Here is a 57,158-nt window from a genome sequence, read left to right on the forward strand (position 1 = left end):
GGGTCGGCGGGTTGGTCGCCGCGTCCGCCTCCTGGTGGAAGGAGGTGAGGACCATCCACGCCACCGGAGCGAAGAACGCCAGCGTGGCCAGCCACGCGACGAACGTCCACAGGGGGGAGAGCCGGGGCGCACCACCTTGGTCGTCGCGTCGGCGGAGGAGTTTCCTGAGCTTCGCCCCGGGGGCGGCTGCGGTGTGCGCGGTCATCGGGACACCTCCTCGCGGAACAGCGACGCGATGGTGCGCAGGGCGAAGGTCGCGATCACGATCGAGCCGAGGACGACGACCACTCCGGCGGCCGCGGCCTCGCCGTACTCGAATTTGCGGAACATGGTCAGGTAGATCTCGTAGGGCAGGTTGGTCGTCCGGGAGCCCGGTCCGCCCTGGGTGATGGTGTAGACCGCGTCGAAGGTCTGCACGACGTAGATCGTGCCGAGCAGGATGCCCAGTTCGAGGTACTGGCGCAGGTGCGGCAGCGTGATGTGGCGGAAGGTCGCCATGGCCGAGGCCCCGTCGACGCGGGCCGCCTCCAGGACGTCGCCGGGCTGCGCCTGCAGACCGGCCAGGAGGATCAGCATCATGAACGGGGTCCACTGCCACACCAGCGAGATCACGACGGCCGGCATCGGGTACGACGAGATCCAGTCGATGGTGGGGCCGTGGTCGGCGCCGAAGAACCGGTAGACGGTGTTCAGGGTGCCGTTGAGCAGGCCGTAGTCGGGGTTGTAGATGGCGTGCTTCCACAGCAGCGCCGCCGCGACCGGCATGACCAGAAACGGTGCGATGAGCAGGGTGCGCGCCAGCCCGCGGCCGACGAATTTGCGGTCGAGGAGCATCGCCAGCCCGAGGCCGAGGAGCACGCTGATGAGCACCACGGAGGCGGTGAGCACGATGGTGTTGAGCACCGCCGCGCGCAGCCGCTCGTCGGTGAAGACGAACGTGAAGTTGGACAGGCCGACGAAGCGCCTCTCACCCGGCTTGAGGATGTTCCACCGGAAGGTGGAGATGACGAGCGTGGCCACGAAGGGCAGCTGCGTGACGACGATGGTGAAGACCAGCGCCGGCAGCAGCGGGAAGCGGCGCTTCCACTTGCTGACTTCGGTGGAGGTGCGTTTGCGGCTGGGCGGTGGGGCTGTCTTGGGTGCAGCGCTGAGCGCGGTCATGAGGGTTCCTCTGCCGATGACGGCCGGGGTGGGGGAATCGGCGCCCGGCCGGGGGGAGGGCCGGCCGGGCGGTTCGGGCGGGTTACCGGTAGTTCTCGGCGACGTCCTCGGCGAGCTTCTGGCCGTCGTCGAGGGCCTTGTCCACGCTGGTCTTGCCGGCGATGGCGGCGGAGATCTCCTGGGTGACCTTGGTGCCGAGGTCCTGGAACTCGGGGATGGCCACGTACTGGATGCCCACGGTCGGCCGGGGCTGGACGCCCGGGTTCGCCGGGTCGGCCGCCTCGATGGACTTCAGGGTGATGTCACCGAACGACCCGGAGGCCTTCTGGTACGCGGGGTTCTCGTAGGTGCTGGCCCGCTTGCCGGCCGGAACGCGTGACCAGCCGAGCTTCTCGCCGACGAGGTTCTCGTACTTCTTGCTGGAGGCCCACAGCATGAACTGCGAGGCGGCGTCGGCGTTCTTCGTGGTCTTGGGCATGGCCCACGCCCAGCTCCACAGCCAGCCGCTGCTCTTGGTCTCGACGGTCGGGGCGTAGGCGTAGCCGACCTTGCCGGCGATCTTGCTGGACTTGGCGTCCTCCAACGACCCGGCCGCGCTGGTCGCGTCGTACCACATCGCGACCTTCTTCTGGCTCATGGCGTTGAGGCACTCCGTGAAGCCGGCCTGTGCCGCTCCCGCCTGCCCGTGCTTCCTCACCAGGTCGACGTAGAAGTTGGTGGCCTTCTTGAACTCGGGGCTGTTGACCTGGGCCTTCCAGTCCTTGGTGAACCAGGTGCCGCCGAAGGTGTTGACCATGGACGTCAGCGGCGCGCCGAGCTCGCCCCAGCCGGCCAGACCGCGCAGGCAGATGCCCTTCATGCCGGGCTCCGCGCCGTCGACCTCGGCCGCGATGTCGGCGATCTGCTGCCAGGTCGGGTGCTCGGGCACCGTGATGCCCTTCGCCTTCATGACGTCCTTGTTGTACATGAGCATCGAGGACTCGCCGTAGAACGGCAGGGCGTAGAGCTTGCCGTCCGAGCCGGTGAGCGACTGCACCATCGGCTTGAGCAGGTCGGCCTTGTCGAAGCTCGTGTCCTTGTCGGCGTAGGAGCCGAGATCGTGCAGCCAGCCGTTCTTCTCCCAGATGGGCACCTCGTAGGCGCCGATGGTGGCGACGTCGTACTGGCCGGCCTGGGTGGCGATGTCCTGGGTGACTTTGTCGCGCAGCTCGTTCTCGGGAAGGATCGTGAAGTTGACCTTGATCCCGGTGTCCTTGGTGAAGGTGCTCTTCGTCAGCTTCGCGATGTCCTCCATCTGCGGGTTGCCGACCATCAGCACATTGATGCTCTCGCCGTCACCGCCGGAGCTCGAGGAGCCGCCCGCGCCGCTGCAGGCGACCAGCAGCGAGCTTGTGGCCGTGGCCGTGGCGAGGACGTGGATCATTCTCCGTGTACGCATGACTGACTCCAGGGTGTTCGAGGGCGTGGGGAAGCAGGCCCCCAGGCTTGCGAGGGTGGCGGGGAGGGTGGGACAGGGAGCTGAACCGCGGCTCAGGCGCGTATGACCTCGGGGCCCAGCAGCGAGTAGCGGTGTGCCTCGGAGGCGGGGAGCCCGGCGTCGGTGACGATCGCCTCGAACTCCGTGACCTCCGCGAAGCGGCAGAAGCTCGCGGCACCGAACTTCGTATGGACGCCGGAGAACACCCGGCGCCGGGCGGCCCTCATGACCTGGGCCTTGATCTCACTGACCGCGGGGTCGGGGGTGGTGAGCCCGTACTCGCGGGAGATGCCGTTGGCACCGACGTACGCCAGGTCGATGACGAAGCCGGAGAGCATGCGGGTCGCCCAGTGGTCGACCGTGGCCAGCGTGCCGCCGCGCACCCGGCCGCCGAGCAGCAGCACGGTCATGTTCTCGGCGGAGGCCAGGTCACCGGCCGTGGCCAGTGAGGAGGTGACGACGGTCAGTGGCCGGTCGCGGGGGAGGGCGGCGGCGATGAGCTGTGGGGTGTAGCCCTCGTCGATGAAGACGGTCTCGGCGTCTCCGAGCAGGTCGGCCGCGGCGGTCGCGATCCGGGACTTCTCGGGGACGTGCATGGTGGTGCGGAAGGCGAGCGTGGTCTCGAAGCCCGCGCTCTCCACGGGATGGGCGCCCCCATGGGTACGCCGGACCAGCCCGTGTTCCTCCAGGACGTTCAGATCACGCCTCACGGTCTCCTTGGAGACCCCGAGATCGGCGGCGAGCTTTCCGACGTCCACGGAGCCGGCACGGCGTGCCGTCTCCAGAATCCCGCGCCTTCGTTCCTCGGTGTCCACGGCGACACCTCCGTTCCACGGCTCCGCGCGGTGTGCCCACGCCGGCTGATTTCCCGGAGGCCCTGCCCGTTGGGGCATCCGGTGGCTAATTTCTACAGGCGGACCACCCCGCTGGCCAGGCTCTCAGTGGAGCGCTTCATGACCGAATGTGCCCGTTTGCCGAAGGCCGGAGGCCCTGGACGAGGCGGTGGAGGGCCCTGGGGAGTGCGAGCCCGCTGCCCGCTTTCCCGCTGGGTGTGCCCGTTCGCTGCCCGTGTTCCCGGGGGAGGGCGATGAGGCGTCGAGGTCCCGGTCCTGGGCATGCACCCGGCGGGCGCGGGTGCGCCTGACGGGGCCGTCTCGGTGTTCCTGGTGTTCCTGGTGTTCCTGGTGTTCCTGATGGGGGGTGGCCGGGTTCGTCGGCGTACCCCGCATGATCGACCGCGTCACCGACCGCGCCCACGGTGCGGCACTGGCCGCCGACGCGAACGTCTGCGCCTCCACCCTCGGCAGCGCCCTGACCTCCGTGGTCGTCATGGCCGTCGCCGCGCACCGGGCCAGGGCGCCCGGGGCTGAGGGCGAGGCGGAGTCAGGACACCGGTTCGCCCTGCCGCAGTGCCGACCGCATGAAGCGGAAGCGGTCGAGGGCGCGGCGACGCATCCACAGGATCCAGGAGCAGAACGCGAACACGCCCACGGCGAAGGCGAGCGGCGGGGCCCAGGAGCCGGAGGCCACTCCGAGGACGAGCAGGCCGACCGCGATCAGGCCCATGACGCCCAACCAGTACGGCAGCCACCGGGCTCCCCGCTCCATCTGCCCCAGTTGCTCGGCGACGAGTCGGCGCATGGCCGCCCGCTCCTCGGGCTCCCTCGGCACCTCGCGGCGCCGGAGCTTGCGCTGGAGCTCGGCGATGCCGCGGGCGTCGGTGCCGACGGCACGGCCGGTCTTCCGGCGCTGGACGGCCAGGACGGTGAGGGTGACGGCGGACAGGAGCCCACCCTGAACCACCCAGTACACCGGATGCTCGTTCGGGCGGAACAGGGCGGCCAGACCCACAAGTACGGGAAAGATCAGAAACGCCTGTGCGGTGAGACTGTGGTCGAGCCAGCGCTTGACGGAGCGCACGGCACGTACCTCCTCGGACTCGACGGGATCCGTTGAACTCCCCGAGTACCCGGCCGAGTCCGGCGCACCGGCGCCTCTTCCGGCCATCGACGGGACCCATCGACGGGACCCATCGCCGGAACCCATCGACGGAACGTCCCTCGTGTCACGAGCGCCGCACCCGTGTCTCGCGACTCGGTTCGTGGCCGCTCCGACCGGTCCGGCGTGATGCTCAGCGGTAGCAGGTGGTGACCCCCGGGCGCCACGGGCAGGCGAGGGCGGCGAAGCCGCCGTTGGTGGTGACGTCGACGGTGAACGTGTCGCCGCCGCGCAGGACCTGCCTGTCCTGGACGAGGCCGTCGGCGCCGTCCCGGATCGTCTCGACCAGCCAGCGTCCGGAGCCGAGGGACAGCGGGACCTCTGCCGTGCGCGCCGCGCCCGCGTACACCCCGCCCAGGAACCAGCGGTCGCCGCTGCGGCGGGCGAGCACCGCCTCCTGACCGGGCTGTCCGGCGAGCAGCCGGGTGTCGTCCCAGGCGGCGGGGACCTGGTCGAAGTAGGCGCGGGCGAGCGGCCGGGCGTCGTACGACTCGGGGGTGCCCGCGAACATCTGCAGGCCCGACTCGTAGGCGACGGAGAGCCCGACCTCGGCCGCGTCGGAGTTGGGGCGCAGTCCGACGCGCTGGAAGGCACCGGGGGTGAAGTCCATGGATCCGATGACGTTGCGGGTGAAGGGCAGGGTGGTGAGGTGGGCGGCGGTGTTGGTCCGCTTCTCCTCGCCCGCGACGCCCTCCAAAGTCATGACGTGCGGCCAGGTGCGCTGGATGCCCTTGGGGATCGTGGAGCCGTGGAAGTTGACCAGGAGATGGTGGGCGGCGGTCTCCGGGAGGATCGCGTCGTACCACCGAAGCGTGGCCTGCGCCTCGGAGTCCATGAAGTCGATCTTGACGCCCTTGACGCCCCAGCGTTCCAGGGTGGGCAGCCACCGCGCGCGTTCCTCGGCCGTGTCGAGGTCGCGCTGATGGATCCAGACGATGATCCCGACGCCCTTGGCCCGCGCGTACTCCACCAGTTCGGGCATCCAGCTGTTGGTCTGCCAATCCGGGTCGGTGGTGTCCCACGCGTCGGACCTGAAGTACCAGCCCGCGTCGACGGCCTCGTACGGCCAGCCGCGTTCGGCGGCGTAGTCGACGTAGGCCTTCTGCGCGGCGAGGCTCTGGCCCGCCGGGCGGCCGCCGGCGAGCCAGGTCCACAGGGCGGTGCCGGGCCGGATCCAGGAGCGGTCGCCGACCTCGGCGGCGGGGGCGAGGTCGTCGGTGAAGGTGGAGCGGGTGACGGTGGCGAGGTCGCCGGTGACCATGGCCCGCCAGGGGGTGGCGAGGGGGCCGTCGGCCCGGACCCGGTCGTCGGCGAGCTTGACGCGGTAGGTGCCGGTGCCCTGCTCGTGGGTGAGCCGGGCGCCGGAGTAGGCGCCGGTGAGGTCGGACTCGGCGAGCAGGGTGTAGCCGCCGTCGGTCGCGAACAGGGCCTGGTCCGCGTACGCGCCGGTGGGCGCGCTCGCGGCGGTGTACTGAACGAACTGCCCCTCGTTGTCGGCCCGGTAGGTGCCGAGCCACGCGTTCGCGTCCGCCGGCAGGTTGAACGCGGAGGTCTCGCCGAGCACGTCGCCGTACCCGGCGGGCAGGACGTACCGGTAGGCGACGCCGTCGGCGGCGGCACGGACGACGAGGTCGAGCCGGGCACCGTCGGGGGTCGCGAACGACAGACGGCTCTCGTTCATCCGCACCCGGCGGTCCAGCCGCTTGCCGGCCTTCGTCCGGTACCGCTCGTCGATCACCCTGTCCTCGCGGCGCAGGAAACGCAGCCCCTGGGACAGATCGGCCTGTTCGGTGACGATGCCGACGGGCGACGGCTCGACGACCGTCCGGCCGGCGCGGGACACCGACAGGCTCAGGGCGCCGGTGGTGGAGTCCAGGGACACCCGGGCGCGCGGCGCGTGTGCCGCCGCGGACACCGCCCAGGCGCGGTCGTGCTGTTCGGCCCGCGCGGGCACGGTCGTGAGAAGTGTGGCCACCAGTGCGGCGCAGAGTCCGGCGCTGAGCCCGGTGACCGCGGTCCTGATCGGAACCGCCATGAGAATCCTCCCTGTCGATGCGTACGTGTCCCTGGGACGGTGGCTGTTACGGCAGTCCCCAGGCCGCGCCCGGTTCGCCGACGGTGACGGGCGCGATGACGAGGTCGGGCCGGGCGCCCGCGTGGACGAGCACCTCGCGGCCCTTGGGCAGATCGATGGCGAGGGTGCCGTCGCCCAGGTCGTGGGTGCGGGCCGGGGTGCCGTCGTCGAGGAGCACGGTGAGACGGCCGGTGAGGCCGTGCCGGAGCTTGAGCGGCTCGCCGGCCAGGCTCCTGATCCGGACGAACCGGGTCGCCCCCGCCTGCCGGACCGCGCTGACCAGGAAGGCGCCCTGGGTGCGGAAGTCGTGCAGCGTGACGTCCGCCCAGGTGGACGGGACGGCGGGGAAGACGCGGATCACGCCGCCCCAGCTCTGGCAGAACATGTCGTGCAGCGACTGCGAGGCGGACAACGGCGTCTCGATGACCGGACCGGCCTCGGTGTAGTGGGTGTTGGCCTGGCAGGGGTAGCGGGTGGTGGGGTCGAAGAACTTCCGCAGATAGGTGATCGCGGTGTCGCCGTCGCCGGTCATCGCGTACATCGAGGCGGCCCCCGTGTAGCTGTAGCCCCGGTGAGCGCTGGGCAGCGCCTGCCAGCGGACCACCGACCTGGTGATCAGGTCGCGGTTCTCGGGCTGTTCCCAGTTGACGAGGTACAGCGGATAGACCATCAGCAGATGCGAGTAGTGCCGGTGGGACTGCGCGTACGGGGTGTCGGCGCCGATCATGAAGCCGTTGTCGTCGACCGGGTACGGGGTGAGCCGGGTCAGCACCTCCTGCCAGCGCGGGATCAACTCGTCGTCGGCGCCGAGCAGTTCGGCGGACTCGAGGAGCGTCCGACATCCCCAGCGGATGAGCGCCAGGTCGTAGTTGGTGTCCTGCGGCGGTACGACCGGGTACTCGGGGGAGAGCGTGCTCGGCAGATGCAGCTTGCCGTCGCTGCCCGGGGTGAGGAAGTGCAGGTAGTAGGAGATCGCCCGGCGCAGCACGGGGAAGACCGTGTCGCGCAGCAGCGCCTCGTCCATGGAGTGCCGGTAGGTCAGCCACACGTTGTGCAGCGCCCAGGTGAGGTTGCCGACCTCGGTGCCGCTGCCCGGCCGGCCCACGCCCCGGTTGGCGAACATGTCGGAGCTGCGGCCGACGCCGGAACTGTCCGCGCGGTAGGCGGCGGGCACGTTGGCGATCAGCTGTTCCTGGTTCTGCCGCACGGTGGTGGCGAGCGCGTCGAGTTCCAGGTGGTTGGAGCCGTGGACGAGCCAGTACTCCAGCTGGATGTTGAGGTTCCACCACACCGCGGGCCACGGTGTCGGCTCCAACCAGGGCCCCGAGGTGGCCATGACGGGGCCGCCCGCGCGGCTGGCGGAGGCGACCTTGTAGAGCTGGATCCAGTGAAAGCTCTGCAGTCGCCTGTCGGGGAACGAGACGAAGCTCTTCGGGTAGAAGGCGTGCCACCAGCGGCGGTGGCGCTTCCGGAGCGAGGCGTACGACCGCGCGCGCCGCAGATGCCGTAGCGAGTCGGCCTCGGCCGCGGTCTCGGAGGGCGCGCTGTGGCCCACGCCGAGCAGCAGTTCGTCGCCGTCGCGACGGTACGCGGTGGCGGTCTGGCCGCCGATGAGCGGCTGGAGCACCTGCTCGGTGCCGTCGGCGGTCGTCCGGGTCGTCCAGGGCGGGTGGGCGGTGTAGCCGGTGGGCGGGGCCTCGCTGATCTTCCGGGGGCTGATGGCCTCCTCGGGGTGGAAGGTCCAGACGACCCGTTCGCCGCCGTCGGCCGTCACCCGGGCGGCCAGGACCTCGTCGTGGATGAGGGCGGAGAGGGTGAGGGTGCCGGCGGTGGTGGTGACCGTGCCGGTGAGTTCGGCGTTCCACAGGCTCAGCCGCCAGTCGACGGCGGTGATGGTGCCGACCGGGTCGAGGGTGAGGTGGCCGACCGGCAGCCGGCAGGTGCCCCAGCCGCTGCCGAACTCGGGCCGGTGGTCCTGGACGCGGCCGTGCTGGACGGTGAAGCGGATCCGGTTGGCGCCCGGATCCTGGTAGACCATGCTGCCGAGCAGCCCGTCGCCGAGGAACGGACCCTCGTACCAGCGGGTGGGCAGCCTGCTCCAGCGCAGGTCCTGGTCGCGCAGGAAGCGGTCCCAGGAGCGGTCGGTGGTCATGGTGTCGCGGAGACTCCACGGGCGTCTGCCCTTCGAGGCCGGCGCATCGGTTCCGGCGGACGGTGCCGCCGTGGGTGCCGTGGGTGCCGTGGGTGCCGTGGGTAAGGACTGTCCGGCATGGGCCGTCCCGGGCAGGGCCGCCACCGCCGCTCCGCCCAGCGCGGTACCGAGCACGGCACGGCGGGGCAGGGGTGAGTGCCTCCCGGACTGCGAGGTCATCATCGTCCTCCAGACCTGATGGTCATCATGGCCATCGATACATCGGGTGTATCGGCGAACCTAGGCAGGGTTCGTGTACCTGTCAATGGCGGAGGTGATGGCGATATTCAGCCCAATCCGGGCCGAAATTAGGCTGTGGGGGAGCGGGATTGGGCCCCATGCTCACTCTGGCAACATGGTCCAGACGTTTGACCCATCCGATGTATTAGCAGCGGAAAGGACCCATGATGAAGAGGCGAACCGTCTTACGGGCGGGAGCCGGCCTCCTGGCCGGCGGTGCCGCGCTGACCCTGCCCCAGTTCCCGCTCACCGGCGCCGCGACGGCGGCACCGGCCGCCGACCCGACCGACGGCTGGACGCGGACCTCGTTCACGTACAGCTGGCAGAAACCCTGGAATCTCGACCTCGGCGACCGGCACGGCTACAGCGGAGGTGTCCACCGCATGTGGGTGTACGCCACCGACGAGCCGTTCGAGGAGGGCAACTCCACCGACCCCCGCACCGAGATGCGCTGGAAGAACGACTACACGACCGGCGACCACATGTGGGACGCCGACGTCTACCTGCCGGCCGGCACCGACCGCGCGTCCTTCGTCCAGATCCTGCGCACCCGCCGCCCCTCGGGCACCCCGGCCACGGACATCATGCTCAACGCCCACAACACCGGCGGCGGCACCGTGCGGCGCTACGACGGCACCGTGCTCAAGACCAACGCGTACGACACCTGGTTCAACGTGAAGATCGCCCACGAGGCGAGCGGCGGGACCGGCACCATCAAGGTCTACCTCGACGACTCCCTCGTCCTCACGGTCGACGACCGGGGCCCCGCCACCCGCTACTTCAAGAACGGCGTCTACAACCACGGCTCCGGCCGTGCGGAGGCCCGCTTCCGCAACATCGCGTACTGGACGCGCTGATGGCGCCCGGTGCCGGACCGCGAGGGGCGGATGACGCGCACCCGGGCACAGGCGTGCAGGTCACCGCCCAGTAGAGTGCGCCTCTGTCGTCCCCGAGAGCCGCCCCCGAACCGCCGAGGTACCGCGCAGTGACCCCCGCACGACCAGGACCGCCGTACGCCGTCACCGTCGTCGGGCTCGGCGCCGACGGCTGGCCGGGTGTCCCCGACGCCCACCGGGCGGTCCTGCGGGACGCCGAGGTGCTGATCGGGGGCCCACGGCAGCTCGACCTGCTGCCCCCGGAGTGCGCGGGCGAGCGGATCGCCTGGCCCTCGCCCCTGCGCCCCGCCGTCCCCGCCCTGCTCACCGCGCACGCAGGCCGCCGGATCGCCGTCCTGGCCAGCGGCGACCCCATGTTCTACGGCATCGGCCGCGCCCTCGCCGAGGAGGCCGGTGACCGGCTGCGCGTCCTGCCGCACCCCTCCTCCGTCTCCTACGCGGCGGCCCGCCTCGGCTGGCCGCTGGAGGACACCGAGGTCGTCACCCTCGTCGGCAGGCCCGCCGCCCGTCTGGCCGCCGCGCTGCACGACCGCCGACGGCTCCTGGTGCTCAGCGCGGACGCCGGCACGCCCGCCGAGGTCGCCGCCCTGCTGCGGGACCGGGGCTTCGGACCGAGCCGGATGCGCGTCCTGGAACAACTCGGCGGCGAGCGGGAGCGGACGGGCGACGCGACCACCGCCGACGACTGGGCGGCACGGACGCACCCGCCCGGCGACGCCCTCAACATCGTCGCCGTCGAGTGCCGGCGCGCCCCGGACACCCTGCGGCTGGGCGCCGTACCCGGCCTCCCTGACGAGGCGTACGAGCATGACGGGCAGCTCACCAAACGGTATGTGCGCGCCGCCACGCTGGCCGCGCTCGCCCCGGCACCCGGCGAACTGTTGTGGGACGTCGGCGGCGGGTCGGGCTCCATCGCGATCGAGTGGATGCGTACGCACCCCTCCTGCCGGGCGGTCACCGTCGAACGCGACCCCGTGCGCGCCGAACGCATCACCCGCAACGCCGACCGGCTCGGCGTCCCCGGACTACGGATCGTCACCGGCGCCGCGCCCGGTGCGCTGGCCGAACTGCCGCCGCCGGACGCCGTGTTCATCGGCGGCGGACTCACCGCGCCCGGCCTCCTCGACGCCTGCTGGCAGGCCCTCGCCGTCGGCGGGCGGCTCGTCGCCAACACCGTGACGCTGGAGTCCGAGGCCCTGCTCGCCGACGCCCACCGCCGTCACGGCGGTGAGCTGGTGCGGCTCGCGGTGGCGCAGGCCGTGCCCGTGGGCGGCTTCACCGGGTGGCGGCAGGCGATGCCGGTGACCCAGTGGACCGTACAGAAGACCCTCGACACCGTTGACACCGTTCCGGGAGCAGACAGATGACCGTGTACTTCATCGGCGCCGGCCCCGGTGCCGCCGACCTGATCACGGTCCGCGGCGCACGCAGGCTCGCCGCCTGCCAGGTCTGCCTGTACGCGGGCAGCCTCGTCCCGCGCGAACTGCTCGCCGAATGCCCGCCGGACGCCCGGCTGGTGGACACCGCCCAGCTCGACCTGGACCAGATCACCGCCGAGTTGGTCCGCGCGCACGCGGAGGGCCACGACGTGGCCCGGCTGCACTCCGGGGACCCGTCCGTGTTCAGCGCGGTCGCCGAGCAGATGCGGCGGCTCGACGCGGCCGGGGTGCCGTACGAGGTGGTGCCGGGGGTGCCCGCCTTCGCCGCGGCGGCGGCCGCGTTGAAGCGGGAGCTGACCGTGCCGACCGTCGGCCAGACCGTCATCCTCACCCGGATCGCCCAGCGCGCCACCGCCATGCCCGAGGGCGAGGACCTGGCCACGCTCGGCCGCAGCGGCGCGCTCATCGTGCTTCACCTGGCCGCCCGGTATGTGGACCGTGTCGTCGAGGAGCTCCTGCCGCACTACGGCGCCGACTGCCCCGTCGCGGTCGTCGCCTACGCCTCCCGCCCCGACGAGCTGATCATCCGGGGCACGCTCGCGGACATCGCCGGGCAGGTGAAGGAGGCGGGTGTGCTGCGCACGGCTGTGATCATGGTCGGCCGAACGCTGGGTGCGCGGCAGTTCCGGGACAGCCACCTGTACTCGCCGGAACGGGACCGGCACAGCTGTTGAGCGGGCCGGTTGGGTGCGTTGTCGGGTGCGGCTCCGGTGGGGCTTCTCGCGCAGTTCCCCGCGCCCCTAAAGGATTCAGGCCCCTGCGGGCCTGAAAGACCACGGGCCGGTGGCCTGAAGGCGACGGGCCGGTGCGTGTGAAGGCGACGGGCCGGTGGGCGTGAAGGCGACGGGCCGGTGGGCGTGAAAAGCACGGGGCGCAGCCCCGGCTTTTCAGGGGCGCGGGGAACTGCGCGAGAAGCCCCACCGGACCCGCAGTCGCCAACGAACCCAAGCCACCCGAGCTCGAAGGCGCCCGGTACCCGGTGTTACGCTCCCTTCGCCTCCCGCGGGGGAAGTCCGGTGAGAACCCGGCGCTGACCCGCAACGGTGTGCGCGACGGCCGGAACCGGCCCGTCGCGCGAGCCCGATCGCCCGTGGGTGGTGCGACCCGTTGAACGCTCGCCGTGGACTGCGAGAGGGGACCGCACGGCCCCCGCGCCGTACGGGCTGCTCCTGACCGACGTCCGAACAGGCGGCCCCAGGCGAAGGACCGCCCTGACCGTGCGCCGCAGCCCCACCCCCAGCCGCATCCCCCTGCCCCCACTGATACTCGGCCTCGCCCTGCTCCTGCTGCTGTCGCTCGTCGCCGGCACCGGCCTGGGCGCCGCCGGCATCGGGTGGCCGGACGTCCTCCGGTTCCTGTGGGCCGGTCTCACCGGCGGGACCGTGCACGCCGGTGACGCCGCCTCGTACACCATCGTCTGGGAGATCCGGCTGCCCCGCGTCGTGCTCGGTGCCGTCGTCGGTGCCGGGCTCGCGGCCGTCGGGGTGGCCGTGCAGGCGATCGTGCGCAACGCGCTCGGCGACCCGTTCGTACTCGGTATCTCCTCCGGCGCGGCGGTGGGCGCCAACGCCGTCATCCTGCTCGGCGCGTTCGCCGGGCTCGGGATCTGGGCGCTGTCCGCGTCCGCGTTCCTCTCGGCCCTCGCCGCCATGGCGCTGGTGTACGCCGTGGCCCGCTCGCCCCACGGCCTGACCCCGCTGCGGCTGGTCCTGACCGGTACGGCACTGGCGTACGGCTTCGAGGCGGTCACCACGGTCATGGTGTTCGGCGCGGCCCGCGGCGAGGCGGCCCGGTCGGCGCTGATGTGGCTGCTGGGCAGTCTGGGCGGGGCGACCTGGGCGCAGGTGCCGCTCGTCGCCGCGACCGTGGCGGCGGGATGGGCGTGGCTGCGCGGGCGGGCCGAATCGCTCAACGCCCTCGCGATGGGCGACGAGACCTCGGCCGCGCTCGGCGTCCGGCCGGAGCGGCTGCGCCGGGAGCTGTTCCTCGTCACCGCCGCGATGACCGGGACCGTGGTCGCGGTCAGCGGGGCCATCGGGTTCGTCGGGCTGATGGTGCCGCACGTCGTGCGGATGCTGGTGGGCGCCGACCACCGCCGGGTGCTGGCGGTGGCCCCGCTCGTCGGCGCCGTACTGCTGGTGTGGGCGGACGTGCTGTCCCGGATGCTGCTCGCCCCCGCCGAACTGCCCGTCGGAGTGATCACCGCCATGGTGGGGGTGCCCGCCTTCCTGCTGCTGATGCGGCGCGGCGGCTACGCGTTCGGAGGCCGCTGACCATGCGACTCGACATCGACGGCGTGACGGTCGAGGCCGCCGGGGCCCGCCTGGTCGACGACATCCGGCTCACCGCCGACAGCGGGGCGTTCGTCGGGCTCGTCGGCCCCAACGGCAGCGGCAAGTCGACGCTCCTGCGCTGTGTGTACCGCGCGCTGCGCCCGGCCGTCGGCGTGGTGCGGCTGGACGGGGAGGACGCGCACGCCATGCCGCCCCGGGCCGCCGCCCGGGTGCTGGCCGCGCTGCCGCAGGAGTCGTCGGCCGAGTTCGACTTCACGGTCGCCGAGGTGGTCGCCATGGGACGGCTGCCGCACCGGGAGCGGACGGCCGCCTCCGACACGGAGATCTGCGCGCGGGCCATGCGCCGGACCGGCGTGGACCACCTCGCCGACCGGGGGTTCCTGGCCCTGTCCGGCGGCGAGAAGCAGCGCGTCCTGCTCGCCCGCGCGCTCGCCCAGCAGCCCCGGGTGCTCGTCCTCGACGAACCCACCAACCACCTCGACATCGCCCACCAGCTGGACGTGCTGTCCCTGGTGCGCGACAGCGGCGTCACCGTGCTCGCCGCCCTGCATGACCTGAACCTGGCCGCCGCGCACTGCGACGTCCTGTATGTGATCGCGGGCGGCCGGATCGTCGCCTCGGGCCCGCCCCACGACGTCCTCCACCCCGACCTGCTCGCCGAGGTGTTCGGGGTCCGCGCGCATCCCGTACGGCACCCGGCGACCGGCGCCGTACAGCTCCTGTTCGACCTGCTCCCGCCCACGACCTGAGGACCCCATGCGCAAGCTGCTCGCCGCCGCCCTCTGCCTCGCCGCGACCGCCACCGGATGCGGCGCGACCGTCGAGCCGGCCAAGGACGCCAAGTCCGCCGAGAAGGCGGTCACCCTCACCAACTGCGGCCGCGAGGTGACCTTCGACAAGGTCCCCCAGCGGGTCGTCACCAACGACGTCGGCATCACCGAGCTGATGTTCGCCCTCGGTCTGGAGGACCGCATGGCCGGGTTCGCCATGCCCGACGACAAGGGCGATCTGAGCGGCGTGCCGTGGAAGGACGGCTACGACAAGGTGAAATGGCTGTCGAAGGACCAGCTCACCAAGGAGAACGCCCTCGACGCCCGCGCCGACCTCGTCTTCGCCGGCTGGAACTACGGCTTCCGCGAGGACGCCGGGTTCACCCCCGACGCCCTGAAGAAGCTCGGCGTCCCCTCGTACGTCCTCACCGAGTCCTGCCGCAACGGCCGGACCGAGACCTCGCGCGGCATCATGCCGCCCCTGGACGCCCTGTACACCGACCTCACCAACCTCGGAAAGCTGTTCGGCGTCGAGAAGCGGGCCGCCACCCTCATCGCCGACTTCAAGAAGCAGATCGCGGGTGTGCGCGCCGAGGCGCCCGCGAAGAAGCCCAAGGTCTTCCTCTACGACAGCGGCCAGGACCAGCCCTTCACCTCCGGCCGCTACGCCGCCCCCGAGCAGATCATCACCGAGGCCGGCGGGGCCAACGTCATGCACGACGTCGAGGACTCCTGGACCACCGTCGGCTGGGAGAGCGTCGTCCGGCGGGACCCGGACGTCATCGTCATCTGCGACTACGGAGACGTCGGTGCCGAGCAGAAGAAGAAGTTCCTGCTCTCCTACGCCCCGCTGCGCGGCGTCTCCGCGATCAAGCACAAGCGGATCTTCGTCCTCGACTACGTCGACCTGGTCGAGAGCCCCCGCAACCCGTCGGCCATCGCCCGCCTCGGCACCTACCTGCGGACGGTGGCCAAGAACTAGGCAGCGCTAGCGGACCGTGCTGCGGCCCACGACCGTGCCCGCGCGGTCGATGCAGATGACGTCGACCGCGACGGGCGCGCCCCGCAGCACGGCCAGAGCCTCGTCGCGGGCCGTCGTGGCGACCAGGTCGCCGAGCGGTACCCCGGCCGCCATGCACAGCTGGAGCGCGGCCAGCCCGGTGTTGGCGCCGGCCACCTCGGCGGCCAGCGCCTCGTCCGCGCCGCCGCGCCGGGCCAGCTCGGCGAGGAAGCCCTTGTCGACCTGGGAGCGGGCGGAGTGCAGGTCGAGATGGCCGGCGGCGAGCTTGGAGAGCTTGGCGAAGCCACCGCAGATCGTCAGCCGGTCGACGGGATGCCGGCGCACGTACTTGAGCACCGCGCCCGCGAAGTCGCCCATGTCGAGCAGCGCCTCCTCGGGCAGCGCGTACTCGGCGACGACCGTCTTCTCCGACGTCGACCCCGTGCACCCGGCGACATGCCTGCGCCCGGCCGCCCGCGCCACGTCCACGCCCCGCCGGATGGAGTCGATCCACGCCGAGCACGAGTACGGGACGACGATCCCGGTCGTCCCCAGGATCGACAGGCCGCCGAGGATGCCGAGGCGGGGGTTCCAGGTGGAGCGGGCGATCTCCTCGCCGTGGTCCACGGAGAGAGTGATCTCGACGTCGCCGGTGCCGCCGTGACGGGCGGCGACCTCGGCGACGTGGTCGCGCATCATCTGGCGGGGGACCGGGTTGACCGCCGGTTCGCCCACGGCCAGGGGGAGGCCTGGACGGGTGATCGTCCCGACCCCGGGGCCTGCCGTGAACACCACTCCGGCCCCGACGGGCAACCGCCGTACGGTGGCCCGGACCAGCGCGCCGTGCGTGACGTCCGGGTCGTCGCCCGCGTCCTTCACGATCCCCGCCATCGCGCTCCCGCCGGTCAGCTCCTCGACGGCGAGCGCGAACGACGGCGTCTGCCCCTTCGGCAGGGTGATGGTCACCGGGTCGGGGAACTCACCGGTCAGCAGCGCGGTGTACGCGGCCGTCGTGGCCGCCGTCGCACAGGCGCCGGTGGTCCAGCCGTGGCGCAGCCCGGTGTGCTTGAGTTGGGCGGCACGACCACCCTTGGCCTCGCCGACGTCTTTCGCTTCACCGCTCATGAACGGACCCGGACTCCCATGCACATACTGATTCTCGGCGGAACCACGGAGGCCCGCCGTCTGGCCGAGCTGCTGCACGGCACCCCCGGCCTGCGGCTGACCAGCTCCCTCGCCGGACGGGTCGCCAGCCCCCGGCTGCCCCCGGGCGAGGTCCGCGTCGGCGGCTTCGGCGGGGCCGAGGGGCTGGCCGCCTGGCTGCGCGCACACGGGGCGGACGCGCTCATCGACGCCACCCATCCTTTCGCCGGGACCATGAGTTTCCACGCGGCACGGGCGGCCGCCACCACCCATGTTCCCCTGCTCGCGCTGCGCCGGCCCGGCTGGGTCCCGGCCGCCGGCGACGACTGGCACGACGTCGGCTCCCTGGAGGAGGCCGCGAAGCTGCTGCCCACGCTCGGCCGCCGCGTCTTCCTGACCACCGGGCGCATGGGTCTGGCCGCGTTCGCCGCCCTGGACGACCTGTGGTTCCTCGTACGGTCCGTCGACCCGCCCGAGGCCCCGCACCCGGCCCGGATGGAGGTCCTGCTCGACCGGGGCCCGTTCACCCTCGACGGGGAACGGGAACTGCTGCGCCGCCACCGCGTCGACGTCGTCGTGACGAAGGACAGCGGGGGAGCCGCCACCGCGCCGAAGCTGACCGCGGCCCGTGAGGCCGGGGTGCCCGTCGTCGTGGTGCGCAGACCGCCCGTGCCCGAGGGCGTCACCGTGGTGACGGACCCGGAGACGGCGGCCCACTGGGTCGAACAGCGTCTTCCCACCCGCTGAACCCCAGCGGCCTCCGCTCGCGCTCCCGCCCCGCTTACGCCTCCGGATACCGGCGGGGCGTCCAGACGATCTGCTCGCCGTCCCCGCGCCGTACGACCTGGGTCTGCGAGGAGCCGACCAGCAGGATCGTGCGCATGTCGACCTCGGCCGGGTCCAGCTCGGCCAGCCGTACGATCCGCACCCGCTCGCCGGAGCCGCCCACGTCCCGCGCGACCACGACCGGGGTGTCCGGCGCCCGGTGCTCCAGCAGCAGTTCGCGCGCCTTGCCCACCTGCCAGGTGCGGCTGCGTGAACCGGGGTTGTACAGGGCCAGCACCAGGTCCGCCGAGGCCGCGGCGCGCAGCCGTTCGGCGATGACCTCCCACGGCTTGAGCCGGTCGGAGAGGGAGATCGTGGCGTAGTCGTGGCCGAGCGGGGCGCCCGCGCGGGCGGCGGCCGCGTTGGCGGCGGTCACCCCCGGCAGCACCCGCACGGGGACGTCCGCGTACTCCGGCTGCGAGGCGGCCTCCAGCACGGCCGTCGCCATGGCGAAGACCCCCGGGTCGCCGCCGGAGACGACCGCGACCCGCCGCCCGCGCCGGGCCAGGTCGAGGGCGAACTCGGCGCGCTCCGACTCGACCTTGTTGTCCGAGCCGTGCCGGACCTGCCCCGCCCGCTGCGGCACCCGGTCCAGATAGGTGGTGTAGCCCACCAGGTCGTCGGCGGCGGCCAGCGCGCCCCGCGACTCGGGCGTCAGCCACAACGGACCGGCCGGCCCGGTCCCGACCACGACGACCTCGCCCCGCTCCCGGGCCTCGGGCCGCCCGGCGTCGACCTGGCTGGGCAGCACGGCCACCGAGAAGTACGGCACCGACTCCGCGTCCACGTCCGCCAGTTCGCCGAGCCGCTCCCCGGGCATGGTGGCCCGCTCGACATAGCGGGCCTCGGCCAGCCGTCCCGAACTCTCCAGCGCGCTGCGGACCTTGGTGAAGGTCCGGCCCAGCTTCATCACCACGGCCACGTCCGTCGCGGCGAGCCGTGCGGTCAGCTCCTCCTCGGGCAGGGTGCCCGGCAGGATCGTCAGCACCTCCTCGCCCTCGACGAGCGGCGTACCCAGACGGGCGGCGGCGGCGGACACGGACGTGACACCGGGGATGACCTCGGTGTCGTAGCGGTCGACGAGCCGCTTGTGCATGTGCATGTAGGAGCCGTAGAACAGCGGGTCGCCTTCCGCGAGGACCGCGACCGTACGGCCCGCGTCGAGATGCGCGGCCAGCCGCGCCGACGCCTGAGCGTAGAACTCCTCCATCGCGCCCTTGTAACCGCCCGGATGATCGGTGGTCTCCGTCGTCAACGGGTACATCAGCCGCTCCTCGATCTGGTCGGCGCGCAGATGCTTCGCCGCGATCGAGCGGGCGATGGAACGGCCGTGCCGGGCGCAGTGATACGCGATCACATCCGCCTGGGAGATCACCTCGACGGCCCGCACGGTCATCAGGGACGGGTCACCGGGGCCGAGCCCCACCCCGTACAGCTTGCCGCTCACTGGCTTGTCGCTCACTCTTCCTCACTCGCGATCGCGTTGAGCGCGGCGGCGGCGATGGCGCTCCCGCCACGACGGCCGCGTACGACGATGTGCTCCAGGCCCGACGGATGCGCGGCCAGCGCCTCCTTGGACTCGGCGGCGCCGACGAACCCGACCGGCACGCCGATGACGGCGGCGGGCCGGGGCGCGCCCTCCTCGATCATCTCCAGCAGCCGGAAGAGCGCGGTGGGCGCGTTGCCGACGGCCACGACCGAACCCTCCAGCCGGTCCCGCCACAGCTCCAGGGCGGCGGCGCTGCGGGTGGTGCCCAGCCTCGCCGCCAGCTCGGGGACAGCCGGGTCGGAGAGCGTGCACAGCACGTCGTTGTCGGCGGGCAACCGCTTGCGGGTCACGCCGCTGGCCACCATCCGGACGTCGGTGAAGATGGGCGCGCCGGCGCGCAGGGCCGCACGGGCGCGGGCCACCACGTCGGGCGTGTACGCCAAGTCCCGTACGAGGTCGACCATTCCGCAGGCGTGGATCATCCGGACCGCGACCTGGCTGACGTCGGCGGGCAGGGCCGCGAGGTCCGCCTCCGCGCGGATGGTGGCGAAGGACTGCCGGTAGATCGCCGGGCCGTCCTTCTCGTAGTCGTACGTGGTCACGGTGGTCTTCTCGCTGCTCTCGGTCGTCATGAGGGTGTCGTTCGTGCGGGTGTCGTTCGTGCGGGTCGTGCGCTTCTCGGGGCTGATGAGGTGATCGCCGCCAGAGCGGTGTCGAGGAGGCCGGGGTCGGCCATGGACGTGGTGCGTGGGTCCTGGCCGGAGGTGGTGCGGGAGAGCTCGTAGCCGCCGCCCGGCACGGCCACCACGTCGATCCGTTCGCCCCGGGGGTGACCGCAGCGGCGCTCGCATCCGGACCAGTACAGGGGGAGTCCGGCGCGTCCGGCCGCGTCGAGGCTTCCGGTCGCGTCCGCCCGTACGTCCGCCAGGGACTTGGCGCAGCCGGGCCGCCCGATACAGGCGCCGACGCGCAGCCAGGGGGAGGCGGGATCGGTGACGAGGCCGGTCACGGAGAGCCGGGCGAGCGCGTCGGACGCCTCGTCCTCGCTCATGCCCGGCGTGGGGACGACGACTCCGCGCCACGGGGTCAGCCGCAGTTCACGGCGGGAGGTCGCGGACGCGAGGTGCGTCAACTCGCGCCACTGGAGGGCGGTCAGCCGACCGAGGGGTGCGTGTACGCACAGAGCGTCGCCGGCGGCTCCGGGGGGCGGGCCCTCGGCTTCGACCGTGGTCGTCCCGGTCCGGGCCCGGCTCACGGCGTCGATGCCGTCGGCGGCCAGACGTGCGCGGATCAGGCTGAGCAACTCGCTCTGGAAGGGGAGTTCGGTCACACGCCAGACCCGGGAACCGCTCTCCCGCGCGGCCTCCACGAACGTCTCGGCGGCCGTGAGCGCGGCCCGGGGAGCGTCCTCGGCGGCCATCGACAGGACCTCGTCGGCCGTTCCGAGGGCCAGCAGCGCACTGCCGTCCCCGGCCGCCCGGACGGTCACATCGGCGTCGAGCCCGGCCACATCCCCGCGCCCGTCGTCGAGCGCGAACAGGAACCGGCCCGACAGCTCCCGCGCCGCCTCGCTCGCGCACAGCGCCGCGTCGAGGGCCGACAGCCAGGGCCGGACGTCGCGCAGACCCCGCCCGTCGAGGCCGGACAGGGGCGAGGCGACGATGTTGCGCACCCGTTCGTGCCCGGCGGAGGGCAACAGCCCGGCCGCGTCCAGCGACTCGGCCAGCGCGGCCCCGCAGCCGTCGGTCAGTCCCCGCAGCTGCACATTGCCGCGCGAGGTGAGGTGAAGATCACCGTCGCCGAGCCGTCGCGCCGCCTCGGCCAGCGCCTCGGCCTGGCGGACGGTCAGTACACCACCGGGGACCCGGACACGGGCCAGCGCCCCGTCGTCCGCCGCGTGCAGCCGCAGTGTCCCCGGGCAGGCGTCGCCACGGTCCCGTGTGACCGCTGTGGCCTGGGACGATGAACGCAGGGGAGGCGTGGACATGGCGGCGAGCATACCCACCGTCCCCACGGACGTATGCTCCGCCCTTTTGAGGCGACCCTTACTATGCTGTTTGGTGGATCATCCGGTCCGCCGACGCCACCACGGCGCTAGTGTCTGTCGTCACATTCCCGTCGTCGCCCGAAGGGCGGCCCCGCGGCGTCCGGTGCGTGCTCTCGGCGTGCCGGGCGAAAGACCTCGTACTGGACGTACTTGGGCTTTCGCCCGGTGCGGCGAGAGTGCGTGCCAGACGCCGCGGGGCAGACGGGAATGTGACGACAGACCCTAGGGGAGGAAGCCCGGTGTGAGTCCGGCGCGGTCCCGCCACTGTGAGCCCGTCCCAGGAGGGTCGGGCGAGCCAGGAACTCCCTTCCCCGTACCCCTCGGTCCCGCCCGAGCAGGGGAGACTCCGATCCGACACCGCCCGGGGCGCGGACCCCGAGGAAGGCCAGCCGCCGCATGCAGCCATCGCCCGGGGAGCGCTCCGCGCAGCCCCACATCCTGCTCCTGTCGACGTCCGACACCGACCTGCTCAGCGCCCGCGCGGCCGACGGCCCGGTCCCGTACCGCTTCGCCAACCCCTCCCGCCTCGCGCTGGAGGACCTCCCGGCCCTCCTCGACGGCGCCGGCCTGGTCGTCGTACGCCTCCTCGGCGGTATCCGCGCCTGGCAGGACGGTCTCGACCTGCTGCTCGCCGACGGCCGCCCCGTCGTCGTCCTCACCGGTGAACAGGCCCCCGACGCCCAGCTGATGGCCGCCTCCACGGTCCCCGTCGGTATCGCCGCCGAGGCCCACGCCTATCTCGCCCACGGCGGCCCCGCCAACCTGGAGCAGCTCGCCCGGTTCCTCTCCGACACGGTCCTGCTCACCGGCCATGGCTTCGACTCGCCCGCGCCCGCCCCGTCCTGGGGCCCGCTGGAGCGCACCCCACGCGCGGGCACCGACGGCCCGACCGTCGCCGTGCTCTACTACCGGGCCCACCACATGAGCGGCAACACCGCCTTCGTGGGTGCCCTGTGCGAGGCGATCGAGGACACGGGCGCCCGCGCGCTCCCGCTGTACGTGGCCTCCCTGCGTGCCCCCGAGCCCGAGCTGATCGAGGAGCTCCGCGCCGCCGACGCCATCGTCACCACCGTCCTCGCCGCGGGCGGCACCAAGCCCGCCGAGGCGTCGGCCGGCGGCGACGACGAGTCCTGGGACGCGGGCGCCCTCACTGGCCTCGACGTCCCGATCCTGCAGGCCCTGTGTCTGACCGGCTCGCGCGCCGCCTGGGAGGAGAACGACGAGGGCGTCTCCCCGCTCGACGCGGCCAGCCAGATCGCCGTCCCCGAGTTCGACGGCCGCCTGATCACCGTCCCGTTCTCGTTCAAGGAGATCGACGAGGACGGCCTCCCGGCCTACGTCGCCGACCCAGAGCGCGCCGCCCGCGTCGCCGGAATCGCCGTACGCCACGCGCGACTTCGGCACATCGCCAACGCCGACAAGCGCCTCGCGCTCGTCCTGTCCGCCTACCCGACCAAGCACTCCCGCATCGGCAACGCGGTCGGCCTGGACACCCCCGCCAGCGCGGTCGCCCTGCTGCGCCGACTCCGCGACGAGGGCTACGACTTCGGGGGCGCCGACGTCCCCGGACTGGCCTCCGGCGACGGCGACGAGCTGATCCGCGCGCTCATCGAGGCCGGTGGCCACGACCAGGACTGGCTCACCGAGGAGCAGCTGGCCCGCAACCCGGTCCGTATCCCGGCGGCCGACTACCGCCGCTGGTACGCCACGCTCCCCGAGGAGCTCCGCACCTCCGTCGAGGAGCACTGGGGCCCGGCCCCCGGTGAGATGTTCGTCGACCGCAGCCGCAACCCGGAGGGCGACATCGTCCTCGCGGCCCTCCGCTTCGGCAATCTGCTGATCCTCATCCAGCCCCCGCGCGGCTTCGGCGAGAACCCGATCGCGATCTACCACGACCCGGATCTCCCGCCCTCCCACCACTACCTGGCCGCCTACCGCTGGATCGCGGCCCGTGCCGACGACGGCGGCTTCGGCGCCGACGCGATGATCCACCTGGGCAAGCACGGCAACCTGGAGTGGCTGCCCGGCAAGAACGCGGGCCTGTCCGCCGCCTGCGGCCCCGACGCCGCCCTCGGCGACCTCCCCCTGGTCTACCCCTTCCTGGTCAACGACCCGGGCGAGGGCACCCAGGCCAAGCGCCGCGTCCACGCCACCCTCGTCGACCACCTGGTCCCCCCGATGGCCCGCGCCGACTCCTACGGCGACATCGCGCGCCTGGAGCAACTCCTCGACGAGTACGCCCAGATCTCCTCCATGGACCCGGCGAAGCTCCCGGCGATCCGCGCCCAGATCTGGACCCTCATCCAGGCCGCCAGGCTCGACCACGACCTCGGCCTGAACGACCGTCCGGAGGACGACGGCTTCGACGACTTCCTGCTGCACGTCGACGGCTGGCTGTGCGAGGTCAAGGACGCCCAGATCCGCGACGGTCTGCACGTCCTCGGCAACCCGCCGACCGGCGCCGACCACGTCAACCTGGTCCTCGCCGTCCTCCGCGCCCGCCAGATCTGGGGCGGCACCACGGCCCTGCCCGGCCTGCGCGAGGCCCTCGGCCTCGACGAGTCCGCCGCGACCCGCACCACCGCCGACGAGGCGGAGGCGAAGGCGCGCACGCTGGTCCAGGCGATGGAGGACGCGGGCTGGGACCCGGCCGCCGTCCCCACCGAGCACGGCGAACAGGTCGCCGCGATCCTGGAGTTCGCCGCCCGCGAGGTCGTGCCCCGGCTCGCCGCGACCACGGCCGAACTCGACCACAGCGTGCACGCCCTGAACGGCGGCTTCGTCCCGGCCGGCCCCTCGGGGTCACCCCTGCGGGGCCTGGTCAACGTCCTGCCGACGGGCCGCAACTTCTACTCCGTCGACCCCAAGGCCGTCCCCTCCCGCCTCGCCTGGGAGACGGGCCAGGCCCTCGCGGACTCCCTGCTGGAGCGCTACCGCGCCGACAACGGCGAATGGCCCACGTCGGTCGGGCTGTCGCTGTGGGGTACGAGCGCGATGCGTACGGCGGGCGACGACGTGGCGGAGGCGCTGGCCCTGCTCGGCGTCCGGCCCGTCTGGGACGACGCCTCCCGCCGTGTGACCGGTCTGGAGGCCATCCCCTCCGAGGAGTTGGGCCGCCCCCGCATCGATGTCACCCTGCGCATTTCGGGCTTCTTCCGCGACGCGTTCCCGCACACCATCGGCCTCCTCGACGACGCCGTACGCCTCGCCGCGTCCCTCGACGAACCGGCCGAGACCAACCACGTCCGCGCCCACGTCCAGGCCGATCTGGCGGAACACGGCGACGAACGCCGGGCCACCACCCGTATCTTCGGCTCCCGCCCCGGAACGTACGGTGCCGGTCTGCTCCAGCTCATCGACTCCCGCGACTGGCGCACCGACGCCGACCTCGCCGAGGTCTACACGGTGTGGGGCGGCTACGCCTACGGCCGAGAACTCGACGGCCGCCCGGCCCGCGAGGAGATGGAGACCGCGTACAAGCGGATCGAGGTCGCCGCGAAGAACACGGACACCCGCGAGCACGACATCGCCGACTCCGACGACTACTTCCAGTACCACGGCGGCATGGTGGCCACCGTCCGTGCCCTGCGCGGCACCGCCCCCGAGGCGTACATCGGCGACTCCACCCGCCCCGAGACGGTCCGCACCCGCACCCTCGTCGAGGAGACGTCCCGGGTGTTCCGCGCCCGCGTCGTCAACCCCAAGTGGATCGAGGCGATGCGCCGCCACGGCTACAAGGGTGCCTTCGAACTCGCCGCCACCGTGGACTACCTGTTCGGTTACGACGCCACCACCGGCGTGATCGCCGACTGGATGTACGACAAGCTCACCGAGACCTACGTCCTGGACGAGACCAACCGCGAGTTCCTGCAGCAGGCCAACCCCTGGGCCCTGCACGGCATCGCCGAGCGGCTGCTGGAGGCGGAGTCGCGCGGCATGTGGGAGAAGCCCGACCCGGCGGTGCTGGAGGGGCTGCGTCAGGTGTACCTGGAGACCGAGGGCGACCTGGAGGACGGCGACAGCTGACGACGGGCGGGGGTGCGGGGCGGTCCACCTCCCCGCACCTCCCGCGCGGGGATGTCAGCGCCGGTCGCCGGCGGCCCGTACGAGGGCGTCGAACAGGCCCTGCTGCGCGGGGTCCTCGTGGGCGGTGTCCTCGGGGTGCCACTGGACGGCGGTGAACCAGCCGGGGGAGCCGGGGAGTTCGAGCCCTTCCACCGTGCCGTCGGCGGCGCGGGCGGTGACCTCCAGTCCCTCGCCCAGCCGGTCCACCCGCTGGTGGTGGTAGCAGGACACCTCCACCTTGTGCGCGCCGGTGGCCCGCTCCACCACGGTTCCGGGCCGGAGTTCCACCGGGTGCGAGAGATGACGGTGTTCGCGGCCGGGCCCGCCCATGTCCTGCTCCAGGGTGCCGCCCAGGGCGACGTCGACCACCTGGAGGCCCCGGCAGATCGCCAGGAGCGGTAGGCCCAGGTTCAGGGCGGCACGGGCGATGTCGAGATCGAAGGCGTCCTGCGTCTCGTCCACGTCGTACACGGCGGCGTGGGTGTCGGTGGCGCCGTAGCGGTGCGGGGCGAGGTCGCCGCCGCCGGGGAGGAGGATCCCGTCGAAGCGGGCGAGACGCGCGGCGACATCGCTGTCGGCCGGGTGGATGCTCGCCGGTTCTCCGCCGGCCCGCCACACGGCCTCGATCAGGGCACGGGCGTTGACCTCGGCGGCGTACCGCAGCGCGGAGGTCGTGGCGGAGAAGCGGGCGGGAACCGCTATCAGGGGCCGGGTCACAGCTGGATCCACGTCGTCTTCAACTCGGTGTACTTCTCCAGGGCGTGGGCGGACTTGTCACGGCCGTTGCCCGACTGCTTCATGCCGCCGAAGGGGACGGTCAGGTCGCCCTCCTCGTAGCAGTTGACCCACACCGTGCCGGCCCGCAGCGCACGCGAGACCCGGTGGGCGGTGGACAGGTCGGAGGTCCACAGCCCGGCGGCGAGACCGTACTCGGTGGCGTTGGCCAGCCGTACGGCCTCGTCGAGGTCGTCGAAGGTGAGGACGGACAGGACCGGGCCGAAGATCTCCTCGCGGGCCAGCCGCATACCGGGGTCCACCCGGTCGAACACGGTGGGGCGCAGATAGCTGCCGCCGGTGTCGGCGAGGGTGCGCTCACCGCCGGCCCGCAGGCGCGCGCCGTCCGCGACGCCCGTGCCGATGTGGTCGAGGACCCGGTCGAGATGGGCCTCGCCGACCAGCGCGCCCATCTCGGTGGCCGGGTCGAGCGGGTCGCCCACACGCAGCTCCCGGGCGCGGGCCACGATCGCCTCGGTGACGCGTTCCGCGACGGAGGAGTGCACCAGGAGCCGGGAGGGGGCGGTGCACATCTCGCCCTGGTTGAAGAAGATGCCCCAGGCGGCGGTGGCGGCGGCCTTCTCCAGGTCGGGGGCGTCGGGGAGGATGATGTTCGGCGACTTGCCGCCCAGTTCCAGCCAGACGCGCTTGAGGTTGGAGTCGGCGGCGTAGCGCAGGAAGTGCCGGCCGACCGCCGTGGACCCGGTGAAGGCCAGGACGTCCACATCGGGGTGGAGTCCGATGGCCCGCCCGGCCGTCGGCCCGTCACCGGTGACGACGTTGAGGACGCCCGGCGGCAGTCCGGCCTCGGTGCCGATCCGGCCGAGCAGCAGGGCGGACAGCGGGGAGTTCTCCGAGGGCTTGAGGACGACCGTGCAGCCGGCCGCCAGCGCCGGGGCCACTTTCCAACCGGCCAGCGTCAGGGGGAAGTTCCACGGCACCACGGCGCCCACGACACCCGCGGGTTCGCGGGTGACCAGGGCGAGGGAGCCGGGGGCGGTGTGGGGTGACTCGTCGGTCAGCTTGTCGGCCAGCTGCCCGTACCAGCGGAAGGTGTTGATCGCGGCACGCAGTTCGATGTCGTGCGCTTCCGTGTACGGCTTGCCCATCTCCAGGGTGATGGTCAGGGCGAGCTTCTCCCGCTGCTCTTCGAGGAGTTCGGCGACGCGGAGCAGGATCCGGCCGCGGTCGGCCGGCGCGAGGCGGGGCCAGGGGCCGGAGTCGAAGGCGCGGCGGGCGGCGGCCACGGCCAGGTCGACCTCGGCGCTTGAGGCGTCGGCGACCTCCACGAGGACGTGCCCGTCCCGGGGCGACACGACGGCGAAGGAGGCGCCCCCGCCCGGTTCGTCCACCCCGTCGATGTGGTGCCGGTCGGGCAGATCCAGTGCCTTGGCGCGACGGAGCAGGTCGTCGTGGGCGAGGGCGGGCATCAGCTCTCCTCTTCTTGTCCTGGTGAGGGGTTCGTCGTGAGGGGGGTGAAGGAGGGGGGTGAAGGAGGGGTTCGAATCGGTGGAGGTGAGCGGTGGTCAGTCCGTGACGGTCCGACCGCCCCGGGTCACCCGTGCCACGACGAGACCCAGGACCAGCACCGCCGGAACGGTCAGCTGGAGCCACACGGCGGTGGCCCGGTCGCCGCCGATGAGCGTGGTGAAGTTCTCGATGATCAGCCAGATCGCCCCGGCGATGCCGAGCGCGCCCAGGACCGGTGCGATCAGCGTGTTCCAGGGCCGGGTGTCGGCACGGGAGCGGCGGAAGAAGACGACCACGGAGACGGAGGTCAGGAAGTAGAGGAGCATCATCGCCAGGACGGCCACGCCGCTGAACCAGGAGAAGAGCGTCAGCACGGGGTCCTTGCCCAGCAGAGCGAACGGCATGACCAGGGCCACCGCGATCACGGTCTGGACGAGGCCCGCCGCCCCGGGGGAGTGGCGCCGGTTGAGCGTGGTCAGCCCGCGCGGCAGCAGACCCTCGCGGCCCAGCGAGAACAGGTAGCGGTTGGCGGAGTTGTGGAACGCCAGGATGCCGGCGAACAGCGAGGTGGCCAGCAGGACGGGCAGCACATCGCCGGTCCACGCGCCGAACTCCGCCGCGATGGGGGCGAAGACCCAGCCGGTGGCGTCGCCGCTCTCCAGCGCCTTGCCCGCCTCGGCCGTCGCCTGCGACGCGCCGTGCGCGGAGACCAGCATCCACGAGGTGAAGGCGAAGAAGCCGGTGACCACCGCGACCGACAGATAGGTGGCGCGCGGGACCGTCTTCCTCGGCTCCCGGGCCTCCTCGCCGTAGATGGCGGTCGCCTCGAAGCCGAACATCGACGCCACGGCGAACATCAGCGCCACACCGGGAGCGCCCTGGAGCGCCGCGTCCGGCGAGAAGCTGTCGGCGATGCCGAGCCCCTCGGGGCCGCCGCCCTTGAAGAAGGTCACGAAGGCGAAGGCGATCAGGATGCTGAACTCCGCCAGGACGAACACGGCCAGGACCTTGGCGCCCATCTCGATCCCGGCGGCGCCGAGCACCTGGACCACCACCATCGTGACCAGCGCCCACACCCACCACGCGATGCTCACGTCGGCGTAGTGCTCGACGAGGCCGCTCACCGTCGCCCCGTAGAGCCCGTACATGGCCGCCTGGATGGCGCAGTAGGCGAAGAGCGCGACACCGGCGCTGCCGGAGCCGGTCGAGCGGCCCAGCCCCTTGCCGATGTACGTGTAGAACGCGCCGGCGTCCACGACGTGGCGGCCCATGGCGACGAAGCCGATGGAGAACAGCAGGATCACGACGCCGGCCGCGAGATACGCGGCGGGGACGCCGGCCCCGTTGCCGATGACGACGGCGATGGGGACGGCTCCGGCGATGCCGGTCAGCGGGGCCTGGGCGGAGAGGACGAAGAAGAGGATGCCCAGAACGCCGAGGGAATCGGGCTTGAGCCTGCCTGCCGTGGATGGATCGTGTGAGCTGTGCGGGGCGACCGCCGTCTGACTGTCCACTCGGATCACCTGTCGGGGGACGGGGAGGATGGTTTCATTTCGTTTAGGCCCAAACGAATTGCCTCATGGTGGGCCTGAACTATCCGTTTGGCAAGGGGCCCCGTGAAGATTTTCGCCCGGCTTCTCCGTCGCGCGCCGGGACGGCGAAAGGCCCCGGACGCCGAACGCCCGGGGCCGGAACCGCTGAGGTCAGAGACTATGCGCGGGCTTCGCCCACGCCGCCGTCCTGGCGCCCGTCGCCGTTGGCGTCGAGCAGTCGCAGCAGTGAGCGCAGCTCCTCCAGGGCGGCGTCCGTGACGTCGGGCTCGCCGAGGACGAGCTGATGCAGCACCAGCCCGTCGAGCGCGGCGAAGACCAGCCGGGTCAGCGCCTTGTCCGCGCCGGCCGGCAGCATCCGGCCGAGCTCGCGCCGGGCGGCGTCGAAGTACTCGTCGTACAGCTCACGGATCTGCGGCAGCAGCTCCGGGCGGCGCCGGGATTCGAGCAGCAGCTCGTACTGGAACGCCTGGGTGTCCGGATCGGCCGTGACCATCTCGGAGAGCCCGGTGGAGAAGTCCGCGACCTTGCCGGTGCCCGGTTCGAGGGAGCTGGTGTTGAGCGAGGTGCGGATGGTGTGGGCGAGGGCCTCCTCGATCAGGGCGTCGCGCGATCCGAAGTGGTGCACGACGAGCCCGTGGGTGACCCCCGCCTCCTCCGCGACGGCCCGATACGTGAGCTTGCGCAGCCCGCCCCGCGCCACCACGTGCACGGCGGCGTTCAGCAGGGCTTCGCGCCCCTCGCCGTAGTGGAGGCGCTTGCGTGGCCGTCGGCTCTTCGGGGCGTCGGCGGAGTCGGTCATGCGCGTGACCCTACCCGCCTGCCTCCTGCCTGCCTCCAGCCCGTCTCCGCACCCGGGCTTCACCGCTGGGGCGGGCGGATGCCACGGAACTCCCAGTCGCCGCCGAGCGCCGTGGAGAGGACTTCCTCGGACTCGGTGGGCTGCGCGCCGACGTCGGTGCGTACGGGGGTGGGGCCGGTGACGATGTGGTTGGTGAGCCGGCCGAGGCCCTCCACCTCCACCTCGACGACGTCGCCGGGCTGTACGGGCCGGGAGTTGGCCGGGGTGCCGGAGAGCAGGACGTCCCCCGGGTACAGCGTGATGGTGCGGGCGATGTCGGCGACGAGGTAGTGCATGTCCCACTTCATCTCGTCCGTCGAACCGTCCTGGACGACCTGGCCGTTGACGTACGTCCGCAGCCGCTTGCCGTGGAAGTCCCAGTCGGTGACGAGCCCCGGGCCGAGCGGGCAGAGGGTGTCGGAGCCCTTCACCCGGAGCATCGAACCGGCGTCGGTGTCGCGGAAGTCGTGCAGGCCGTAGTCGTTGGCGACGGTGTAGCCGGCGATGTGGGCGCCCGCGTCCTCCGGCGCGATGTTCCGCGCGGTCCGCCCGATGACGATGGCCACCTCGCCCTCGTAGTTCAGCCACTTGCAGCCGTCGGGGCGGACGACGGCGCCCTGGTGGGAGTTGAGGGAGGAGGTCGGCTTGTGGAAGTACGTGGGGGTCCGCGGAAGGTCGATCCGGAACTCGTCGACGCGGCTGCGGTGGTTGAGGTGGACGGCGACGACCTTCGACGGCACGACCGGCGGGAGGTGGTGGGCCTCCTCGATCTTGACGCGGCGGCCGTCACCGGCGACGAGCTCGTCGCCGTCGACGGTGACCTGGACGGTGGCCCCGTCGAGGAGGATGCGGCGGTACTCGGGCATGAGGGCTCCTGGATATGGCTAGCTGTGGGTGTGTGGGGTGCGCGGGCCGGCGGCCGCGGGGGTGCCGGCACGGTCGTCGCCGGTCCAGCCGTCGGCCGGGCGGTCGAACCAGAGATGGACCTGGCCCGTGCCGATGGAGTTCTCGTACTCCCCGTACTGCCGGGCCCTGGCGACACACGCCCGCTCGCCCAGCGCGCCCGCCATCATCAGGTAGTGGAAGAACTTGGCCTCGGGCTTGAACTTCCAGAACTCGTCCATGGTGTCGAGGACCTTGTTGTGCCGGCCCTCCTTGAACCAGGCGATCCGCTCCTGGTCGGCCTCCCGCGCTTCGGGCGTGAAGATGTGCACCGGATCGCTGGCCTCGTGGTCACGCAGTTCGCGCAGCGGCCAGAAGGTGTGGGAGAGGGCGCCGGAGGCGATGAGCAGGACCCGTCGCCCGGGGGTGGCGGCGATGCCGTCGGCGAGCGCCCGCCCCAGCCGCAGATGGTCCTCCATGTCCCCGGTCTGGCAGACCCCGATGGTCACCCACCGTTTGTCGGGCAGGCCTTCGCCGAGGAACTTCCAGAGGTTGATGGTGGCGTAGTAGATCGGCAGGAACTCGTCCTCGATCGCGGTGATCCAGGTGCCGTGCTTGTCCGCGAACTTCTCGATGTTCCGGGCGAGTTCGGGATCGCCGGGGAAGTCGTACGGCATCCGGCACATCCCGCGCGGCAGCTCCTCGGAGGTGAAGAGACCGGCGCGGCGGGCTTGCGCGGTGACCACGAACTCGACGGTCGTCGCCCAGTGCGAGTCGAGCACGACGACGGTGTCGTACGCGTCGGCGGCCTCGCCCTCGAAGACGTCCTCGCGGAGCCGGCGCAGGCCGGTGACGAGGGTGATCTCCTTGCCGTGGTTGAGCTCCAGCCGGTCGGCCTCCGGCAGGACGATGGTGGGCACGTGCGCGAGGAGTCCCGCCCCGACGATCTCACCCATGGTTGTTCCATCCGTTCGGTGCGGTCACGGTGTTCTTCAGATCGCAGTAGAAGTCGAAGCTCCAGGTGCCGCCCTCCCGGCCGACCCCGGACTGACGGGAACCGCCGAAGGGCGCCCGCAGATCGCGTACGAAGAAGCAGTTCACCCACACCGTGCCCGCGACCAGCCGTTCGGTGACCCGTGCGGCGCGCTCGGCGTCGCCGGTGGCGAGGGTGGCGGCCAGTCCGAAGCGGGTGTCGTTGGCGAGCCGGACGGCCTCGTCCTCGTCGGTGAAGGTCTGCAGGGTGAGGACCGGGCCGAAGACCTCCTCCTGCACGATCTCGGAGTCCTGGGCGACCTCGGTGAGCAGGGTGGGCGCGTAGTACTGCCCGTCCTCGCGGTGTCCGCCGATGACCGCCCGTGCCCCGGCCGCGACCGCCCGCCGCACGAACCCGTCGATCTTCTCCAGCTGCCGGGGGTGGATGGTGGGCCCGATGTCGGTGGCCTCGTCACGCGGGTCACCCTGCTTCAGCGCCGAAGCCTTCTCGACGAACCGCCGGGTGAACTCCTCGGCGACCGTCTCCTCGACGAGGAAGCGGGTGGCGGCCAGGCACACCTGCCCGGCGTTGTCGTACTGCTCCACCGCGAGGTCCACGGCCAGGTCCAGATCGGCGTCCGCGAACACCAACAGCGGTGACTTGCCGCCCAGTTCGAGGCTGAGTGGAGTGAGGTGGGGCGCTGCCGAGGCGGCGATCCGCCGGGCCGTCGGCACCGATCCCGTGAAGCTGATCCGCCGTACGTCCGGGTGCGAGGTGAGGGCGTCGCCGATCTCCGAGCCGTAGCCCTGAACGACATTGAGCACCCCGGCCGGCAGCCCCGCCTCGGCGGCGATGTCCGCCAGCAGCGACGCGGTCAGCGGAGTCCACTCGGCGGGCTTCAGAACGACCGTGTTCCCGGCTGCCAGCGCCGGGGCGACCTTCCAGGTGGCCAGCATCAGCGGCGCGTTCCACGGTGTGATCAGCACGGACGGCCCCGCCGGGTCCCAGCTCACCTGATTGGTGTGCCCGCGCGTCTCGAAGTCCTCGTGCTCCAGCGTCAGCAGCCAGTCCGCGAAGAACCGGAAGTTGTGCGCCACCCGGGGCATCACCCCCCGCCGGTGCGACCGCAGCAGCGCCCCGTTGTCGTTCGTCTCGACGATGGCCAGCTCTTCGAGCCGCTTCTCGACACCGTCGGCGATGGCATGCAGGACGCGGGCGCGTTCGGCCCGGGAGGTGGCGGCCCAGGCGGGAAAGGCGTCACGGGCGGCGGCGACGGCGGCCTCGACCTCGCCGGGACCACCACGGGCGATCTCGCCGAGGACACGGCCGTCTATGGGGGAGACGTCGGTGAAAGTGCTGGTGGAGCCGATCCGCTGCCCACCGATCCAGTGCCGGGTGTCGACGGGGACACCGGCGACGACGATTTTGTCAGACATGAAAGGGGATTCCTTTACAGAGAAGGGCCAGACCAACTCACCCAGGGGCAGGGGCAGGGGCTGTGTGGATATGCGGCTCCGCCGCGTGGGTGCGACCAGCCCACGACAACCCGTACTTCGACGACGGCCTTACTCGGCGCTCGCCCCCGACGACCCGGACTCCAACAACCGCCCGCCGTCCCAGACAACCCCCACCTGCCGGTAGTACGCGGCGATCGGCTCACGGACCTCCAAGCGAGCCAACTCCTCCGTAGGCGCCTCGAACAGCTCCAACTCGGCCTCGCCGACCCACGGCTGACCCCCCTGGAAGGAAGCCGCGCCGGTCTCGATCAACTCGTCCAGCGCCAACCCCTTCCCCTTCTCGATCGACGGCAGCCACCGGTGATGAGCCATGGGATGCGCGTTCACGAACCCGTTCGTCTCCGCCGGCTCCCGCAGCGTCACCACGGCCTGCGCGAGCCGCCGATCCGCCGCGGCCAACGTCGCCCCGAACCGCGCCCCCGCCTCGATCCGCGGAGCGGGCCCGTACGGATGGGGCCGCGTCTGGTGGATGGACCCGAGCTTCTTCGGATACCCCTGGTGCAGCCCGCGGGCGATCGCGAAGTCCTTGTCGACCCAGATGTGGACGCACCGCGAGTACGTCCGCCCCTTGTACGCGCAGCGGACGACCGCGAAGGCCTCCTTGTACTGGGAGAGCACGGGGTCGAGCAGCTCCGCCCCCGAAGCCGAGCAGGACTGCCAGTCGGCCCAGATCAGCGCGACGGCACCGGGGTCCTCGTCAGCCAACTCCAAAGGCTCCGGCAGCAGTTCACGCACCCGCGCGGGATCCGTGCGGTACTCGACGGTGAGCAGGTCGCCCGAGTAGTGCCAGGGAGGGGACGGAATCAGCGACGAGGCACCGCTCGCCGTCTTCGGATGGAAGTATCCACGCACACTGGTCATGGTCAGGAAGGTCCTTATGCGGTGAGGGCGGGCTGCTGGAGCAGTTCGGCGCGGTAGCGGGCGGCGGCGGACACGGTGGCGGGGCCGCCGAGCGCGACGACTCCGACCAGCCGGCCGTCGTGGTGGTAACCGACCAGGACGTCGGCGGCCGGGTCGCCGTCCAGGACCCGCACGTCGCCCTTGCCGAGCACCGGCGCGCCGAAGGACTGGAGGCGGAAGTCGTGCTGGTCGCTCCAGAAGGTGGGCAGCGGCGCGAAGGGTGGCACCTCGACGCCGGTGAGGACCTTCGCCGCGTGCTTGGCCGTGTCGGTGGGGATGGACCAGTGCTCGACCCGGCGGGGCACGCCGTCGTAGCGGGCGTTGGGGAATCGGGCGACATCGCCGACGGCGACCACCTCGGGGCGCCCGCCGACCCGCAGCCGCTCGCAGGTGAGCACGCCGTCGGACAGGTCTAGACCGTTGCCCTCCAGCCACTCGACGTTGGCGACCGAGCCCACCGACTCCACCACCACGTCGGCGGGCAGCACGGTCCCGTCGCCGAGCACCACACCCGTGACCCGGTCCTCGCCCTCGAACCCGGCGACGCCCGTGCCGAGCGCGAACCGCACCCCGCGCTCCTCGTGCCGCCGCAGCAGCGCGCGCCCGAGCAGCTCGCCGAGCGGACCGACCATGGGCAGCGGCAGCGGATCGACCACGGTCACCTCGGCGACACCGAGGCCCACGGCCGTGGCGGCGACCTCGCAGCCGATGAACCCGGCGCCGATCACGACCACCCGGGCACCGGGCCGGGTCAGCGAGTCCCGCAGACCCTGGGCGTCGGCCAGCGTACGGACCGTGTGGCGGCCGGCGAGCGGGCCGGAGCAGCCGAGCCGGCGGGGCCGCATACCGGTGGCGACGACCAGACCGTCGTACGACAGCGTCGAGCCGTCGTCCAGCTCGACGGTCCGCTCGGCGAGGCGCGCGGCGACGACCTTCGTGCCGAGCCGCCACTCCACGTCGGCGACGCTCGCGCGGGGACGGAAGGCCAGCGACTCGAAGGGCGCCTTCCCGGCCAGCACCTCCTTGGACAGCGGGGGCCGGTTGTAGGGCATGTGGGGCTCGTCGCCGATGACGGTCACGGCCCCGGTCCATCCCGCCGCCCGCAGCTGCTCCGCGGCGCGCAGACCGGCCATGGAGGCGCCCGCGACGACGATGCGGCCTGTCCCTGCTCCTGTCCCCGTCCCCGTCCCTGTCGCTGTCCCTGTTCCTGTCATGGGGCTCAGCCCTCGATCCGGATGGCCTGGAGCGGACAGACGTCGGCGGCCTCCTCGACCTCGTCGAGGAGCGCGTCGTCGGGGTCGCTGACGTAGGCCAGGCGCCCGTTCTCGTCGAGCTGGAAGACGTCGGGGGCGGCGAAGACGCACTGTCCGTGGTCCTGGCACTTGTTCATGTCGACGACGACCTTCATGGCCGGTCCTCCTGGGAGTCAGGGCGTCGGGCGGGGTGGAGAAGCGAACGGAGAAGAAGTTCGTTTGGCTTCAAACAACATAGGAAGCCGTCTTCCCCTGGTCAATACCTGTCCAGGTGGATAATTTTTTGTGGCCGACCCCTTGCGGGCCGATGGAGTCGTTCTTATCGTTTGGCATCAAACAATTGACCTCAGCCGCCGAGGAGACAACGGTGAGCGCATCCGAAACACCGGCCGTCGGGCACTACCAGGAGCGGCTGGCCGCCGAGGGGATCGACGTGGTCCGGGTGACCTACCCCGATCTCATCGGCACCGACCGGGCCCGCGACGTGCTGCTCGACCAGCTGCCGACGGCGTGCGAGCACGGGCTCGCCTTCTGCCGGGCGGTCTACCACACCTCACCCCAGGGGGACGTCGTCCCAGTGGCCGGAGGCCTGGACGCCGGCCTGCCCGACATCCACGTGCGCCCGGACCTCGACACCCTGCTCGCACTGCCCTGGGAGCCCGGAGTCGCCACCTGCCTCGGCGAGAGCATCGACCCCGCGACCGGGGCACCCGCCCCCGAGTCGCCCCGCGACCTGCTGCGCTCGGTGCTCGCCCAATGTGCCGAGCACGGCCTGAGCCCGGTGGTCGGACCCGAGCTCGAGTACTTCCTCTGCGACGAGGACCCCGCGTCCCCGAGCGGCTGGAAGCGCTACTCGGGCGCCACCGGCGTCGTCTACACGGCAGGTCTGCGCGCCGACCCCGACAACCACCTGCTGCGCACCCTGCGTCACCTCCGCGATCTGCGCATCGGGGTCACCACCGGCAACCACGAGTTCGACGGCGGCCAGTTCGAGATCAACCTGACGCATTCGGAGGCGCTCTCGGCCGCCGACCGCTCCTTCCGCTTCAAGGCCGCGGTCAAGGAACTCGCGCGCAAGGAGGGCCGCCTCGCCACCTTCATGGCCAGGCCCTTCAACGACGCGGGCGGCTCCGGCTTCCACCTCCACCTGTCCTGCGACGACGAGCAGGGCCGCAACGCCTTCGACGACCCCGCGGGCCGGTACGGGCTGTCCGGCACCGCCCGCCAGGCCATCGCCGGCGTCCTCGCCCACGCCCCGGCGCTCGCCGCCCTCGCCAACCCGACGGTCAACTCCTACAAACGGTTCGGCCCGGACACCCTCGCGCCCTGGCTCATCGACTGGGGGCTGGACAACCGCAGCGCCATGCTCCGCATCCCACCCGAGCGCGGCCCCGGAGCCCGGCTCGAACTGCGCCTCGGTGACGCCGGCGCCAACCCGTATCTGCTGATCGCGGGCACGATCGCCGCCGCGCTGCTCGGCGTCCGGGCCGGCGAGGAACCCCCCGCCCCGCTGGAGGGCTACGGCTACGACACCGCCCGAGCGGCCGTACTGCCGATGAGCCTGCCGGCCGCCCTCGACGCACTGGAGGCCGACACCGCTCTCACCGAGATCCTCGGCAAGGACTTCACCACCTCGTACCTCACCTACAAGCGCGACGAGGTCGCACGCTTCCAACGGCACGTCACCGACTGGGAGTTCACCGAGTACGCCTACCACCTGTGACGCCCGGGAGACCCACGACCATGACCACTTCCGCCCACCTCCCTCCGGTAAGCGAAGCCGTCCAGGAGCCCATGGCACTGGACGACGTGGACCTCGCCGACCTCGACAACTTCACCGACGGCGTCACCCCGTGGCGCATGTTCCACACCCTGCGCCACCAGGACCCGGTCCACTGGCAGCCGGAGGAGGCCCCCAACTCCGGCTTCTGGGCGGTCACCCGGCACGCCGACATCGCCCAAGTCGACCGCGACGCGGAGACCTTCACCTCGACGAAGTTCGTCAACCTGGAGGAGGTCGACGAGGACCAGATCAAGAAACGCGCCTCCATCCTGGAGCTGGACGGAGTCCGCCACCGCGCGCTGCGCAGCGTGATCCAGCGCCAGTTCGGCGCGAACGTCATCAACAGCTACACCGACTTCCTGCGCGGCCTGACCGCCACCACCCTCGACACGGCCCTCGCCAAGGGCACCTTCGACTTCGTCGCCGACGTCTCCGCCGACTTCCCCATCAACGTCCTCGCCCGGCTCCTCGATGTCCCGCCGGAGGACAACCAGCGGCTCATCGACTGGGGCAACCGCATCATCGGCAACACCGACCCCGACTACGCCGACGTCCTCCTGCACAGCGCGGAGAGCGAGCGGTACCGCGATCTGCCGTTCCGCTCGCCCGCCTCCCTCGAAGTCTTCGAGTACGGCCGCGACCTGGCCCGGCGGCGCCGCGGCGGCGACGGCACCGACCTGGTGTCGAAACTCGTCAACACCACCCCGCGCGACGGCATCCCGCTCTCGGAGCAGGACTTCGACAACTACTTCCTGCTCCTCGTCGTCGCCGGCAACGAGACCACCCGCCACACCATCACGCACTCCATGCTGGCCCTGCTCCAGCACCCGGAACAGCTCGCCCGCCTCCAGGAGGACCCGTCCCTGATCCCGGTGGCGACCGAGGAGTTCCTGCGCTGGGCGTCCCCCGTCTACCACTTCCGCCGCACCGCGACCCGTGACGTCGAACTCGGCGGCAAGCAGGTCAAGGAGGGCGACAAGGTCGTCATGTGGTACGCCTCCGGCAACCGCGACGAGGAGGTCTTCGCCAACCCGTACGACCTCGACGTCGCCCGCGCCGACAACGACCACGTCACCTTCGGCAAGGGCAGCCCGCACCTGTGCCTCGGCAACCTGCTGGCCCGCACCGAGATCCGCATCATGTTCGAGGAGCTGATCCCGCGCCTCGCCGGCATCCGCCTCGTCGGCGACGTCCCGCGCGTCCGCTCCAACTTCGTCAACGGCATCAAGAAGCTGCCGGTCGAGGTGACCCTGGCCTGACACGCCCTCGGGCACCGGCGGGGGAGATGCCCGTCGGTGCCCGAGTCACGTCGTCAGCGGGCGAGTTCCTTGGTGATGCGGTCCCGCATGAACGCGGACGACTCCTTCGCCCGCTCCTCCCAGGCGAAGACACAGGCGGTGGCCACACCGTCGAAGTCCAGCTCGCGCAGGGTGCCGAAGAAGGCGTCCCAGTCGACCTCACCCTGGCCGATGTCCAGATGCTGGTGGATACGGGCGGTCGTGCCGGGCGGGTTGAGGATGTAGCGCAGCCCGCTGGAGCCCTTGTGGTTGAAGGAGTCGGCGATGTGCACATGCTTCAGCCGGTCGCCGGCGTACCGCATCATCGCCGCGATGTCCGCGCCGACCTCCGAGGCTCCGGAGAGGTGGAAGGAGTGCGGGGCGCAGTACAGATAGTTCACCCAGGGCTTGTTGATCGCGCGGACGAGGTCGACGGCCGGGGTGTTCTCCTCGCAGAAGTCGTCCGGGTGTGCCTCCAGGTTCAGGGCGATGCCCTCCCGCTCGAACAGTGGCAGCAGCTCCTCCAGCGAACGCCAGAACGCGGCCTCGCTCTCGGCGGCCCGCTCGGGGCGGCCGTTGAACTCCGAGTTCATCAGCGGGCAGCCGAGGTCGGCGGTGATCTCGATCATCCGCTTCCAGTGGCGGACGGCGGTCCGCCGTTCGGTCTCCTCCGGTGAGGACCACTTGTAGAGCGGCAGCACGGAGGACAGCTGGACGCCGTGCGTGCGCAGGGAGTTCTTGAGTTCCGCGACGCGTCCGTCGTCCGCCCGCGGATGCAGGAAGAACGGCATGAAGTCGTCGCGCGGCGACAACTCGAGGTACTCGTAGCCGAGTTCGGCGACCGTGCGCACCATGTCGTCGATGGGCAGCGCGCGGAACATGTAGGGGTCGAGGGCGATCTTCACGCGATGCCTCCGTAGAGTGCGGGCCGGGGCTTGAGGTCGGTGGAGACGACACGGCCCGATTCCAGGGCCTCGACGGTCGCGCCGGTGATGACGGTGGCCGCGTAGCCGTCCCAGGCCGAGGGGCCGGTGGGTTCGGCGCCGGCGGCGACGCCCGCGATCCACTCGCGGAACTCGGTGTCGAAGGCGTCCGTGAAGCGGCCCACCCAGTCGGTGAGCACCTCCGTGCTGTGCCGCCCCGCGCTGCGCAGACCGACCGTCGCCGGGTCGGGCAGCCGGACCAGCCCCTCCTCGCCCACCGCCTCGCACTGGATGTCGTAGCCGTACTGGCAGTTGACGAAGACCTCGAGATCGACGCGGACACCCTTGGCGGTCTCGAAGAGCATGATCTGCGGGTCCTTGAGATGGGCGAACCGCCTGCTCGTGGCACGCGGTGTGACCACCTGAGTGGACACGATCTCGTCGTCGAGCAGCCAGCGCAGCACGTCGACCTCGTGCACCGCCGTGTCCAGGGCGGCCATGGCGGAGGTGTACGACTCCGGGACGGTCGGGTTGCGGTGGGCGCAGTGCACGATCAGCGGCTCACCGATGCGGCCGGAGTCGATGACCTGCTTCATCTGCCGGTAGCCGGCGTCGTAGCGGCGCATGAAGCCGACCTGGACCAGTCGGCGGCCGAGCGCCGTCTCGGCCTCGACGACGCGCAGACAGTCCTCGGCGGTCGTCGCCAGCGGTTTCTCGCAGAACACCGGCTTCCCGGCGGCCATCGCGTGTCGCACGTGCTCGGCGTGCGTCGGCCCCCAGGACGTCACGAGGACGGCGTCGACGTCGTCCGCCGCGATCAGGGCCGCGCCGTCGGGCGATACCCGGGCCCCGACCGGTGCCGCCGCTTCCTCGGCGCGGGCGGCGTCGATGTCGGTCACGGCGGTGACGCGGGCGCCGGTGACGGTGTGGGTGAGGCGCCGGATGTGTTCCTTGCCGATCCAGCCGGCGCCGATGACGCCTACACGTACGGTCATGGTCGTTTTCCTCTGATCCGTTGGACAAGGTGAGCGAAAGGTCAGGAGAAGCGCGCCCGGAGTTCGGCTTCGAGGGATTCCAGCGAACGCCCCCTGGTCTCGGGGACGTAGCGCTTCACGAAGGCGAGCGAGAGGACTCCCGCCACCACGAAGAGGAAGAAGGTGTGGGAGACGCCGATCCCGGAGACCAGGGACGGGAAGACCAGTCCGATCAGGAAGTTGGTCAGCCACAGCACCACCGCCGCCACACCCATGCCGAAGCCGCGCATCCGCATCGGGAAGATCTCCGACAGCATCAGCCAGGTCACCGGTGAGATGGCGCCCTGCTGGAAGGCGAGGAAGGTGACGGTCATCGCGAGCACGGCGTACGCGCGGCCGTCACCGGCGGGCAGGGTGAGGGAGAAGACCCCGATCAGCAACAGGGCGGCCGTGGTGCCGACCTGACCGGTCATCAGCATCGGTCGGCGGTCGACTCGGCCGAGCAGCCAGATACCGACGAAGGTGGCGAGCACCGAGATGACACCGTTGGCGATGTTCGCGGTCAGCGCGCTGTCGGAGGCGAAGCCGGCGTCGGTGAGGATCTGGGTGCCGTAGTACATGATCGTGTTGACGCCGGTGATCTGCTGCACGATCGCGATGCCGAACCCGACGAACATCAGCCTGCGCACCCACGGCGTGGCCCGCATGTCGTGCAGGCCGCCGAGCTTCTCCTGCTCCTCCTTGACCGCGAGCGCGGACACCTCGCTCAGCTCGGCCTCGGCCCGCTGCCGGGACCGCACCTGCCTGAGCACCTCCAGGGCGTCGCCGAAACGCGCCTGGGAGGCCAGCCAGCGCGGGCTCTCCGGCATCACCAGCATGCCGAACCAGAGCACGACGGCCGGAAGCGTCGCGAGCACCAGCATCCAGCGCCAGACACCGCCGGACTCGCCGCCGACCCGTGCGATGACCGCGTTGGAGGTGAAGGCCAGCAACTGCCCGGTGACGATCATCAGTTCGTTGCGGGTGACCAGCGCGCCCCGCCGCTCGGCGGGGGAGATCTCCGCGAGGTAGACGGGCACGGTCACCGACGCGCCGCCCACCGCGAGGCCGAGCACGAAGCGGGCCACGACCATGACCGCCGTGTTCGGCGCCAGCGTGCAGCCCAGCGCGCCGACGAAGAACACCACGGCCAGGACGAGGATCGTCCGGCGGCGCCCGCGCGCGTCCGACATCCGGCCGCCGACGACCGCGCCCAGGGCCGCCCCCAGCAACAGCGAGCTGGTGACCATGCCCTCGGTGAAGGGCGTCAGACCGAGGTCGTCGGTCATGTACGGCAGGGCACCGTTGATCACGCCGGTGTCGTAGCCGAAGAGGAGCCCGCCGAAGGTGGCGATGAGTGTGATGAGCCGCAGCCGCCGGGAGACGGCCGGGGGCGCGTCGTCCGAGACCGTGGTGGCGGATGTCGTGCCGTCCTTGGCGGTGCCGTCCTTGACAACCATGGGCGCTCCTACCGTTCGAGGGTCGGACGCCGGGTACCCGTCAGCCCGCAGCCCGACAGCTGCTCACGGGTGCGTACGGCGATGGGCAGCGGCACCTCGGGCGCGCACGGGTACAGGTCCTGCTCGACGATCACGAACAACTCGGCGTCCAGCCGGGCGAGTTCGGCCACCACGTCGGCCGGGTTCGGCACCCCGGAGGGTGGCGAGACGCACACCCCGCGCCTGACGGCTTCGCCGAACGACAGGTCCTCGGCGGTCACTTGGGCCAGGACGGCCGGGTCCATCTGCTTGATGTGGACGTATCCGACGCGCTCGCCGAACCGGCGGATCAGGTCGAGGTTGTCGCCGCCGCCGTAGGCCACGTGCCCGGTGTCCAGGCAGAGGTTGGTGTACCGGGCGTCGGACTCGTTCAGCAGCCGCTCGATCTCCGGCTGGGTCTGGAGGTGGCTGTCGGCGTGCGGGTGGACGACGAGGCGTATGTCGTACTCGTCGAGGAGCAGCCGGCCGAGCCGGTCGGCGGCGCGCCCGAAGCCGGCCCACTGTTCGGCGGTCAGCTCCGGCGGCTCGGTGAAGGCGCCGGTCTTCTCGTCCCGGTACATCGGCGGAATGAGGACCAGGTGGTGGGCGCCCGCCGCCGCCGTCAGCGTGGCGACCCGGCGGACGTGGGCGAGCGTCTCGTCCCACGCCTCGGGCCGGTGCAGCGCGCCGAAGGCGGTACCGCCGGACACCTGGAGCCCGCGGGCGTCGAGTTCGTCCTTGAGCCGTCGAGGGTCGGTGGGGAGATAGCCGTACGGCCCGAGCTCCAGCCATCGGTACCCGGCCTCGGCCAGCTCGTCGAGGAAGCGGGGGTACGACACCTGGTGCTCGTCCTCGGGGAACCACACGCCCCAGGAGTCGGGGGCGGAGCCCAGGCACAGGTTGCCCGCGGTGGTGCGGAGTGGGGTTGGCGCCGTTGCCATGACGTGTGTCCTTCGAGGAGAGGGGCAGGGACGACCGGAGGGTGTCGCGCTCTACTAGCGCGCTCTAGTTCGAGTACGATGGCCCCTGTCCAAATGTCATGTCAATAGCCTGTCGTCGGGAGATCGCGTGACCACGGACCTCTCGTGTCCTGCGTGATCCACACGACTCCTGCGTGATCCACAGGACAGGCCCTAAGGTGGGCGGCGAACGGAGGGTGGGTTCACAGGTGGATGCATCGGGCAGGCGGCGGCCCACGATGGCGGACGTCGCCGCGAGGGCGGGCGTCTCCCGGGCGCTCGTCTCGATCGTGTTCCGCAACCAGCCGGGAGCGAGCGAGGAGACCCGGGAGCGGGTGCTGAGGGTCGCCGACGAGATCGGCTACCGGCCCGACAGCGCGGCCCGGCTGCTGGCGCGCGGCCGCAGCCGCACGCTCGGCGTGATGTTCACCGTCCACCAGACCTTCCACACCAACCTCATCGAGGGCATCTACCCCGAGGCCGAACGCCTCGGCTACGAGGTCCTGCTCTCCGGCGCCACCGGGAGCCGCAGCGAGGAGAAGGCCGTCGAGGCGCTGCTCAGCCACCGCTGCGAGGCCCTGATCCTGCTCGGCTCCTTCGCCGAGCCCGACTTCCTCGAAGGCCTGGGGCGTCGTACCGTCGCCGTCTCCGTCAGCCGCCGGGTCCCCCGCGCCCACGTCGACTTCGTGCACTCCGCCGAGGGCAAGGGCGTACGGCAGGCGATGGACCACCTTGTCGAACTGGGGCACCGGCGGATCGTGCACCTCGACGGCGGTCGGGGCCCCGGCTCGGCCGAGCGGCGGCGTGCGTACCGGGCGGCGATGCGCCGCCACGGCCTGGAGCCCGAGGCCCGTGTCGTTCCCGGTGACCACACGGAGGAGTCGGGCATCGAGACCGGCCGACTCCTCCTCGCCGAACGTGACCGGGGGCAGCCCCTGCCGACGGCCGTCCTCGCCGGCAACGACCGCAGCGCGATGGGCCTGTTGATGTCCCTGACCCGATCCGGCGTCGAGGTGCCCCGCGACCTGTCCGTCGTCGGCTACGACGACAGTCATCTCTCCCATCTGATGCCGATCGGTTTGACCACCGTCCGCCAGGACGCGGTGCTGATGGCGGAACACGCGGTGCGGTTCGCGGTGGAACGGCTGGAGAAGCCCGAACTGGAGCCGCGTGAGGCGGTGTTGGAGCCCAAGCTGGTGGTACGCGGGACCAGTGGGCCGGTTCCGGCTGACGGTGCGTAGCTCCGGGCCCCGGGCAGGTGGAGCGGCCGGCATCGCGTGGGCGGTGCCGGCCGCTCCTGGCGGTGCCGTCGAGCCGATGCGGGCCGCAGGGGTCAGCGGGTGCCCTTCGCCGCGAACTCGGCGACGTCGTCCACGTTCTCCTCGGTGATGAACGCGGGGCCGGTGAGGACGGGTGCGGTGCCGCCGCCGCTGAAGTTGCCGTTGTTCCTGTACAGCCACAGGCCGTCGACGGCGAGGTAGCCCTGGAGGTAGGGCTGTTGGTCGACGGCGAACTCGACGTCGCCGTCCTTGACCGCCCGCACCAGATCCTCGTTGAGGTCGAAGGTCGCGACCTTGGCCTCGCTGCTCGCGTCGGACACCGACTGCACGGCGGTCAGGGCGATCGGGGCGCCCAGAGTGACCACCCGGTCGATGGAGGAGTCCTGCTTGAGCTTGGCGGTGATCGTCGCCTTCACGGAGGGCATGTCGGTGCCGTTGACGTAGAGGATGTCGGTGGTGCCGCCGAAACCCTTCTTGAGACCGGCGCACCGGGCCTCCAGGGCGACCTGCCCCTGCTCCTGGATGACACACAGGGCGTGCTCGGCGCCTGCCTGGTCCAGGCGCTCGCCGAAGGCCTGGCCGGCGATGTTCTCGTCCTGGCCGAAGTACTCCAGCATGCCGAGTTCCTTCCAGTCGTCGACGCCTGAGTTGAAGCCGACGACCGGGATGCCCGCGGCGGTGGCCTTGGCGACGGCGTCCTTCATGGCGTCGGGCTTGGCGGCGGTGAGCGCGATGCCGTCGACCTTCTGGTCGATCGCGTTCTGTACGAGGTTGGCCTGGTTGCCGGCGTTGGGGTCGGCGGAGTAGACGAGCTTGATGTTGTCCTTGGCGGCAGCCGCCTGGGCGCCCTTGCGGATGAGGTCCCAGAAGGTGTCGCCGGGGGAGGCGTGGGTGACCATGGCCACGGTCATACGCGGGGTGTCGGCCCTGCCCGCGGCCGTGGAGTCCCCGCCCTCCTCCGACTTCTTGCCGCCGGAATCGCTGGAGCAGCCGGCGGCGAGCAGGGTGCCGGTCAGGACGGTGGCGGTCAGAGCGGCGACTCGATGGTGTCTGTGCATGTCCCTCGCACCTCGCTGTGCTGGTCAGGGTGGGTGTGCGGACCTGACGTCCGACGACTAGCGCGCTTCACTAGTGCGCTCTAGTGGCATGACTATGGAGCCGCCCCAACGGGGATGTCAACGGGTATGTCAGGACGTCTCAACAAAGTGGGGTGGCAGGGGCTCGCGTGCGGCCGTGGAAGTCGAGCGAGGTATTGCATGAGGAACGAGCGCGAAAAGCCTCCGGCCACACCACGCCCGAAAGCGTCATGGCCGGCTGGATGGACAGCGGCGGCCACCGCGCGAACACACTGAGCCGCCGGTTCGAGGAGGGCGGCGTCGGCCTCGTCCGGTCCGGCAACTCCAGGACCCGGGACTTCGGCACGGCCCGCCAGGAGTCGACGGCGACCGCGGTCGCCGTACCCGACCGGAGCGGGCACAGGATGTCGGGTGCGGCAGGGTGGCTGCTTCCTAACGTGGTGATCGAAAGGAAGGAGGCCGGGGTGCTGGAGCGGCTGAACCAGGCCATGGAGCACATCGAGCGCCATCTCGACCAACCGATCGAGGTGGCCGACCTGGCACGGATCGCGGTGACGTCGGAGTACCACCTGCGGCGGCTCTTCTCCGCGCTCGCGGGCATGCCGCTGTCGGAGTACGTGCGGCGTCGGCGGCTGACGGTCGCCGGCGCCGAGGTACTGGCCGACGGGCAGACCCTGCTGGAGATCGCCGTGCGCTACGGCTACGGCTCGGGGGAGGCGTTCGCGCGGGCGTTCCGTGCCCTGCACGGCGTCGGCCCCGGAGAGGCCCGGCGCACCGGTGCCAGTCTGCGGTCCCAGCCCCGGATGTCCTTCCGCCTCGTCGTCGAAGGGAGCAGCAGCATGCAATACCGAGTCGTGGAGAAGGAGGAGTTCAGGGTGGTCGGGAGGAAGACCCGTGTCCCCCTCGTGCACGAGGGGATGAACCCGGCGATCGCCGACTTCATCCGGAGCATCGGGCAGGAGACCCTCGGCCGGATCGAGAGCCTCTCCGATCAGGAGCCGAAGGGAATCGTCTCGATCAGCGACAACCTCGACGCCGGCCGGGCCGAGGGGACCGAACTCGACTACTTCCACGGGGCGGTGACCCGCGCCGCCGTGCCCGAGGACATGGACGAGCTCACCGTCCCGGCGGGAACCTGGGCCGTCTTCGAGAACTCCGGGCCGTTCCCGCAGGCGCTGCAGTATCTGTGGCGGGACGTGTTCACCCAGTGGTTCCCGTCCAACCCGTATCGGAGCCGCCCCGGCCCCGAGATCCTGCGGACCCGGCTGTCGCCGGACGCGACGCGGGCGGACGCGGAACTGTGGATTCCGGTGGAGCGGACCCCGGTCTGAGCGCCGGGCGCGCGGCGACTTCACGTCGTCGCGCGCCTGCCCCCGGTCCTCGTCCGCCGGTAGCGTGGAACGACGTCGACCTGAGGTGGGGGCATGAGGGCGATCGTCGTGGGGGCGGGCATCGGGGGACTGGCCGCGACACTGAGTCTGCGGCGCGCCGGGTGCGAGGTGACGCTCGTCGAACAGACACCCGAGTTCACCGAGATCGGTGCGGGGATCCAGCTCGCGCCCAACGCCACCCGCGTCCTGCGCCGGCTCGGACTGCTCGACGCGGTCGCCGCCCGGTCCACCCGGCCGTCCCGGCTGAGCTTCCGTACGTGGTCCGACGGCGGCGAGATCTGCCACTTCGCGCTCGGGCGTGCGGTCGAGGACGCCTTCGGGGCGCCGTACCTCCAGGTCCACCGGGCCGATCTGCACCAGGCCCTGGCCGCCGCGGTGCCGCCCGCGTCGGTGCGGCTGAACACCGTGGTCGTGGGCATCGGGCAGGACGACAAGGCGGCGCAGGTGACGACGGCCGACGGGGAGCACCTGGTGGCGGACCTGGTGGTCGCGGCGGACGGCGTACGGTCCTCGGCCCGGCAGTGGCTGTTCGGCGCCGACGAGGCGTTGTTCTCGGGGACCGCCGCGTACCGGGCCCTGCTGCCGGCCGAGCAGGTGGCCGACCTGGACCTGCCGGAGTACGCGCTCTGGCTCGGCCCGGGACGGCACTTCGTGCACTACTGGGTGCGCCGCGGGGAACTGCTCAACGTCGTGGGCGTCGTCGGCACCGACAGGGCACAGGAGTCCTGGACGGCGCGGGCCGAGCCGGAGGAGCAACTGCGCGCGTTCGACGGGTGGGATCCCCGGGTGCTCGGCCTCCTGGGCCGGACGGGGACGGTGCTCCGCTACGGCATCCACACCCGCGCCCCGCTCGCCCGCTGGAACATCGGGCGCGTCACCCTGCTCGGCGACAGCGCCCACGCGATGGTGCCGTTCCAGGCCCAGGGCGCGGCGCAGGCCCTGGCCGACGCGGCCGTGCTCGGCGACTGCCTCACGGACGCGGCACCGGCCGACGTACCCGACGCGCTGGACCGGTATGCGAACCGACGGCTGGCCACCGCCACACGGGTGCAGGCCGGGTCCGCGCGGGCCGGCGAGGACTACCACCTGCCGGACGGGCCGGAGGCACACGCCCGCAACGCCCGCCTGGCCGCCCAGGCGGACGAGAACGGATTCGGCCCCCATGCGGCGGCGTGGGGGGTCGACGCGTTCGACGAGCAGACGTCGTAGGACCTGCCCGCCGCGGTGAGGCGGTCGGATCGGGGCGAGGGCCGTCGTCGGGCCCCGCGCCCCCGTCGCATCGCAGGACGAGACGGGCAAGGAGGGCCCGATCCAAGCGACTTGAGGCTCGGGTCCCTTCCCGCCCTCGCGGTCCCACGGAGTCCGACTTCCTGGGAGAGCGGGCCCGGGGAGCGGATGTGCGGCCGGTCGTCGGGACCGGCGCGGGTGACGGTGGCCCGCGCCGTGGACGTCGGCGACCAGTGACTCGGTGAGGATGTCGTGCGGGGTGCCGGCGGCCACGACGTGCTACCCGCCTGCCCGCCTCCGCCCCGCCATGTCATCCCACCGTCAGTCGATGACCGCGGTGGCCTCGATCTCGACCAGGTGTTCGGGGATGTCCAGGGCCGCGACGCCGAGGAGTGTGGCGGGCGGGACCGGGGTCGTTCCCAGCTTCGCGGTCGCCCGGGAGATCCCGTCCATGAGGGCGGGCATCTTGTCGGGCGTCCAGTCGACGACATGGATGTTGAGCTTCGCCACGTCGTCGAACGAGGCGCCGGCCTCGGCCAACGCGGTGCCGACGTTGAGGTAGCACCGCTCGACCTGGGCGGCCAGGTCGCCCACGCCGACGGTGACTCCGTCGGCGTCCCACGAGACCTGCCCGGCGATGAAGACCAGCTTCGAGCCGGTCGCGATCGACACCTGCCGGTACGCGTCGATCTTCGGCAGTCCGCCGGGATTCACCAGGGTGATGGCCATGTCGTACGCCTCCTTGTCATGAGCGTCCGTGGGATCCACGTGCTCTCCTGTGGTTACTCGGGAACCGTAGGAGAGTGGCCGGCGACCGGGAAGAACGCACTTTTCGGTGACCGGGGAACCTCGTGGTGACCCAGCAGCTCAGCGGCCTGCCCGGGACGCGGACCTGTCCGGTGCCGAGGCTCCCTGACCACTCGTCAGGCGGCCGGCTTCCAGCCCGGGAGCGTCGGCAGGACCTTTTCCGCGACGCGGAACAGGGCCTCGTCGTCGGGTGTCTGGGAGTCCTGGCGCCAGATGACGAGTTCGAAGGTGCTGCCGCTGTCCTTCGGGTCGGTCGCCACCAGCAGCCGGCGGGCGACGCCGCCGGGGCCGGACTGGGGATCGCTGCCGTCGAGTCCGAAGGAGATGGCGATGGTCCGGTCCGAGTAGAGGACCGCCGGGTGTCCCAGGACCGTTCTGGTCTCGGCTCCGGCGCCCAGGTAGCCGACCGACTCGGTCACCGGGAGGTCTTCGTAGGACGCCGAGAGCTCCACGGTGTAGGTCTCCAGGTCGACGGTCGCCTCGGGGGTGACGGTCTTGGTGCCGCTCGCCCAGGTGGACTCGCTCTCGCCGCCCGACGCGGTCACCGCCTGTTCGGTCGGTGTGCCGAGGAGCTTGGGCAGGTCGGAGCGGTTCAGCGCGGTGCAGAGCTGCGCACCGGAGGCCTTGCCCCGGGGCGCAGGCGAGGCGTCGTCCGAGGACGAACAGACGGCCGGCCCCACGCTCTCGGGCGTCTGGTCGAGGATCTCCGTCAGGAACCACATGGCTCCCACGATCATCCCGACGGTCGCCACCGCCGAAAACACCTGGGCCCCCGTGCCCATTTCCTGTCTGGAACCGGATCTGGAACCGGATCTGGAACCGGATCCGGAATCGGTAACGGACGCCGCTCCGGCGTCGGCTCCGGAAGTCGCTCCGGATTCGGCTCCGGACGCCGTTCCGGATTCGGCTCCGGAAGTCGCTCCGGAATCGGCGAAATCGTCGGCCATGTCCCCCACGTCCCCCATACCCCCACCTTGATGTGCACACGCCCCCCCGTGCGCCGGGGGAGCCTAACCGGTGATCGTCAGGAGGGGAAACGGGATTCCGCCGAGCGCGCGGTCACGACGAGCCGTACGGCGCCGCGCGGCGGATCGGCGTGAAACGACTGGTGCGGATCAAACCGCGCCCCCAGCGGACGCGAGCGGACAGCTCCACCGCGGCGGCGAGCAGCCGGTGCTCACCGGGCCCGCCTTCGTCGACAAGGACAATGTCGCCGAGGTCGCGGAGCTCGCCGAGTTCGCCGAGTTCGCCGCGAAGGGCACCCGCCGACCGCCGCGAGCGCGGCCCCACGAAAGGAAGAAACGGATGTCTGAGCAGGGCTCACTCGGTGTCGCCGTCATCGGCACCGGCCGGATGGGCGCCGACCACGTGCGCCGGATCACCGACGTGATCAGCGGCGCCCATGTGGCCGCCGTCGTCGACCTCGACACCGACCGGGCCAAGGCGATCGCCGCCGGCATCGAGGGGTGTGTGTCCTACGGCGACGCCGCCGAGGCGCTGGCCGCACCGGGCGTGGCCGCCGTCCTCGTGGCCTCCCCGGGCCCCGCCCACGAGGCGGCCCTGCTCACCGCCTTCGAGCACGACCTTCCCGTCCTGTGCGAGAAGCCCCTCACTCCGGACTCCGCCTCCGCGCTGCGTCTGCTGGAGGCCGAGCAGCGGCTGGGTCACCGCAGGGTGCAGGTGGGTTTCATGCGCCGCTACGACCGCGAGTACGTCAAACTCAAGGCCCTGTTGGACAGCGGCGAGCTGGGCCGGCCGCTGCTGCTGCACAACCGGCACCGCAACGCCGAGGCCCCGCCCGGGTTCACCGACGCCCTGGCGATCAACGACTCAGTGGCCCACGAGATGGACGTCACCCGCTGGCTGCTCGGCCAGGAGATCACCGCCGTCACCGTGCTGCGGCCCCGGCCGTCCGCGTACGCCCCCGAGGGTCTGAGCGACCCGCAGTTCGTCGTCTTCGAGACCGACGGCGGTGCCGTGGTCGACGTCGAGATCTTCCTCAGTGCCCGCTACGGCTACCAGGTCCAGGCGGAGGCGGTCTGCGAGAACGGCACGGCCCGCATCGGCGACGGACACGACATGCTCGTCAACACGGCGGGACGCTGGGGCGGTACGGTCACGCCGAGCTACATCGAGCGCTTCGAGGACGCCTACGACCGTCAGGTCCAGGCCTGGGTCGACGCCACCCGCCGCGGCGAGGTCACCGGACCGAGCACCTGGGACGGGTACGCCGTCGCCGCGGTCTCCGAGGCGGGCGTCCGCGCCCTGACCGAGGGCGTCCGCGTCGAGGTGGAACTCGTCGAACGCCCCGCCCTCTACCGCTGACCTGCGACGGCTCAGCGCCGAGCGGCCCGCCGCGCAAGGCCTCGTCCTGCGGCGCGGCGGCGTCCGGAGGGCCGCGCAGCCCCCGGGACCTTCACCGCGGCCCGACGTCTGCTCACGCCTCCCCGGACAGATCCAGCAGCACCTTCGACGCGACCGTGCGGTCCTGAGCGGTGTCGAACGCGGTGACGGCCCGCTCCAACGGGAACGTGTGCGTGACGACCGGGTCGACAGGGAGGCCCTGGGCCAGCAGGGACAGGGCCTCGTCGAACTCGGTGTCGAAGCGGAAGGACCCGCGCAGTTCCAGCTCACGGGTGACCACGACATTGCCGAGCAGCCCGATCTCCCCGGGCGGCAGCAGCCCGAGCATGACCACGGTGCCGCCCCGCCGTACCCGCTCCACACAGCTCCGCAGTCCGGCCGGTGCCCCGGACGCCTCCACGGCGAGGTCGAAGACACCGGCCCAGGCGGGATCGTCGGGCCGGTCCGCCCGTGCGAGGGCGGTGGCGCCCACCTCGCCGGCGATCCGCAGCGGCTCGTCGTGGAGGTCGCTGACGACGACCTCGGCGGCGCCGGCGTGCCGCAGCGCCGCCACGACCAGACAGCCGATCGGACCGGCCCCGGTGACCAGGACCCGCCTGCCGCTCACCTCGCCCGCCCGGCGTACGGCGTGCAGCGCCACCGACAGCGGCTCGGCGAGCACGGCACGGCGCAGATCGAGCCCGGGCGGGAGCGCCCTGACCTGGTCGGCGGGCACGGTGATGCGCTGCGCGAACCCGCCCTGCACATGCGGGGTGTGGGCCGCGCTGCCCAGATAGCGGGTGTGCGCGCAGACGTGGCGCGTGCCGCGCGCGCACTCGGGGCAGACCCCGCAGGGCGTCGCCGGATGGACCGCGACGGCGGAGCCCACCTCCGGAGCGGTCGGCCCCGCGACGCCGGGGCCGAGGGCGGCGACATGGCCCACCACCTCGTGGCCGAGCACCAGGGGCTCGCTCACCGCGAAGTCGCCCACCCGGCCCCGGTGGTAGTAGTGCAGATCGGAACCGCAGATCCCGCCGAGGGCGACGGCGACCGCGATCTCCCCGGGTGCGGGACCGTCGTACGGCCGTTCCTCGACCCGGAGGTCGCCGACTCCGTGGACAACACACGCGCGCATGGGGACTCCTTGAGGGGGCGGCCGGGTCACAGGACAGACAGCATGCCGCCGTCGACGTACAGCAGCTGCCCGTTGACGAAGTCGGAGGCGGGGGAGGAGAGGAAGAGCAGGGCGCCGACCAGGTCCTCGACCTTGCCCCAGCGGCCGGCGGGGGTCCGCCCCCGCACCCAGGCGCTGAACTCCTCGTCCGCGACCAGCGCGGAGGTCAGCTCGGTGTCGAAGTAGCCGGGGCCGATGCCGTTGACCTGGATGCCGTGCGGCCCGAGGTCGGCGCACATGCCCTTGGTGAGCATCTTCAGGCCGCCCTTGGTCGCCGCATAGGGCGCGATGCCGGGGCGTACCGCCTCGCTCTGCAGCGAGCAGATGTTGATGATCTTGCCGTGGCCCCGGGGGACCATACGGCGGGCGACCTCGCGGCCCACGAGGAAGGCGCTGGTGAGGTTGGTGTCGAGCAGGCCGTGCCAGTCCTCGTCGGTGAAGTCGAGGAAAGGGGCGCGGCGTTGGGCGCCGGTGTTGTTGACCAGGATGTCGACGGGGCCTGCCCCGTCCTCGATCCGGGTGACGGCGGCGGCGACCGAGGCGGGGTCGGTGACGTCGAAGGCCTCCGCGAGGACCGCCTCTCCGAAGGTCTCGGCCAGCTCCGCGCGGGTGCTCTCCAGGGCGACGGCGTTTCGGCCGTTGAGAACGACCGTGCAGCCGGCCTCCAGCAGACCGACGGCCAGCGCCCGGCCGATGCCGCGGCTCGATCCGGTGACCAGGGCGACCTTGCCGGTGACGTCGAAGAGGGGGTGGCTCACGAAGACCTCTTTTCCCACTGAGTGGAAACTCTGTCTACTCAATGGAAAATATCGTCGGCGTGGCGGGTGGCCGATGTCAACCACGGGGTGGCGTGCCGTGCACGAGCGCCGAGTGCCCCGCTCAGCGGGAGGCCTTTCCGGTCAGTGGTAATTTGCCGCTGTGAGTGGCGGCGAGGTACCGGCGGATGTGGTCGGACGGGCGATCCGGCTGCTCGTCCTGGTGGGCGAGCACCCGCAGGGCATCACCCTGTCCGAACTGGCCCGAGCCAGCGGCGTGCCCGTCAGCACGGCCCACCGGCTGGTCACCTCACTCCGCCGCGAGGGCCTGGTGGAGTTCGAGGCCGACGGCAAGCGCTACAAACCGGGCCTCAAGCTCTTCCAACTCGGCCAGCAGGCGGGCCAGGTGTACGGATTCGCCGGCACCGCCCTCCCCGTGATGCAGCGCGTGACACGGCAGACCGAGGAAGCCACCCTGATGTCCGTCCTCGACGGCACCCGGCATCTGTACGTGCACTACGTGGACGGCCCCCTGCCGGTCGGCGTCCGCAGCGAGCCGGGCCGCCACGGTCCGCTGCACTGCACCTCGATGGGCAAGGTCCTCCTGGCCTTCGCCCCCGACGACGTACGCGCCGACCTCCTGGACCGTGTCGAGCTGACCCCGCACGGGCCCCACAGCATCACCGACCGCGACGTCCTGCGCGCCCAGGTCGCCCGCGCCGCCGAACTCGGCTACGCCACGGCCGACGAGGAACACCACCCCGGACTGCGCGCCGTGGCGGTCCCGATCCTGCGCCCCGACGGCACCGTCTTCGCCGCCCTGTCCACCGCCGCGCCCGCCTTCCGCCGAGGCATGGACGACCTGGTCGCCATGGTGCCGCTGCTGCGGTCGGCGGCGGCCGAGCTGGGCGTCCGGCTGCCCGCCCGCTGACGCACCCTCCCCACGGGCCCCGGAGGAGGGGGATCCTCACTCCGGGAGGCGCGTGGGGCGCACCCACGGCCGGGAGGGCGGACGGGCATGGGCAACCGCGACGGACAGCGACAGCGCACGGGACCGCTCGACGGAAAGACCGCGCTGGTCACCGGGGCCGGCACCGGCATCGGCCGGGAGACGGCGCTGATGCTCGCCGAGGCGGGCGCGACGGTGGTCCTCGTCGGGCGCCGCAAGCGCGTCCTCGACGAGGTCGCCGCCGTCATCGAGGACGCCGGAGGCACGGGGCTCACCCACTCCACGCATGTCGAGAGCGCCGACGAGGTACGGGAGTTGATCGAGTGGACCCGGGAGGCCGCCGGACCCGTCGACATCCTCGTCAACAACGCGGGCGGCGCCGGCAAGGTGGTCGACGTCCGCTGGACCGGCGAGGACGAGTGGAACGCCGTCCTGGGCGTCAACCTCACCGCGGTCTATCTCCTCACCCAGGCCGTCCTCCCGGACATGCTGGCGCGCGGCGGCGGCTCGATCATCACGATCTCCTCCCTCGCCGCGCTACGCCCCACGCTCCTCGGCGGAGCCCCGTACGGCGCGGCCAAGGCGGGCGTGCGCAACTTCATGACCTATCTGCACCACACCTTCCGCAACGACCTCGTCCGCGCCACCTGCATCCTTCCCGGCGAGGTCAACACCCCCATCCTGGACAGCCGGGCCGCCCCGCCGAGCGAGGAGCGGCGGGCGGTCATGGTGCAGCCGGAGGACGTGGCACGGGCCGTACTGCTGTGCGCCACCCTCCCACCGCGGACGGTCGTCGAGGAACTGGTCATCGCCCCCACCCTGGTGCGGGACACGTCCGCCGACGTCGAGGCGAGCCGCTGGACCGGGGCCCCGGCGGACGCCCGCCCGGCGGACTGAGACGACGGGTGCGTGCGTGAGCGTCCTCCGCGTCCGGTTCCTCGGGCGGGGTGACGTACGCGGCGGCGTCGGACGACGGAGGCCGGAGGCCGGAGGCGAGCACGAAAAACGTCCGGGCCGCCCCCGCGAAGGGCCGGCCCGGACGCCGTGATCGGGTCGATCAGGCCAGGACGATCAGACCAGGTCGAAGCGGTCCAGGTCGGAGACCTTGGCCCACGCCGCGACGAAGTCCTTCACGAACTTCTCCTTGGCGTCGTCGCTCGCGTAGACCTCGGCGAGGGCGCGCAGCTCGGAGTTCGAGCCGAAGACGAGGTCGGCACGGGTGCCGGTCCACTTGACCTCGCCGGTGGCCGCGTCACGGCCCTCGAAGAGGGTCTGGTCGGCGGACGTGGACTTCCAGGTCGTGCCCAGGTCGAGCAGGTTGACGAAGAAGTCGTTGGTGAGCTTGCCCGGGGTGTCGGTGAAGACGCCGTGCGAGGACTGGGCGTGGTTGGCGCCCAGGACACGCAGACCACCGACGAGGGCCGTCAGCTCGGGGGCGCTCAGGGAGAGCAGGTTCGCCCTGTCGAGCAGCAGGTACTCGGCGGGCAGGCGGTTGCCCTTGCCCTGGTAGTTGCGGAACCCGTCGGCCGTCGGCTCCAGCGCGGCGAACGACTCGGCGTCCGTGTGCTCCTCGGTCGCGTCCACGCGGCCCGGGGTGAAGGGCACCTCGACGTCGTAGCCGGCGTCCTTGGCGGCCTTCTCGACCGCGGCGGCACCGCCGAGGACGATCAGGTCGGCCAGGGAGACCTTCTTGGCGCCGGAGTTGAACTCCGACTGGACACCCTCCAGGACGCTCAGGACGTGACGCAGCTCGTCCGGGTTGTTGACCTCCCAGCCGCGCTGGGGCTCCAGGCGGATCCGGGCACCGTTGGCGCCGCCCCGCTTGTCGCTGGAGCGGAAGGTGGAGGCCGACGCCCACGCGGTGGACACCAGCTGCGAGACGGTCAGACCCGAGGAGAGCAGCTTGGTCTTGAGCGCCGCGATGTCGGCGGCGTCGATGACCGCGCCCTCGGCCTCCGGCAGCGGGTCCTGCCACACCAGGGTCTCCGCCGGGACCTCCGGGCCGAGGTACAGCGACTTCGGGCCCATGTCACGGTGGGTCAGCTTGAACCAGGCGCGGGCGAAGGCGTCCGCGAACTGCTCGGGGTGCTCGTAGAAGCGACGCGAGATCTGCTCGTAGACCGGGTCGAAGCGGAGCGACAGGTCGGTGGTGAGCATCGTCGGGAGCTTCTTCTTCGACGCGTCGTGGGCGTCGGGGATGATCGCCTCGGCGTTCTTCGCCACCCACTGGTTCGCGCCGGCCGGGCTCTGGGTGAGCTCGTACTCGTACTCGAAGAGGTTCTTGAAGAAGTTGTTGCTCCACCGCGTGGGCGTCTCCGTCCACGTCACCTCCAGGCCGGAGGTGATGGCGTCGCCGCCCTTGCCGGTGCCGTAGGTGCTCTTCCAGCCGAGACCCTGCTCCTCCAGCGAGGCGGCCTCGGGGTCGTTGCCCACGTTGTCCGCGGGGCCGGCGCCGTGGGTCTTGCCGAAGGTGTGACCACCGGCGATGAGGGCGACGGTCTCCTCGTCGTTCATCGCCATGCGGCGGAACGTCTCACGGATGTCGCGGGCCGCGGCGATCGGGTCCGGGTTGCCGTTCGGGCCCTCCGGGTTGACGTAGATCAGACCCATCTGGACGGCGCCGAGCGGGCTCTCCAGCTCGCGGTCGCCGGTGTAGCGCTGGTCGTCGAGCCAGGTGGTCTCGGGGCCCCAGTAGACGTCCTCCTCGGCCTCCCAGACATCGGCGCGGCCGCCGCCGAAGCCGAAGGTCTCGAAGCCCATCTGCTCCAGGGCGACGTTACCGGTGAGGATCATGAGGTCGGCCCAGGAGATGGACTGGCCGTACTTCTTCTTCACCGGCCACAGCAGACGGCGGGCCTTGTCCAGGTTGGCGTTGTCCGGCCAGCTGTTCAGCGGCGCGAAGCGCTGCTGACCGGCACCGGCGCCACCACGGCCGTCGCTGATGCGGTAGGTGCCGGCGCTGTGCCAGGCCATACGGATCATCAGCGGGCCGTAGTTGCCGAAGTCGGCCGGCCACCAGTCCTGCGAGGTGGTCAGCACCTCGGCGATGTCCTGTTTCACGGCGGCGAGGTCGAGGTTCTTGAACGCCTCGGCGTAGTCGAACTCCTCACCGAGGGGGTTCGCCACGGCGGGGTTCTTGGCGAGGATCTTCAGGTTGAGCCGCTCCGGCCACCACTGACGGTTTCCACCGCCCTGGGTCGGGTGCGCGGCGCGCCCGTGAGCGACCGGGCAGCCTCCCGTCTCCTCGGGCTTCGAGTCTGTGACGATCGCGTCGTGGTTCTCAGTCATGGGAGTCCTTCCGGAACTGGTGGATCACGGTGCTGAACTGCTGGCTTAGGAACATGAGGGGCACAGGCCCCAGTAGATGACCTCGGCCTCGTCGATCGCGAAGCCGCGGTCGTCGGAGGCGGTCAGGCACGGGGCATGCCCGACCGCGCAGTCGACGTCGACCACG

Annotated in this window: 50 protein-coding genes, 1 pseudogene and 2 riboswitches (2 of these 53 cut by a window edge); of the genes and pseudogenes, 18 read left to right on the top strand and 33 right to left on the bottom strand. The window is 71.7% G+C overall.

Annotated elements, in window-relative coordinates:
* The 7 genes from OG272_RS43505 to OG272_RS43535 all read right to left on the bottom strand — a co-directional run.
* Positions 1–205: the 5' end (the start) of a carbohydrate ABC transporter permease gene (locus tag OG272_RS43505; protein ID WP_327726556.1), read on the bottom strand. It extends 680 nt beyond the left edge of the window; 205 of the gene's 885 nt are visible here — the first part of the coding sequence; it begins with the start codon at positions 203–205; its stop codon lies beyond the left edge, outside the window.
* Positions 202–1,161 carry a sugar ABC transporter permease gene (locus tag OG272_RS43510; RefSeq protein WP_326574229.1) on the bottom strand — a complete coding sequence of 320 codons (960 nt, stop codon included), beginning with the start codon at positions 1,159–1,161 and terminating at the stop codon, positions 202–204. The genes OG272_RS43505 and OG272_RS43510 overlap by 4 nt, the downstream gene beginning before the upstream one ends.
* An 82-nt stretch (positions 1,162–1,243) precedes the next feature.
* Entirely contained in the window at positions 1,244–2,599 is a 1,356-nt protein-coding gene (locus OG272_RS43515; RefSeq protein WP_327726555.1) for a sugar ABC transporter substrate-binding protein, read from the bottom strand.
* Between the two features lie 92 nt (positions 2,600–2,691).
* Positions 2,692–3,453 (bottom strand): DeoR/GlpR family DNA-binding transcription regulator, encoded by a 762-nt coding sequence (locus tag OG272_RS43520; protein WP_326574227.1) that lies wholly within the window; start codon positions 3,451–3,453, stop codon positions 2,692–2,694.
* A 568-nt stretch (positions 3,454–4,021) separates the two neighbouring features.
* Positions 4,022–4,558 (bottom strand): hypothetical protein, encoded by a 537-nt coding sequence (locus tag OG272_RS43525; protein WP_327726554.1) that lies wholly within the window; start codon positions 4,556–4,558, stop codon positions 4,022–4,024.
* A gap of 211 nt (positions 4,559–4,769) precedes the next feature.
* Positions 4,770–6,671, bottom strand: a complete 1,902-nt coding sequence (locus tag OG272_RS43530; protein WP_327726553.1) for a glycoside hydrolase family 97 catalytic domain-containing protein — start codon at positions 6,669–6,671, stop codon at positions 4,770–4,772.
* Positions 6,672–6,717: 46 nt separating this feature from the next.
* Positions 6,718–8,862, bottom strand: coding sequence for a glycosyl hydrolase family 95 catalytic domain-containing protein (locus OG272_RS43535; protein ID WP_328224534.1), 2,145 nt, complete (start codon positions 8,860–8,862; stop codon positions 6,718–6,720).
* On the opposite strand from OG272_RS43535, the gene OG272_RS43540 reads away from it, so the two are divergent.
* From OG272_RS43540 to OG272_RS43570, 7 genes are all read left to right on the top strand, one after another.
* A complete protein-coding gene (locus tag OG272_RS43540; protein WP_328224535.1) occupies positions 8,861–9,100 on the top strand; it encodes a hypothetical protein in 240 nt (79 codons plus the stop codon). The genes OG272_RS43535 and OG272_RS43540 overlap by 2 nt on opposite strands.
* 208 nt (positions 9,101–9,308) lie before the next feature.
* Complete coding sequence (locus tag OG272_RS43545; RefSeq protein WP_327732052.1) at positions 9,309–9,998, top strand: polysaccharide lyase family 7 protein; 690 nt, start codon at positions 9,309–9,311, stop codon at positions 9,996–9,998.
* A gap of 128 nt (positions 9,999–10,126) precedes the next feature.
* Positions 10,127–11,404 carry a precorrin-6y C5,15-methyltransferase (decarboxylating) subunit CbiE gene (gene cbiE, locus OG272_RS43550; protein WP_326574224.1) on the top strand — a complete coding sequence of 426 codons (1,278 nt, stop codon included), beginning with the start codon at positions 10,127–10,129 and terminating at the stop codon, positions 11,402–11,404.
* The gene (gene cobM / locus OG272_RS43555; RefSeq protein ID WP_327726551.1) at positions 11,401–12,150 is read left to right on the top strand and encodes a precorrin-4 C(11)-methyltransferase; all 750 of its coding nucleotides are present in this window, start codon (positions 11,401–11,403) and stop codon (positions 12,148–12,150) included. Before cbiE ends, cobM begins: the two co-directional genes overlap by 4 nt.
* Before the next feature lie 331 nt (positions 12,151–12,481).
* Positions 12,482–12,566, top strand: a riboswitch (cobalamin riboswitch).
* 127 nt (positions 12,567–12,693) lie between these two features.
* A complete protein-coding gene (locus OG272_RS43560; protein ID WP_327726550.1) occupies positions 12,694–13,749 on the top strand; it encodes an iron ABC transporter permease in 1,056 nt (351 codons plus the stop codon).
* 2 nt (positions 13,750–13,751) lie between these two features.
* A complete protein-coding gene (locus tag OG272_RS43565) occupies positions 13,752–14,519 on the top strand; it encodes an ABC transporter ATP-binding protein (protein WP_405895841.1) in 768 nt (255 codons plus the stop codon).
* A gap of 7 nt (positions 14,520–14,526) precedes the next feature.
* Complete coding sequence (locus OG272_RS43570; protein WP_405895842.1) at positions 14,527–15,522, top strand: ABC transporter substrate-binding protein; 996 nt, start codon at positions 14,527–14,529, stop codon at positions 15,520–15,522.
* Between the two features lie 6 nt (positions 15,523–15,528).
* Here the strand turns inward: OG272_RS43570 and OG272_RS43575 are convergent, their stop codons facing one another.
* Entirely contained in the window at positions 15,529–16,665 is a 1,137-nt protein-coding gene (locus OG272_RS43575) for a cobalt-precorrin-5B (C(1))-methyltransferase (protein ID WP_405895843.1), read from the bottom strand.
* Between the two features lie 18 nt (positions 16,666–16,683).
* Here OG272_RS43575 and OG272_RS43580 point away from each other — a divergent pair, with 18 nt between their 5' ends.
* Entirely contained in the window at positions 16,684–17,430 is a 747-nt protein-coding gene (locus tag OG272_RS43580; protein ID WP_326574218.1) for a cobalt-precorrin-6A reductase, read from the top strand.
* 34 nt (positions 17,431–17,464) lie between these two features.
* On the opposite strand, the gene OG272_RS43585 is transcribed toward OG272_RS43580, so the two are convergent.
* From OG272_RS43585 to cobG, 3 genes are read right to left on the bottom strand one after another with little or no spacing between them, the layout of a single operon-like run.
* A complete protein-coding gene (locus tag OG272_RS43585; RefSeq protein WP_405896131.1) occupies positions 17,465–18,955 on the bottom strand; it encodes a precorrin-2 C(20)-methyltransferase in 1,491 nt (496 codons plus the stop codon).
* Positions 18,956–18,966: 11 nt separating this feature from the next.
* Positions 18,967–19,629 (bottom strand): precorrin-8X methylmutase, encoded by a 663-nt coding sequence (locus tag OG272_RS43590; protein ID WP_326574217.1) that lies wholly within the window; start codon positions 19,627–19,629, stop codon positions 18,967–18,969.
* Entirely contained in the window at positions 19,626–20,996 is a 1,371-nt protein-coding gene (gene cobG, locus OG272_RS43595; protein WP_405896132.1) for a precorrin-3B synthase, read from the bottom strand. Before cobG ends, OG272_RS43590 begins: the two co-directional genes overlap by 4 nt.
* A 247-nt stretch (positions 20,997–21,243) precedes the next feature.
* Positions 21,244–21,370: riboswitch (cobalamin riboswitch) on the top strand.
* A 70-nt stretch (positions 21,371–21,440) separates the two neighbouring features.
* Between cobG and cobN the strand changes: the two genes are divergently transcribed.
* The gene (gene cobN / locus OG272_RS43600; RefSeq protein ID WP_405895844.1) at positions 21,441–25,070 is read left to right on the top strand and encodes a cobaltochelatase subunit CobN; all 3,630 of its coding nucleotides are present in this window, start codon (positions 21,441–21,443) and stop codon (positions 25,068–25,070) included.
* 54 nt (positions 25,071–25,124) lie between these two features.
* On the opposite strand, the gene OG272_RS43605 is transcribed toward cobN, so the two are convergent.
* The 10 genes from OG272_RS43605 to OG272_RS43650 all read right to left on the bottom strand — a co-directional run bounded on the left by OG272_RS43605 (position 25,125) and on the right by OG272_RS43650 (position 35,424).
* Positions 25,125–25,826: a gamma-glutamyl-gamma-aminobutyrate hydrolase family protein gene (locus OG272_RS43605; RefSeq protein WP_326574215.1), complete on the bottom strand. Its 702-nt coding sequence runs from the start codon at positions 25,824–25,826 to the stop codon at positions 25,125–25,127.
* Complete coding sequence (locus OG272_RS43610) at positions 25,823–27,313, bottom strand: aldehyde dehydrogenase (protein ID WP_327726544.1); 1,491 nt, start codon at positions 27,311–27,313, stop codon at positions 25,823–25,825. The genes OG272_RS43605 and OG272_RS43610 overlap by 4 nt, the downstream gene beginning before the upstream one ends.
* Positions 27,314–27,409: 96 nt before the next feature.
* Positions 27,410–28,867 carry an APC family permease gene (locus OG272_RS43615; protein ID WP_327726543.1) on the bottom strand — a complete coding sequence of 486 codons (1,458 nt, stop codon included), beginning with the start codon at positions 28,865–28,867 and terminating at the stop codon, positions 27,410–27,412.
* Positions 28,868–29,063: 196 nt separating this feature from the next.
* A complete protein-coding gene (locus tag OG272_RS43620; protein WP_327726542.1) occupies positions 29,064–29,705 on the bottom strand; it encodes a TetR family transcriptional regulator in 642 nt (213 codons plus the stop codon).
* Between the two features lie 59 nt (positions 29,706–29,764).
* A complete protein-coding gene (locus OG272_RS43625; RefSeq protein WP_326574211.1) occupies positions 29,765–30,610 on the bottom strand; it encodes a fumarylacetoacetate hydrolase family protein in 846 nt (281 codons plus the stop codon).
* 18 nt (positions 30,611–30,628) lie between these two features.
* A complete protein-coding gene (locus OG272_RS43630; RefSeq protein WP_327726541.1) occupies positions 30,629–31,582 on the bottom strand; it encodes a 3,4-dihydroxyphenylacetate 2,3-dioxygenase in 954 nt (317 codons plus the stop codon).
* The gene (locus OG272_RS43635) at positions 31,575–33,035 is read right to left on the bottom strand and encodes an aldehyde dehydrogenase (RefSeq protein ID WP_327726540.1); all 1,461 of its coding nucleotides are present in this window, start codon (positions 33,033–33,035) and stop codon (positions 31,575–31,577) included. Before OG272_RS43635 ends, OG272_RS43630 begins: the two co-directional genes overlap by 8 nt.
* A gap of 129 nt (positions 33,036–33,164) precedes the next feature.
* Positions 33,165–33,977, bottom strand: coding sequence for an acetoacetate decarboxylase family protein (locus OG272_RS43640; RefSeq protein WP_327726539.1), 813 nt, complete (start codon positions 33,975–33,977; stop codon positions 33,165–33,167).
* A gap of 14 nt (positions 33,978–33,991) precedes the next feature.
* Positions 33,992–35,230 carry an FAD-dependent oxidoreductase gene (locus OG272_RS43645; RefSeq protein WP_327726538.1) on the bottom strand — a complete coding sequence of 413 codons (1,239 nt, stop codon included), beginning with the start codon at positions 35,228–35,230 and terminating at the stop codon, positions 33,992–33,994.
* A gap of 5 nt (positions 35,231–35,235) precedes the next feature.
* On the bottom strand, positions 35,236–35,424 hold the full coding sequence (locus tag OG272_RS43650) for a ferredoxin (RefSeq protein ID WP_005484148.1): 189 nt from the start codon (positions 35,422–35,424) through the stop codon (positions 35,236–35,238).
* Between the two features lie 212 nt (positions 35,425–35,636).
* Here OG272_RS43650 and OG272_RS43655 point away from each other — a divergent pair, with 212 nt between their 5' ends.
* Both OG272_RS43655 and OG272_RS43660 read left to right on the top strand, forming a co-directional pair.
* The gene (locus OG272_RS43655) at positions 35,637–36,992 is read left to right on the top strand and encodes a glutamine synthetase family protein (protein ID WP_327726537.1); all 1,356 of its coding nucleotides are present in this window, start codon (positions 35,637–35,639) and stop codon (positions 36,990–36,992) included.
* A gap of 20 nt (positions 36,993–37,012) precedes the next feature.
* Positions 37,013–38,311: a cytochrome P450 gene (locus OG272_RS43660; RefSeq protein WP_327726536.1), complete on the top strand. Its 1,299-nt coding sequence runs from the start codon at positions 37,013–37,015 to the stop codon at positions 38,309–38,311.
* Positions 38,312–38,364: 53 nt separating this feature from the next.
* On the opposite strand, the gene OG272_RS43665 is transcribed toward OG272_RS43660, so the two are convergent.
* From OG272_RS43665 to OG272_RS43680, 4 genes are read right to left on the bottom strand one after another with little or no spacing between them, the layout of a single operon-like run.
* Positions 38,365–39,234, bottom strand: a complete 870-nt coding sequence (locus tag OG272_RS43665; RefSeq protein ID WP_326574204.1) for a sugar phosphate isomerase/epimerase — start codon at positions 39,232–39,234, stop codon at positions 38,365–38,367.
* Entirely contained in the window at positions 39,231–40,247 is a 1,017-nt protein-coding gene (locus tag OG272_RS43670; RefSeq protein WP_327726535.1) for a Gfo/Idh/MocA family oxidoreductase, read from the bottom strand. Before OG272_RS43670 ends, OG272_RS43665 begins: the two co-directional genes overlap by 4 nt.
* Before the next feature lie 41 nt (positions 40,248–40,288).
* Positions 40,289–41,725, bottom strand: coding sequence for a sugar porter family MFS transporter (locus tag OG272_RS43675; protein ID WP_326574202.1), 1,437 nt, complete (start codon positions 41,723–41,725; stop codon positions 40,289–40,291).
* Positions 41,726–41,733: 8 nt separating this feature from the next.
* On the bottom strand, positions 41,734–42,684 hold the full coding sequence (locus OG272_RS43680) for a TIM barrel protein (protein ID WP_327726534.1): 951 nt from the start codon (positions 42,682–42,684) through the stop codon (positions 41,734–41,736).
* Positions 42,685–42,941: 257 nt separating this feature from the next.
* On the opposite strand from OG272_RS43680, the gene OG272_RS43685 reads away from it, so the two are divergent.
* Entirely contained in the window at positions 42,942–43,943 is a 1,002-nt protein-coding gene (locus OG272_RS43685; protein WP_326574200.1) for a LacI family DNA-binding transcriptional regulator, read from the top strand.
* Between the two features lie 92 nt (positions 43,944–44,035).
* Here OG272_RS43685 and OG272_RS43690 read toward each other — a convergent pair whose 3' ends face one another.
* Positions 44,036–45,040, bottom strand: coding sequence for a sugar ABC transporter substrate-binding protein (locus OG272_RS43690; RefSeq protein ID WP_405895845.1), 1,005 nt, complete (start codon positions 45,038–45,040; stop codon positions 44,036–44,038).
* A 167-nt stretch (positions 45,041–45,207) separates the two neighbouring features.
* Here OG272_RS43690 and OG272_RS43695 point away from each other — a divergent pair.
* The 3 genes and pseudogenes from OG272_RS43695 to OG272_RS43705 form a co-directional block, all read left to right on the top strand.
* A pseudogene (locus OG272_RS43695) lies at positions 45,208–45,375 on the top strand (CAP domain-containing protein); the annotation flags it as partial.
* A gap of 147 nt (positions 45,376–45,522) precedes the next feature.
* Positions 45,523–46,389 (top strand): AraC family transcriptional regulator, encoded by an 867-nt coding sequence (locus OG272_RS43700; RefSeq protein ID WP_327732049.1) that lies wholly within the window; start codon positions 45,523–45,525, stop codon positions 46,387–46,389.
* A 93-nt stretch (positions 46,390–46,482) separates the two neighbouring features.
* Complete coding sequence (locus tag OG272_RS43705) at positions 46,483–47,658, top strand: FAD-dependent monooxygenase (protein ID WP_327726532.1); 1,176 nt, start codon at positions 46,483–46,485, stop codon at positions 47,656–47,658.
* Positions 47,659–47,997: 339 nt separating this feature from the next.
* On the opposite strand, the gene OG272_RS43710 is transcribed toward OG272_RS43705, so the two are convergent.
* From OG272_RS43710 to OG272_RS43720, 3 genes are all read right to left on the bottom strand, one after another.
* A complete protein-coding gene (locus OG272_RS43710) occupies positions 47,998–48,405 on the bottom strand; it encodes a RidA family protein (protein WP_327732048.1) in 408 nt (135 codons plus the stop codon).
* A 194-nt stretch (positions 48,406–48,599) separates the two neighbouring features.
* The gene (locus OG272_RS43715) at positions 48,600–49,265 is read right to left on the bottom strand and encodes a DUF6215 domain-containing protein (RefSeq protein ID WP_327726531.1); all 666 of its coding nucleotides are present in this window, start codon (positions 49,263–49,265) and stop codon (positions 48,600–48,602) included.
* A 277-nt stretch (positions 49,266–49,542) separates the two neighbouring features.
* Entirely contained in the window at positions 49,543–49,773 is a 231-nt protein-coding gene (locus OG272_RS43720; protein WP_328224540.1) for a hypothetical protein, read from the bottom strand.
* Between the two features lie 15 nt (positions 49,774–49,788).
* Between OG272_RS43720 and OG272_RS43725 the strand changes: the two genes are divergently transcribed.
* Positions 49,789–50,808 carry a Gfo/Idh/MocA family oxidoreductase gene (locus tag OG272_RS43725; protein ID WP_326585502.1) on the top strand — a complete coding sequence of 340 codons (1,020 nt, stop codon included), beginning with the start codon at positions 49,789–49,791 and terminating at the stop codon, positions 50,806–50,808.
* Between the two features lie 112 nt (positions 50,809–50,920).
* On the opposite strand, the gene OG272_RS43730 is transcribed toward OG272_RS43725, so the two are convergent.
* Complete coding sequence (locus OG272_RS43730; protein ID WP_327726530.1) at positions 50,921–51,961, bottom strand: L-idonate 5-dehydrogenase; 1,041 nt, start codon at positions 51,959–51,961, stop codon at positions 50,921–50,923.
* A gap of 26 nt (positions 51,962–51,987) precedes the next feature.
* Entirely contained in the window at positions 51,988–52,758 is a 771-nt protein-coding gene (locus tag OG272_RS43735) for an SDR family oxidoreductase (RefSeq protein WP_326574195.1), read from the bottom strand.
* 160 nt (positions 52,759–52,918) lie between these two features.
* Between OG272_RS43735 and OG272_RS43740 the strand changes: the two genes are divergently transcribed.
* Together OG272_RS43740 and OG272_RS43745 are read left to right on the top strand one after the other, a co-directional pair.
* On the top strand, positions 52,919–53,686 hold the full coding sequence (locus tag OG272_RS43740) for an IclR family transcriptional regulator (RefSeq protein ID WP_327726528.1): 768 nt from the start codon (positions 52,919–52,921) through the stop codon (positions 53,684–53,686).
* An 87-nt stretch (positions 53,687–53,773) separates the two neighbouring features.
* Complete coding sequence (locus tag OG272_RS43745) at positions 53,774–54,601, top strand: SDR family oxidoreductase (RefSeq protein WP_327726527.1); 828 nt, start codon at positions 53,774–53,776, stop codon at positions 54,599–54,601.
* A 174-nt stretch (positions 54,602–54,775) separates the two neighbouring features.
* Here the strand turns inward: OG272_RS43745 and katG are convergent, their stop codons facing one another.
* Both katG and OG272_RS43755 read right to left on the bottom strand, forming a co-directional pair.
* The gene (katG, locus tag OG272_RS43750; protein ID WP_327726525.1) at positions 54,776–56,992 is read right to left on the bottom strand and encodes a catalase/peroxidase HPI; all 2,217 of its coding nucleotides are present in this window, start codon (positions 56,990–56,992) and stop codon (positions 54,776–54,778) included.
* Between the two features lie 45 nt (positions 56,993–57,037).
* Positions 57,038–57,158, bottom strand: partial view of a Fur family transcriptional regulator gene (locus OG272_RS43755; protein ID WP_326574191.1) — the 3' end only. 302 nt of this gene lie beyond the right edge of the window; the window shows 121 of its 423 coding nt (coding positions 303–423); its start codon lies beyond the right edge, outside the window — the gene reads right to left on this strand; it ends in the stop codon at positions 57,038–57,040.

It is taken from the genome of Streptomyces sp. NBC_00104, from assembly GCF_045160825.1.
Classification (GTDB): Bacteria; Actinomycetota; Actinomycetes; order Streptomycetales; family Streptomycetaceae; genus Streptomyces.

Bases quoted from the DNA above. Each gene is read 5' to 3' on its own strand.
- OG272_RS43510 (WP_326574229.1), bottom strand. From the start codon at position 1,161: ATGACCGCGCTCAGCGCTGCACCCAAGACAGCCCCACCGCCCAGCCGC.
- OG272_RS43515 (WP_327726555.1), bottom strand. From the start codon at position 2,599: ATGCGTACACGGAGAATGATCCACGTCCTCGCCACGGCCACGGCCACA.
- OG272_RS43530 (WP_327726553.1), bottom strand. From the start codon at position 6,671: ATGGCGGTTCCGATCAGGACCGCGGTCACCGGGCTCAGCGCCGGACTC.
- OG272_RS43540 (WP_328224535.1), top strand. From the start codon at position 8,861: ATGGTGTCGCGGAGACTCCACGGGCGTCTGCCCTTCGAGGCCGGCGCA.
- OG272_RS43535 (WP_328224534.1), bottom strand. From the start codon at position 8,862: ATGACCACCGACCGCTCCTGGGACCGCTTCCTGCGCGACCAGGACCTG.
- OG272_RS43545 (WP_327732052.1), top strand. From the start codon at position 9,309: ATGAAGAGGCGAACCGTCTTACGGGCGGGAGCCGGCCTCCTGGCCGGC.
- cobM (WP_327726551.1), top strand. From the start codon at position 11,401: ATGACCGTGTACTTCATCGGCGCCGGCCCCGGTGCCGCCGACCTGATC.
- OG272_RS43565 (WP_405895841.1), top strand. From the start codon at position 13,752: ATGCGACTCGACATCGACGGCGTGACGGTCGAGGCCGCCGGGGCCCGC.
- OG272_RS43570 (WP_405895842.1), top strand. From the start codon at position 14,527: ATGCGCAAGCTGCTCGCCGCCGCCCTCTGCCTCGCCGCGACCGCCACC.
- OG272_RS43575 (WP_405895843.1), bottom strand. From the start codon at position 16,665: ATGAGCGGTGAAGCGAAAGACGTCGGCGAGGCCAAGGGTGGTCGTGCC.
- OG272_RS43580 (WP_326574218.1), top strand. From the start codon at position 16,684: ATGCACATACTGATTCTCGGCGGAACCACGGAGGCCCGCCGTCTGGCC.
- OG272_RS43590 (WP_326574217.1), bottom strand. From the start codon at position 19,629: ATGACGACCGAGAGCAGCGAGAAGACCACCGTGACCACGTACGACTAC.
- cobG (WP_405896132.1), bottom strand. From the start codon at position 20,996: ATGCTCGCCGCCATGTCCACGCCTCCCCTGCGTTCATCGTCCCAGGCC.
- cobN (WP_405895844.1), top strand. From the start codon at position 21,441: ATGCAGCCATCGCCCGGGGAGCGCTCCGCGCAGCCCCACATCCTGCTC.
- OG272_RS43610 (WP_327726544.1), bottom strand. From the start codon at position 27,313: ATGCCCGCCCTCGCCCACGACGACCTGCTCCGTCGCGCCAAGGCACTG.
- OG272_RS43620 (WP_327726542.1), bottom strand. From the start codon at position 29,705: ATGACCGACTCCGCCGACGCCCCGAAGAGCCGACGGCCACGCAAGCGC.
- OG272_RS43625 (WP_326574211.1), bottom strand. From the start codon at position 30,610: ATGCCCGAGTACCGCCGCATCCTCCTCGACGGGGCCACCGTCCAGGTC.
- OG272_RS43630 (WP_327726541.1), bottom strand. From the start codon at position 31,582: ATGGGTGAGATCGTCGGGGCGGGACTCCTCGCGCACGTGCCCACCATC.
- OG272_RS43635 (WP_327726540.1), bottom strand. From the start codon at position 33,035: ATGTCTGACAAAATCGTCGTCGCCGGTGTCCCCGTCGACACCCGGCAC.
- OG272_RS43640 (WP_327726539.1), bottom strand. From the start codon at position 33,977: ATGACCAGTGTGCGTGGATACTTCCATCCGAAGACGGCGAGCGGTGCC.
- OG272_RS43645 (WP_327726538.1), bottom strand. From the start codon at position 35,230: ATGACAGGAACAGGGACAGCGACAGGGACGGGGACGGGGACAGGAGCA.
- OG272_RS43650 (WP_005484148.1), bottom strand. From the start codon at position 35,424: ATGAAGGTCGTCGTCGACATGAACAAGTGCCAGGACCACGGACAGTGC.
- OG272_RS43660 (WP_327726536.1), top strand. From the start codon at position 37,013: ATGACCACTTCCGCCCACCTCCCTCCGGTAAGCGAAGCCGTCCAGGAG.
- OG272_RS43670 (WP_327726535.1), bottom strand. From the start codon at position 40,247: ATGACCGTACGTGTAGGCGTCATCGGCGCCGGCTGGATCGGCAAGGAA.
- OG272_RS43675 (WP_326574202.1), bottom strand. From the start codon at position 41,725: ATGGTTGTCAAGGACGGCACCGCCAAGGACGGCACGACATCCGCCACC.
- OG272_RS43680 (WP_327726534.1), bottom strand. From the start codon at position 42,684: ATGGCAACGGCGCCAACCCCACTCCGCACCACCGCGGGCAACCTGTGC.
- OG272_RS43685 (WP_326574200.1), top strand. From the start codon at position 42,942: ATGGCGGACGTCGCCGCGAGGGCGGGCGTCTCCCGGGCGCTCGTCTCG.
- OG272_RS43690 (WP_405895845.1), bottom strand. From the start codon at position 45,040: ATGCACAGACACCATCGAGTCGCCGCTCTGACCGCCACCGTCCTGACC.
- OG272_RS43705 (WP_327726532.1), top strand. From the start codon at position 46,483: ATGAGGGCGATCGTCGTGGGGGCGGGCATCGGGGGACTGGCCGCGACA.
- OG272_RS43710 (WP_327732048.1), bottom strand. From the start codon at position 48,405: ATGGCCATCACCCTGGTGAATCCCGGCGGACTGCCGAAGATCGACGCG.
- OG272_RS43715 (WP_327726531.1), bottom strand. From the start codon at position 49,265: ATGGGCACGGGGGCCCAGGTGTTTTCGGCGGTGGCGACCGTCGGGATG.
- OG272_RS43725 (WP_326585502.1), top strand. From the start codon at position 49,789: ATGTCTGAGCAGGGCTCACTCGGTGTCGCCGTCATCGGCACCGGCCGG.
- OG272_RS43730 (WP_327726530.1), bottom strand. From the start codon at position 51,961: ATGCGCGCGTGTGTTGTCCACGGAGTCGGCGACCTCCGGGTCGAGGAA.
- OG272_RS43745 (WP_327726527.1), top strand. From the start codon at position 53,774: ATGGGCAACCGCGACGGACAGCGACAGCGCACGGGACCGCTCGACGGA.
- katG (WP_327726525.1), bottom strand. From the start codon at position 56,992: ATGACTGAGAACCACGACGCGATCGTCACAGACTCGAAGCCCGAGGAG.